This window comes from Turneriella parva DSM 21527, assembly GCF_000266885.1.
Lineage (GTDB): Bacteria > Spirochaetota > Leptospiria > Turneriellales > Turneriellaceae > Turneriella > Turneriella parva.
The window spans coordinates 4179253-4236923 of record NC_018020.1 but is presented as its reverse complement, the minus strand read 5'-3'; the positions used below and the strand labels follow the sequence as shown (position 1 = coordinate 4236923).

54 protein-coding genes (2 of these 54 only partly in view) are annotated in these 57671 nt (G+C 54.6%); 38 read left to right on the top strand and 16 right to left on the bottom strand.

Annotated elements, in window-relative coordinates; translation table 11 throughout:
• On the top strand, positions 1–670 hold the end of the coding sequence (locus TURPA_RS20340) for an adenylate/guanylate cyclase domain-containing protein (RefSeq protein ID WP_014805156.1). Its footprint begins 776 nt before the window's first position; only the last 670 of its 1446 coding nucleotides appear in the window; the start codon falls outside the window, past its left edge; it ends in the stop codon at positions 668–670.
• Here TURPA_RS20340 and TURPA_RS20335 read toward each other — a convergent pair.
• Positions 667–2820: a cyclic nucleotide-binding domain-containing protein gene (locus tag TURPA_RS20335; protein ID WP_014805155.1), complete on the bottom strand. Its 2154-nt coding sequence runs from the start codon at positions 2818–2820 to the stop codon at positions 667–669. The two genes, TURPA_RS20340 and TURPA_RS20335, sit on opposite strands and share 4 nt — an antisense overlap.
• 206 nt (positions 2821–3026) lie before the next feature.
• Complete coding sequence (locus TURPA_RS20330) at positions 3027–4079, bottom strand: 3-deoxy-7-phosphoheptulonate synthase (RefSeq protein ID WP_014805154.1); 1053 nt, start codon at positions 4077–4079, stop codon at positions 3027–3029.
• Between the two features lie 127 nt (positions 4080–4206).
• Between TURPA_RS20330 and TURPA_RS20325 the strand changes: the two genes are divergently transcribed.
• The 20 genes from TURPA_RS20325 to TURPA_RS24090 all read left to right on the top strand — a co-directional run bounded on the left by TURPA_RS20325 (position 4207) and on the right by TURPA_RS24090 (position 29225).
• Entirely contained in the window at positions 4207–5331 is a 1125-nt protein-coding gene (locus tag TURPA_RS20325) for a hypothetical protein (RefSeq protein WP_014805153.1), read from the top strand.
• Between the two features lie 277 nt (positions 5332–5608).
• Positions 5609–5896, top strand: a complete 288-nt coding sequence (locus TURPA_RS20320) for a co-chaperone GroES (protein WP_014805152.1) — start codon at positions 5609–5611, stop codon at positions 5894–5896.
• A gap of 26 nt (positions 5897–5922) precedes the next feature.
• Complete coding sequence (groL, locus tag TURPA_RS20315; protein WP_014805151.1) at positions 5923–7557, top strand: chaperonin GroEL; 1635 nt, start codon at positions 5923–5925, stop codon at positions 7555–7557.
• Between the two features lie 135 nt (positions 7558–7692).
• Positions 7693–8448: a hypothetical protein gene (locus TURPA_RS20310; protein WP_014805150.1), complete on the top strand. Its 756-nt coding sequence runs from the start codon at positions 7693–7695 to the stop codon at positions 8446–8448.
• 122 nt (positions 8449–8570) lie between these two features.
• Positions 8571–13148 (top strand): carboxypeptidase-like regulatory domain-containing protein, encoded by a 4578-nt coding sequence (locus TURPA_RS20305; RefSeq protein ID WP_014805149.1) that lies wholly within the window; start codon positions 8571–8573, stop codon positions 13146–13148.
• 1 nt (position 13149) lies between these two features.
• On the top strand, positions 13150–17319 hold the full coding sequence (locus TURPA_RS20300) for a carboxypeptidase-like regulatory domain-containing protein (protein WP_014805148.1): 4170 nt from the start codon (positions 13150–13152) through the stop codon (positions 17317–17319).
• Between the two features lie 85 nt (positions 17320–17404).
• Positions 17405–18829: a circularly permuted type 2 ATP-grasp protein gene (locus TURPA_RS20295; protein ID WP_014805147.1), complete on the top strand. Its 1425-nt coding sequence runs from the start codon at positions 17405–17407 to the stop codon at positions 18827–18829.
• 55 nt (positions 18830–18884) lie between these two features.
• Positions 18885–19850, top strand: a complete 966-nt coding sequence (locus TURPA_RS20290; protein WP_014805146.1) for an alpha-E domain-containing protein — start codon at positions 18885–18887, stop codon at positions 19848–19850.
• Positions 19851–20145: 295 nt separating this feature from the next.
• A complete protein-coding gene (locus tag TURPA_RS20285; protein ID WP_014805145.1) occupies positions 20146–20427 on the top strand; it encodes a hypothetical protein in 282 nt (93 codons plus the stop codon).
• A complete protein-coding gene (locus tag TURPA_RS20280; protein ID WP_014805144.1) occupies positions 20427–20918 on the top strand; it encodes a type II toxin-antitoxin system VapC family toxin in 492 nt (163 codons plus the stop codon). Before TURPA_RS20285 ends, TURPA_RS20280 begins: the two co-directional genes overlap by 1 nt.
• Before the next feature lie 103 nt (positions 20919–21021).
• Entirely contained in the window at positions 21022–21456 is a 435-nt protein-coding gene (gene flgB / locus TURPA_RS20275; RefSeq protein WP_014805143.1) for a flagellar basal body rod protein FlgB, read from the top strand.
• A gap of 1 nt (position 21457) precedes the next feature.
• On the top strand, positions 21458–21916 hold the full coding sequence (gene flgC, locus TURPA_RS20270) for a flagellar basal body rod protein FlgC (protein ID WP_014805142.1): 459 nt from the start codon (positions 21458–21460) through the stop codon (positions 21914–21916).
• Positions 21917–21928: 12 nt separating this feature from the next.
• Entirely contained in the window at positions 21929–22273 is a 345-nt protein-coding gene (gene fliE / locus TURPA_RS20265; RefSeq protein WP_014805141.1) for a flagellar hook-basal body complex protein FliE, read from the top strand.
• A 176-nt stretch (positions 22274–22449) separates the two neighbouring features.
• Positions 22450–24147, top strand: a complete 1698-nt coding sequence (gene fliF / locus TURPA_RS20260) for a flagellar basal-body MS-ring/collar protein FliF (RefSeq protein ID WP_014805139.1) — start codon at positions 22450–22452, stop codon at positions 24145–24147.
• A 3-nt stretch (positions 24148–24150) separates the two neighbouring features.
• Positions 24151–25167: a flagellar motor switch protein FliG gene (gene fliG, locus TURPA_RS20255; protein ID WP_014805138.1), complete on the top strand. Its 1017-nt coding sequence runs from the start codon at positions 24151–24153 to the stop codon at positions 25165–25167.
• A 221-nt stretch (positions 25168–25388) separates the two neighbouring features.
• Entirely contained in the window at positions 25389–26312 is a 924-nt protein-coding gene (gene fliH, locus TURPA_RS20250; RefSeq protein ID WP_014805137.1) for a flagellar assembly protein FliH, read from the top strand.
• Between the two features lie 123 nt (positions 26313–26435).
• Complete coding sequence (locus tag TURPA_RS20245; protein ID WP_014805136.1) at positions 26436–27848, top strand: FliI/YscN family ATPase; 1413 nt, start codon at positions 26436–26438, stop codon at positions 27846–27848.
• 8 nt (positions 27849–27856) lie between these two features.
• Positions 27857–28300, top strand: coding sequence for a flagellar export protein FliJ (gene fliJ, locus TURPA_RS20240; RefSeq protein WP_014805135.1), 444 nt, complete (start codon positions 27857–27859; stop codon positions 28298–28300).
• Complete coding sequence (locus TURPA_RS20235) at positions 28297–28593, top strand: hypothetical protein (protein ID WP_014805134.1); 297 nt, start codon at positions 28297–28299, stop codon at positions 28591–28593. Before fliJ ends, TURPA_RS20235 begins: the two co-directional genes overlap by 4 nt.
• Positions 28590–29225, top strand: coding sequence for a periplasmic-type flagellar collar protein FlbB (locus TURPA_RS24090; RefSeq protein WP_014805133.1), 636 nt, complete (start codon positions 28590–28592; stop codon positions 29223–29225). Before TURPA_RS20235 ends, TURPA_RS24090 begins: the two co-directional genes overlap by 4 nt.
• On the opposite strand, the gene TURPA_RS20225 is transcribed toward TURPA_RS24090, so the two are convergent.
• Positions 29226–29546, bottom strand: a complete 321-nt coding sequence (locus TURPA_RS20225) for a TraR/DksA family transcriptional regulator (RefSeq protein WP_014805132.1) — start codon at positions 29544–29546, stop codon at positions 29226–29228.
• Between the two features lie 97 nt (positions 29547–29643).
• Between TURPA_RS20225 and hemN the strand changes: the two genes are divergently transcribed.
• Positions 29644–31059, top strand: a complete 1416-nt coding sequence (hemN, locus tag TURPA_RS20220; protein WP_014805131.1) for an oxygen-independent coproporphyrinogen III oxidase — start codon at positions 29644–29646, stop codon at positions 31057–31059.
• Between the two features lie 17 nt (positions 31060–31076).
• On the opposite strand, the gene TURPA_RS20215 is transcribed toward hemN, so the two are convergent.
• A complete protein-coding gene (locus tag TURPA_RS20215) occupies positions 31077–31706 on the bottom strand; it encodes a hypothetical protein (protein WP_014805130.1) in 630 nt (209 codons plus the stop codon).
• Positions 31707–31844: 138 nt separating this feature from the next.
• Here TURPA_RS20215 and TURPA_RS20210 point away from each other — a divergent pair, with 138 nt between their 5' ends.
• The 3 genes from TURPA_RS20210 to amt all read left to right on the top strand — a co-directional run bounded on the left by TURPA_RS20210 (position 31845) and on the right by amt (position 35754).
• On the top strand, positions 31845–32564 hold the full coding sequence (locus TURPA_RS20210; RefSeq protein WP_014805129.1) for an ATP-binding cassette domain-containing protein: 720 nt from the start codon (positions 31845–31847) through the stop codon (positions 32562–32564).
• Positions 32565–32587: 23 nt separating this feature from the next.
• Entirely contained in the window at positions 32588–33619 is a 1032-nt protein-coding gene (locus TURPA_RS20205; RefSeq protein ID WP_014805128.1) for an NAD(P)-dependent oxidoreductase, read from the top strand.
• Between the two features lie 89 nt (positions 33620–33708).
• Complete coding sequence (amt, locus tag TURPA_RS20200; protein WP_014805127.1) at positions 33709–35754, top strand: ammonium transporter; 2046 nt, start codon at positions 33709–33711, stop codon at positions 35752–35754.
• Between the two features lie 23 nt (positions 35755–35777).
• Here the strand turns inward: amt and TURPA_RS20195 are convergent, their stop codons facing one another.
• On the bottom strand, positions 35778–37673 hold the full coding sequence (locus tag TURPA_RS20195; protein ID WP_014805126.1) for an AMP-dependent synthetase/ligase: 1896 nt from the start codon (positions 37671–37673) through the stop codon (positions 35778–35780).
• 145 nt (positions 37674–37818) lie between these two features.
• Here TURPA_RS20195 and coaE point away from each other — a divergent pair, with 145 nt between their 5' ends.
• The 5 genes from coaE to TURPA_RS20170 all read left to right on the top strand — a co-directional run bounded on the left by coaE (position 37819) and on the right by TURPA_RS20170 (position 41652).
• The gene (coaE, locus tag TURPA_RS20190; RefSeq protein ID WP_014805125.1) at positions 37819–38457 is read left to right on the top strand and encodes a dephospho-CoA kinase; all 639 of its coding nucleotides are present in this window, start codon (positions 37819–37821) and stop codon (positions 38455–38457) included.
• 1 nt (position 38458) lies between these two features.
• On the top strand, positions 38459–39205 hold the full coding sequence (locus tag TURPA_RS20185) for an SPOR domain-containing protein (protein ID WP_014805124.1): 747 nt from the start codon (positions 38459–38461) through the stop codon (positions 39203–39205).
• Between the two features lie 21 nt (positions 39206–39226).
• On the top strand, positions 39227–40129 hold the full coding sequence (gene argF / locus TURPA_RS20180) for an ornithine carbamoyltransferase (protein WP_014805123.1): 903 nt from the start codon (positions 39227–39229) through the stop codon (positions 40127–40129).
• A gap of 37 nt (positions 40130–40166) precedes the next feature.
• A complete protein-coding gene (locus TURPA_RS20175) occupies positions 40167–40676 on the top strand; it encodes a DUF1993 domain-containing protein (RefSeq protein WP_014805122.1) in 510 nt (169 codons plus the stop codon).
• Between the two features lie 184 nt (positions 40677–40860).
• Positions 40861–41652, top strand: a complete 792-nt coding sequence (locus TURPA_RS20170; protein WP_041948732.1) for a hypothetical protein — start codon at positions 40861–40863, stop codon at positions 41650–41652.
• A 15-nt stretch (positions 41653–41667) separates the two neighbouring features.
• Here TURPA_RS20170 and TURPA_RS20165 read toward each other — a convergent pair whose 3' ends face one another.
• The 4 genes from TURPA_RS20165 to ccrA form a co-directional block, all read right to left on the bottom strand.
• Positions 41668–42384: an ABC transporter ATP-binding protein gene (locus TURPA_RS20165; protein WP_014805120.1), complete on the bottom strand. Its 717-nt coding sequence runs from the start codon at positions 42382–42384 to the stop codon at positions 41668–41670.
• A complete protein-coding gene (locus TURPA_RS20160) occupies positions 42381–43631 on the bottom strand; it encodes an ABC transporter permease (protein ID WP_014805119.1) in 1251 nt (416 codons plus the stop codon). Before TURPA_RS20160 ends, TURPA_RS20165 begins: the two co-directional genes overlap by 4 nt.
• Before the next feature lie 8 nt (positions 43632–43639).
• Positions 43640–44428 carry an efflux RND transporter periplasmic adaptor subunit gene (locus tag TURPA_RS20155; protein ID WP_014805118.1) on the bottom strand — a complete coding sequence of 263 codons (789 nt, stop codon included), beginning with the start codon at positions 44426–44428 and terminating at the stop codon, positions 43640–43642.
• A 180-nt stretch (positions 44429–44608) separates the two neighbouring features.
• The gene (ccrA, locus tag TURPA_RS20150; protein WP_014805117.1) at positions 44609–45835 is read right to left on the bottom strand and encodes a crotonyl-CoA carboxylase/reductase; all 1227 of its coding nucleotides are present in this window, start codon (positions 45833–45835) and stop codon (positions 44609–44611) included.
• Positions 45836–45924: 89 nt separating this feature from the next.
• Between ccrA and TURPA_RS20145 the strand changes: the two genes are divergently transcribed.
• Positions 45925–46482 carry a type II toxin-antitoxin system antitoxin SocA domain-containing protein gene (locus TURPA_RS20145; protein ID WP_014805116.1) on the top strand — a complete coding sequence of 186 codons (558 nt, stop codon included), beginning with the start codon at positions 45925–45927 and terminating at the stop codon, positions 46480–46482.
• 22 nt (positions 46483–46504) lie between these two features.
• On the opposite strand, the gene TURPA_RS20140 is transcribed toward TURPA_RS20145, so the two are convergent.
• The 3 genes from TURPA_RS20140 to TURPA_RS20130 are packed head-to-tail and all read right to left on the bottom strand — an operon-like array spanning position 46505 to position 48977.
• Positions 46505–48352 (bottom strand): YgiQ family radical SAM protein, encoded by a 1848-nt coding sequence (locus TURPA_RS20140; protein ID WP_014805115.1) that lies wholly within the window; start codon positions 48350–48352, stop codon positions 46505–46507.
• Positions 48352–48744, bottom strand: coding sequence for a type II toxin-antitoxin system VapC family toxin (locus TURPA_RS20135; RefSeq protein ID WP_014805114.1), 393 nt, complete (start codon positions 48742–48744; stop codon positions 48352–48354). Before TURPA_RS20135 ends, TURPA_RS20140 begins: the two co-directional genes overlap by 1 nt.
• Entirely contained in the window at positions 48744–48977 is a 234-nt protein-coding gene (locus tag TURPA_RS20130; protein WP_014805113.1) for a type II toxin-antitoxin system Phd/YefM family antitoxin, read from the bottom strand. The genes TURPA_RS20135 and TURPA_RS20130 overlap by 1 nt, the downstream gene beginning before the upstream one ends.
• A 97-nt stretch (positions 48978–49074) precedes the next feature.
• On the opposite strand from TURPA_RS20130, the gene TURPA_RS20125 reads away from it, so the two are divergent.
• Positions 49075–49857, top strand: coding sequence for an SDR family NAD(P)-dependent oxidoreductase (locus TURPA_RS20125; protein ID WP_014805112.1), 783 nt, complete (start codon positions 49075–49077; stop codon positions 49855–49857).
• Here the strand turns inward: TURPA_RS20125 and TURPA_RS20120 are convergent.
• The 4 genes from TURPA_RS20120 to TURPA_RS20105 are packed head-to-tail and all read right to left on the bottom strand — an operon-like array spanning position 49854 to position 52496.
• Positions 49854–50507, bottom strand: coding sequence for a CoA transferase subunit B (locus tag TURPA_RS20120; protein ID WP_014805111.1), 654 nt, complete (start codon positions 50505–50507; stop codon positions 49854–49856). The genes TURPA_RS20125 and TURPA_RS20120 overlap by 4 nt on opposite strands.
• A gap of 3 nt (positions 50508–50510) precedes the next feature.
• Entirely contained in the window at positions 50511–51218 is a 708-nt protein-coding gene (locus TURPA_RS20115; protein WP_014805110.1) for a CoA transferase subunit A, read from the bottom strand.
• A gap of 48 nt (positions 51219–51266) precedes the next feature.
• A complete protein-coding gene (locus tag TURPA_RS20110) occupies positions 51267–52172 on the bottom strand; it encodes a transglutaminase family protein (protein WP_014805109.1) in 906 nt (301 codons plus the stop codon).
• A 6-nt stretch (positions 52173–52178) separates the two neighbouring features.
• On the bottom strand, positions 52179–52496 hold the full coding sequence (locus TURPA_RS20105; RefSeq protein WP_014805108.1) for a hypothetical protein: 318 nt from the start codon (positions 52494–52496) through the stop codon (positions 52179–52181).
• A gap of 101 nt (positions 52497–52597) precedes the next feature.
• Between TURPA_RS20105 and TURPA_RS20100 the strand changes: the two genes are divergently transcribed.
• The 6 genes in view from TURPA_RS20100 to TURPA_RS20075 are tightly spaced (at most 38 nt apart) and all read left to right on the top strand, a layout consistent with a single transcriptional unit that may run on beyond the window.
• The gene (locus TURPA_RS20100) at positions 52598–53008 is read left to right on the top strand and encodes a hypothetical protein (protein WP_014805107.1); all 411 of its coding nucleotides are present in this window, start codon (positions 52598–52600) and stop codon (positions 53006–53008) included.
• A 38-nt stretch (positions 53009–53046) separates the two neighbouring features.
• Positions 53047–53955 carry a 16S rRNA (guanine(527)-N(7))-methyltransferase RsmG gene (locus tag TURPA_RS22380; RefSeq protein ID WP_014805106.1) on the top strand — a complete coding sequence of 303 codons (909 nt, stop codon included), beginning with the start codon at positions 53047–53049 and terminating at the stop codon, positions 53953–53955.
• Positions 53952–54722 (top strand): ParA family protein, encoded by a 771-nt coding sequence (locus TURPA_RS20090; protein WP_041948731.1) that lies wholly within the window; start codon positions 53952–53954, stop codon positions 54720–54722. Before TURPA_RS22380 ends, TURPA_RS20090 begins: the two co-directional genes overlap by 4 nt.
• Positions 54719–55597, top strand: a complete 879-nt coding sequence (locus TURPA_RS20085) for a ParB/RepB/Spo0J family partition protein (protein WP_014805104.1) — start codon at positions 54719–54721, stop codon at positions 55595–55597. Before TURPA_RS20090 ends, TURPA_RS20085 begins: the two co-directional genes overlap by 4 nt.
• A 2-nt stretch (positions 55598–55599) precedes the next feature.
• Complete coding sequence (locus TURPA_RS20080) at positions 55600–56697, top strand: pyridoxal phosphate-dependent aminotransferase (protein ID WP_014805103.1); 1098 nt, start codon at positions 55600–55602, stop codon at positions 56695–56697.
• A protein-coding gene (locus tag TURPA_RS20075) for a magnesium transporter CorA family protein (protein ID WP_014805102.1) crosses the window boundary here: on the top strand, positions 56694–57671 show its 5' portion. Its footprint extends 51 nt past the window's final position; the window shows 978 of its 1029 coding nt (coding positions 1–978); it begins with the start codon at positions 56694–56696; its stop codon lies off the right edge, out of view. Before TURPA_RS20080 ends, TURPA_RS20075 begins: the two co-directional genes overlap by 4 nt.

Genomic DNA, 57671 nt, shown 5'->3' with positions numbered 1-57671 from the left:
AGTTGTGGCCCGGCATCCGACTCGTATACGGCCGTTTTTGACAGCCAAAATGCTGCTCAACAACCAGACTTTTCGCGAACTCTATAAAATTCAGCACCTGTCGAAAAATCTGAATCTGAACATCAAGAGCCTCACGATCATGTTTACCGATCTGCGGGGCTCAACCGAAATGTACGACAGGGCAGGTGATGTATTCGCGTATTCACTCGTGCAGGAGCATTTCAGAATTCTCACGGCTTCAGCGCGCAAGTTCAGAGGGGCGATCATCAAAACAATGGGTGACGCGATCATGGCCACGTTTTCGACCCCAGCCGACGGCATGTTTGCCGCGCTCGACATGCTGAAAGAAATCGAGCGCCTGAACGAGAGTATCAAGGCCGACGGCTTTGAGATTGGCCTAAAGGTTGGTCTGCACGAAGGGCCGGCGCTGGCTGTGATGCGCGACGAACGGCTCGATTACTTTGGCCAGACGGTCAACATCGCGGCGCGCGTTCAGGGCCTTGCCGCTGCGGGTGAGATCTGCGTCACCCCGACGGTGGCCGAGGCGCCCGGTGCGAGAGCGCTCGCGAGCGAAGCGGGCCTTACCGCCGAGGCTGAGAATGCGAGGCTCAAGGGAGTCGGGCAAGAGACCCTGGTCTTTCGCTTTGCGCAGCGCGGGGCTGCGGCTTAGCCCCCACGGTCGAGCAGCTTCAGTTCGCGCGAGCGCCGCATCATGAGCTCGCGCATGCTGAAATTAAATATCGGCGCCGATTCGATTATCTTGCGAATTTCACCGCGCGCAACTTCAATAACTTCGCCGTTTGCAAGCGCCGTCACGGTGGCATTGCGCGCAGTTGAATCGAGCGAGCCGTATTCACCGAACATATCGCCTGCGCGCAGAATCTTAATTTCGATGCCGTTGTGGCGCACGCTGTATTCGCCTGAAAGAATAATAAAGAACTCGCCGTCGCTTTTACCCTGTTCGACGAGCGTGTCACCCGAAGCGACACGCAGCCTCACAGCCGCCCGCGCGATACGGTCTTTGACGTTATCGGCGAACTGGGCAAACGGCCAGAACCGCTCGATCTCTGACCGCACTTTCCACAGGTGGCGCATTTCGTCGACGCGGTTCTCTGCGATCAGAAATTCGTGAAACAGCTTTTCATCGATCGCGCAAAGCGTCACCGGGGTCGCCGCAACAATCGATGCCGAGCGCACCTTGTTGTCGTCGAGCACCGCCATTTCGCCGACGAAATCTCCGGCTTCTTTGCGAGCCTTCTCGCTCAGTGTCTTGCCGTCATGGTACATGACGCTGCAGCTGCCGGTGAGTATTATATAGATCAGCCCCTTTGAGGCTTCGTTCTGTTTAAAGATAATATCACCCGAATTGAACGTGACGATTCTGAAGTTGTTCATGAGCGCAGTCGCCCAGTCGTGCGAAATATTGTGAAAAGAATCGCTCAAGATGTGCATCGTGCGAATCATGTACGAGTCGTAGCTGCCCTGAATGATGTTATAGCGTTTGCCATGAGTTGCGTGCGAGAACGTTGCGTCGAATTCTGGCGGCAGCTTCTCAAGGTGCATGAAGACAATGCGGTCAGCCTGCGACTTCAGCGCATCGCGCGGGTTTCCGTGCAGAATTCCCATGCCGCCGTCGGCGAACAGAATGTCATGCGGTTCTGTATAAAGTTGTTTCAGCACATCGAATTTCTCGTGCCGCACGATACCCTGCGCAACCATCTGCTCGATGTCTGTGAACGATTTGTTGTCGCCGATAAAGACGATGCTGCGCGAGCTGTTCCCTTCTTTCATTCTAAACGTAGCGCCGATCGTCGGTATCGAATGCACGGTATAATGAGGCTCAATCGACAGGCCGAAAAATTCAGTCGTTTCGTACGGTTTCACCTCGACAAACTGGAACATCTGTTTGAGATCATCGATCGGCAGCATCGTCTGCAACGAAAGTTTCATCATCGCCATCCAGAAAATTTCTTTGGTGGCAATGAGGCGCACCTTGTTTGAGAGCCTCAGCAGCGGAAAAATGTTGCAATGGTCGTCATGAATATGCGTCAGAAAAAGCGAACGGATTTCAGTACTCGAGATGCCCCGGGCATTCAGCGCCTGTTCGAGGTAGGGAACGCAGTCGATCAGCATGTGCTCTGAGTTGTAGTGCAGCACGAGGCCCGAGCACGGTTTATCGGCGATAAAACCCGAGGCACCCCCCAGAACCGTGACGCCAAACTGCGAAGGCAGCGTCGTCGTGAAATCGCTGCGCAGGTCGTATGGCGGGTCTTGTGGTGTGTCGAAGCGAATATCGATATTTTCACCGTTCAACCTGTACTGGTCGCGGGCGTTGTGAAAAATTTCAGTGCCGTCGGCGAGGCGGGCGACGCCGTTTTGAAAAGGTACGAAATCCACAAAATCGTCGATGGAGAATTCTCTACCTTCGCTGTTTTTGACCGAGATTGCCCGCGCCTCGCGGTAGAGTTCGTCGAACCAGGGGCTTTGCCCGAGCGCATCGTACTCTTTGCGTGTGGGGCCTAAAAGCGTCAGGCGCAGAAGCTTTCGGTTCGCCTTGAGATGCAGCGCCGTGCCCACGATCGTGAGTTTCTTGCCCTGCATAAAGTTTCGCTCAACGAACAAGAAATAGTAAAGAGGAAACTCCGTACAATTTTGCAGCACGTTAAAGCGGTACGGCGTATCTGGCAGAACGATGACATCGGGGCTACCGATACCCTTCACCATCAGGTGCTTGATCACTTCTGGCGGGCAGCCGAACAGCACGGTGCGCTTGTCAGTGCGGCCGACAACGACGCCGTGGGTAATCTCAGTCACTTGCATGGGGATTACCTTTGATCGCGGGGCAGCCCCGCAATCGATTATTTAGGAGCTGCGCGGCGGGTCGCCATATTCGAAATTTCAGAGCAATAGCAAAACGACGAAATTCGGGAAAAGCGGGCCTCAGCCCGTTCATAGAGCGATTTTCGCTTCGAAAATCGCGGAACTTTTCCTGAAATTCGTCGTTTTGCGACCTGCCGCGCAGCTCCTTATTTACCTCTGCGCGATCTGACGCCGGCTGCGAGCGCATGCAGAACTTTTTCGGTGTCGTCAAACGCGATGCAGGCATCGGTGATCGACTTGCCATATTCGAGCTTCGCCAGCGGAGCCTCTTTCTGGTTGCCGGCTTTTAAATGGCTTTCGAGCATCACACCCACGATGGCCCTTTCACCGGCTGCAAGCTGCTCAGCGATATTCTGCGCCACGATCGGCTGGCGGTTATGGTCTTTCGAAGAATTGCCATGGCTGCAGTCGACGATGAGACCTTCGCGCAGTTCGGCTGCTTTCAGCTCTTGCGCTGTTTTTTTGATGAACGCCGCTTCGTAATTTGGGCCCTGCGTCGAGCCGCGCAGAATCAGATGCCCTACGGGGTTACCTTTAGTGTGCACGATGGCCGCCACTCCCTGTTTGGTAATCGACAAGAAATGGTGCGCGGCCTGCGCCGCGTGAATTGCGTCGATCGCAATTTTTGTATTGCCGTCGGTGCCGTTCTTGAAGCCGACCGCCATCGAAAGGCCTGAAGCGAGTTCGCGATGCACCTGGCTTTCGGTCGTGCGCGCACCGATTGCGCCCCAGCTGACGCAGTCGGCGATGAACTGCGGGCTGATGGTGTCGAGAAACTCGCAGCCGATGGGCAGACCCATCGCGGTCAGGTCGACCAGAAGTTTACGCGCGATTCTCAAGCCTTCGTTAATGCTAAACGAACCGTCGATGTGCGGGTCGTTGATAAGCCCTTTCCAGCCCGAGCGGGTGCGCGGCTTTTCGAAATAGACGCGCATCACCACCTCGAGGTCGGCCGCGTGCTGCGCGCGCAACTTCTGCAGCTTTTCGGCATATTCGATTGCCGCTTTGGTATCGTGTATCGAGCACGGGCCAACAACCACCAACAGGCGGTCGTCTTCACCCTTCACGATCTTATTCACATGCTCGCGCGCCGTGTTCACAAAGGTCTGCCCGGCATAGGGCAGGGGTATTTCTTCAATGAGGATTGCAGGGGGTATTAAAGGCTTCAGGCCCTGAATGCGTAAATCGTCTGTGGTCATTCTCAATTCTCGTCAAAATATAACAAAGATTGCCCTGTTTTTCTTCTTTTGCCCCTCATATGCGGGTTTGCGCCCAGCGTACGCTGATAGAATTTGACAGCCTGCAGGCGATGCACTGCCCGCCAATATGCGCACCTCACTGTTGTCGGTGGCAGTGGCATGTTTGCCTCTCGGCAGCATTTTCGCTTTTTACGACGCGACCGGTTTTCGCCCGGGTGATGCGGTAGATGTTCAGTCTGATCTGACGAACTTCAGCTTTTCTGTGCCGCACCAATTGAGAGGGGGCGGTGGCTTTATCGCGCCCAGCTATCAGTATAAGCCTGCATCCCATACTATTTACCACGAATCGTCGCACTTCGTCGGTGGTGATTTATTTGCCTTTGGCCAGATCTCGGCGTTTCGCATCGGCGCTCTGTCGCGCACGCTCTGCGGCACATGCGAGAAAGAATCGCGGCAAACGCAGAACTATACTAAAATCATGGCCAGTTATTTTTTCCGATTTATAAGCTTTGGCTTAGAGGCCGGCGGTATGCGCTCGTGGAACGTGGGGGAGCCCGGCACGCTTGGCACGGGTGCCTTCACGACGAGTCTTTTCTTCAACTCGTGGGGGCTCGACTTGTCATCGCGGTTGATCGAACAGGGCGCCAGTACCGCGAAAAATCAGTTACGTGAGTTTCAAAGCGCCGGCCCTGGTGTACCCGACAGGCCTGAACAGTACCATGCGGCCCGCGTGCGCTTTGACATTTCTTATACCTGGCGGGCCGTTTTTGCGCTCAATGCCCAGCTTGCACAAGACGTTGAGCGCTACCGGGCTTCGCACACCTGGCGCTACAGGGCAAATAACTTGCAGCTCTTTACGGGACTCGCGTTCGCATACGGCAAATACGGTTCTTATTCGCTGGCACGAGAGGTGAAATGGCCCACGGCGGTCGTGCTTGAGCACGGGCCTTCTCTATTTTCTATCAGTGTGGCTCCGACGGTTTTTTCACAAGACGTGTTCGCCTCCAGAACAACAACCTCTTGGACGCTCAGCTTTGAACCGGTCGTCTCTTATACCTACCGCTTTCGCGGCGGCGTTTGGGCTGTTTTCACCGTGAATCGGCAATCTCTGCGGCACACCGAATATAGCGACTCCTCAGCAGCGCCGGCCACGACGGTATCTGCCTCGTTTCAGGTCACTTACAATATCGCTCCCTTTGGCTATGACGACGAGGTGCCCGTGACAGGTGACTACCAGGCGAACCTGCGCTAGAATCACTTAAAGTTCCCCTAGGCTCACCGGCAGGGGTGTGTATCACCAAAATGGAGGATTGCAATTTTTTTTGCCGTCCTGTCTGAATTTAATAAATTGGCACTAAGGTAGCGAGAGTGCTAACAATTCCATTTCGGAGTGATAGCATAACTCGTTACGAGTGCTCGTGCGTCAGCTCAGGTTGGGACGCAGTTTCAGATCGTGCGGTATTGCCGCACGATCTGAAATTGCCACTCTGCCGGGCTCGGTACGCGCGAGGTTGTTAGGAGGAATCTATATGGCGATAAAACCATTGGCTGACCGTGTTCTCATTGAAGCGGCGCCCGAAAAAGAAGAAAAAATCGGGAACATTTTTATACCCGACACGGCAAAAGAAAAACCCACCGTTGGTGTAGTTGTGGCAGCAGGCCCAGGCAAAGTTGCAGACGACGGCAAAACCGTACCGATGCAGGTGAAAGCCGGCCAGAAGGTGCTCTACGGTAAGTACAGCGGCACCGAAATCAAAGACGGTGGCAAAGAATACCTCATCGTGCGCGAATCAGACATTCTCGCAATCGTTGAATAGTCACTTAAAGGACACAGGAGAATAACATGGCAAAAATGCTTGAATATGATGAAATCGCACGTGCGAAACTGATGACGGGTATCAACAAACTCGCCAACGCAGTAAAAGTGACTCTCGGGCCACGCGGCCGCAACGTCGTAATCGACAAAAAATTCGGTGCACCGACAATCACCAAAGACGGTGTTACGGTTGCTAAAGAAATCGAACTCGAAGATGCATACGAAAACATGGGCGCGCAGCTCGTGAAAGAAGTTTCGACGAAAACGAACGATGTCGCCGGCGACGGTACCACAACTGCAACGATTCTCGCGCAGGCAATCGCGCGTGAAGGCATCAAGAACGTCACCGCGGGCGCAAACCCGATGGACCTGAAGCGCGGCATCGACAAGGCTGTCGAAGTTGTCGTTGAGTACATCGGCAAACTCGCGAAAAAAGTCGAAAGCAAAGACATCGCGGCTGTTGCGACCATCTCTGCAAACAACGACGCTGAAATCGGCAAACTCATCGCCGATGCGATGGACAAAGTCGGTAAAGATGGAGTTATCACAGTCGAAGAAGCGAAATCGATCGAAACATCTCTCGACACAGTCGAAGGTATGCAGTTCGACCGCGGTTACGTCTCTTCTTACATGGTAACCGACGCAGAAAACATGACTGCAACGCTCGAAAACGCAATGGTGCTGATCTATGACAAGAAAATCAGCGCGGTTAAAGACATCGCTCCGATTCTCAACCAGGTAGCTCAGGCGGGTAAGCCCCTTCTGATTATCGCTGAAGACCTCGAAGGCGAAGCGCTCGCGACGATTGTTTACAACACAATTCGCAAAGCGATCAACTGCGTCGCGGTCAAAGCCCCTGGTTTCGGTGACCGCCGTAAGGCAATGCTCGAAGACATCGCGATTTTGACCGGTGGTCAGGTAATCTCTGAAGAACTCGGCCAGAAACTCGAGAGCGCGACGGTTCAGAACCTCGGTAAAGTCGAAAAGGTGATCATCGAAAAAGAAAACACGACGATCATCAAAGGCGGCGGCAAAGATTCTGAAATTCAGCACCGCATTAAGCAGATCAAGAAGCAGATCGAAGAAACTACTTCTGATTACGATCGCGAAAAACTGCAAGAGCGCCTCGCGAAACTCGCTGGCGGCGTAGCGGTTATTCACGTCGGTGCCGCAACCGAAGTTGAAATGAAAGAGAAAAAGGCCCGCGTTGAAGACGCTCTCTCGGCAACCCGCTCAGCGGTTGAAGAGGGTATCGTTCCCGGTGGCGGTCTGACTCTGCTCAAAGCAATCGACGCGGTGGCAAAACTGAAACTCGAAGGCGACCAAGAGACTGGCAAGAACATCGTGATGCGCGCTCTCGAAGAGCCGCTGCGCCAGATCGCTGCGAACTCGGGTATGGAAGGCTCGCTGATCGTTCAGCAGGCGAAGAGCGAAAAAGAAAACGTTGGCTTCAACGCCGCAACTCTGAAATGGGAAGACATGCTGAAAGCCGGCATTATCGACCCTGCGAAGGTAACGCGCTCTGCACTGCAGAACGCAGCTTCGATCTCGGCGCTCGTGCTGACGACCGAATGCATCATCGCCGACAAGCCAGAGAAAAAAGAAGCACCGGCAATGCCCGGTGGCGGCATGGGTGGCATGGGCGGAATGGGCGACTTTTAATCCGTTCTTTGAGTGTTGCTGTGCAACACTCAAAAACCCTAAAAAGGCACCGCAAGGTGCCTTTTTTTGTTGTATGGCTAATTTTTTCTCCGTCGCATAGAGTTGAGTACACGGGAGTACCGATAAGAGAAACAGATGGCGTTGAAACATCAGCTGCTTTTGCTTTGCCTCGCGCAGCTTGTGCTGCCCCTTTGGGCACAGGCAAAGCTGCCTGCACCCGCACCTGCCAAAAAAGTGGCGATCAAGAAACCCGACGCGAAAACCAAGGGCAAAACTGAAGAACCACCGGCCGAGGCATTAACCGAGGGTGAACTCAGCGCCGCGAACAACTACGGCCGCCCGTGGAAGCGCAGCATGCTCGACCTGCGCGTGGGGCTTTATGGCCCGATGACCATACCGATAGGCCAGGCTGCTCAGGTGCTCAATATGGGTTTCGGTGGCAGCTTCTGGGCTTCGGCAGAGACAAGCTTTATTAAACTGCCTAAATCCAAAATATTTGAAAATACGCTGCTGATCTACGAATTTAGTTTCTACAAGGTTAAAGGCACTTCGGTGCTGAGCAAGGTCGGCCAGGATACCGATGCGGATTTCGTAACCAACGCCGGGGCTATCGGCAAAGCATACGATGTGCCGTTTTCACCCAAATTCACGCTGCGCTTTGTGCCATACCTCGGCTTCGGTCTCACCAACATCACGTCTGACACGAAAACCCCCGTGGGTAACATTCGGGCAGTTTCAGGCGACATCATCATGAAATATGGGTTTGTCACAGCCTACGACTTCGACAGGCGTTGGCAGGCGATCATGGTCATTGACCACTTTGTGTATTTTGAAGAAAAAATCGGCATGGCGCTGCGCATCGGCTTCGGCGCGACCATGATGATCTTCTGACTTTTGCGGCGAAGTTGCAGGTGACATAATCACCGCGGGCTTGCTATAGTTGCCAGGGTGCAAATGTCGTACATAAGAGAGGCAATTCGTCTAAGAGAACGTAAGAGAACGGAAGGCAAAACATGAAAAAGACAACCGTTACACTGATTGCGCTTCTCGCGCTGCTGACCACCGCCTCGTGCGGTAAGGTCTCGGGCAATGAAGACCAGACGAAAGAGTCGAATAATTCGGGCGTAGTGAGCCCGCTCGACCCCGCTGCGCCAGCCGCAGGGTCACCGCCTGCGTACGTTTCGCATGCGACACTCACCAGCACACAGTTCGAAGTGACATTGACCAAAGAGTGTACCGACGCGACGGGGCTCAATAGCGCCAACTTCATTTTGAGTAATGGCCTGCAAATTACGGGCATCGCGAAAAAGTCGGGCGATGCGCGTACACTGGTGATTACGACGACAATTCAGCAGGCGATTTCATATAACCTCACGATGCTCAACCTCGTCGCTACCGACGGGGGCGTTTTGAACGGCGTGCTGCAGATTTCTTTTACCGGCCTGCCGTCGCCAGCGATCACCAGCATCGATTGGCGCAACCCGACCGACACCGCAAACACGCTGCCCGCGACGCTGGGCGTAATCAATCTTTGCCAGTTGACAAGCGGCTCGGGTTCTAACTGCACCAATGCGCCGTTCTACAACCACACGAGCCTCTACGGTATATTGACCGGCGCGAATGCCACAGCGTACCGCTACAAAATCGATGCGGGCGCATGGTCGGGTGATATCCCCCTTGCGACCCCGCTGACTGTGACCGGCCTCTCAGAGGGATTCCATACGATCTACATCATTGGCCGCCATACGAACGGCTACTGGCAGAGCGAAACTGCCGCTGACGTCTACACCAAGTCGTGGGTGCAAGACACTGTCGCGCCGACCGCGCAGCTTGATCCATTGACGCTGCCTGCATCGGTGACGGCGTCGCTGAGCCTCAGTGTGCGTGCAGTTGGGGCGGATGTATCCTATTTCAGATATTGCCTCGACAACGGAACCATCAACGACTGCGTCACGAACACCTGGCGCGGTTCGCCCGATCTCGCAAGTGCTGGCCTCGCGATACCGAATGCGGTCTATACCGCGAACCTGGTACCTGGTTCGGTGCGCGTGCGCGTTATCGGCATCGATGCTTCTGGCAATGTACAATCTGCACCGGTTGCAGGCGGCACGTATTCGTACACCATCGACACGGGCGCGGTCGAAGCGGTCTTTCAGCTATCTGACCTGACCGCAATTACACCAGTAATGACTTCGGTGACCGTGAACGTGCTCGGCTCGAGCGGCGCCGCGGCCTACAAAGGCAAAATCGTCGACGGTACCGATTGTAACACCGGCACCGGATGGGACGCACTGCCCGAGCAGCCGCTCACAACCCCGATCACCGCGACGGGGCTCTCTGACACTGTGCCGCAAAAAACCGTGTGCGCGATCGGCAAGAGCGTGAGCGGGCTCTACTGGCAGGGCGGCTGGACAGGCACCGCAACAGCGCCGATTATCACCAAATACACCTGGACAATCGACACGACACCGCCGACGACGATCATCAATTGGATAGACCCCGTCGCGCAGCCGACTACGACGACCAAAACTTCGGGCTACGAACTGCAGATATCTTCGACAGGCGCAGCAATCAGCTACCGTTACGCGCTCGTCACCGGCGCGGGCGCGAGCTGCGCCTCGGCAACGTATAACGCTGAGGTCACCGCCGATACCGCGATTACTCTCGGTGCGCCCGCGGTTGCGACAACCGGGGTGACGGTTTACAAAGTCTGCGTCATCGGCAAAGATGCTGCCGGCAACTGGCAACCTGTTTCATCAGCAACTTCGACCGCCGAATGGACGGTTGACGCCGAACCGCCGGCGAATAACCCTTCTTTCACGGCGGCTTCGTCAAGCGTCGCTTCGTTCGGCACGCCCGTCATCAATTTCTTCATCGACAATGGTTCGGCGACGAGCGACACGCAGACCTACCGCATTCAGGTCGCGAAAGATACCGGCTTCACACAAATTATCAGCGACACCAATGTGCCGAGTTGCAAGAATATCGTCTTGCCCGATTGCCCGGCAGCGCTCGGCACCAAGCAGTTCACCATCGCTGTAGACCCCTATACTTCAGGGTCAATCTATGCGCGCGTGCAGGCCGGTGACCCTTACGGCAACTTTCGTTCTGATTTCTCGGCTGTTTCAGCAGAGCACTATGTGCGAGGCCGTATCACTGGCACCCTGCGGTCAACATCGGGCACTGCGCTCAGTGGAGTTGCGGTGCGCTTGTACCAGGCTTCGCCGTGCGTGCTCGATGCAGGCGATGCAAACGTCTGCTCGCTTGCCGCAACTTACGCCGACCAGACGACCAACGCCTCAGGAGTCTTTACCTTCACCAACGTGCGCACGGGCAAGAATCTCTATCGGGTGATTGCTGCGCGCGGTGATGCGACATACCGCGCCGCCGCCAAGCGTTCTGTATCGGTACAGGCCGAAGGCGCGAGCGCGAATACCGTTACGAATGTCGGTACCATGACGCTGGTGCCGCAATCGGCGACTGCTGCGCAAGATGTTGTTGCTAAGGTCGTCGATGCAGACGACGGCTGGATGCTCGGATACGCCGAGGTTAAACTTGTCGACGCTCTCGGCCTCACCGTCGGCACTGCCGTGCGCAGCACCTATAATTCTGGCTGCACGACGGTTGCACCAATCGGCGACCCACCTTCGAACATACCCAAGCAGCAGTTCTCGTCGGGCGGTATCTGCGGCGATGTGCTGTTCACGAATGTCACGCCAGGCAACTATTCTATCGAAGTCACCGGCAACAGCTGGGCGGCAAACCAGCAGGTCTATAACCTGCTGCGCCAAGAGAATGTCGTGGTGCCGGGCCTGCCCGAAGCGCGCACACTCATCATCAGGGCGGGTAACACAACGGGCTCAAATATTTACGACCCAATCACGAATGCGGTACGGAACGGGCCGCCGATTACCGGTAGCCCCAACACAGCTTCACATGGCTTTCGCATTGCGACGGGACTCTACGCAAGTAAGTACATGCTCATTGATGGTAATAGTAACACAACGCGTGTTTATAACCCTATTGATAATGGCACGTTTGCTGGGCCAAACCTCAACGCAGCCGCGAACACTGGTTCAATGTCTCTCACTGTGACAGCAGGCGTGCATAACGGCAAATACATTATTTTTCATGGCTCTGCGACAACGAGCGATCTATATGACCCGGCAGCAAATACCATGACTGCGAGTGGCATCACGCTGCCTGCAGCGCTCGGTGCCGGTGCGCACGGAGTGGCGATTACTTCGGGAATTCAATCGGGTAAATACCTGATTATTCGTGGCGGGGCCACCACTTCTGTTTATCTCTATGACCCCGCAACCCATGGCTTCTCGACACCCGTTTATACGTTACCTGCAACAGCTGGCGCGGGGGCGTTCTCAACTTTGATCACCTCGGGTGCGAATTCGGATAAAATACTTATTGTACTGGGCAACGGCACCATGAACACTGCATTGTATGATCTCGCTACTGACACGATGGCGGCGGGGCCCGGGCTTTCAGCGAATGCCGGGGCTGGCGCAAACGCTTTTACTTTAACAGCAGGCTCAGAAGCAGGCAATACCGTCATTGTTCACGGTGGGGGAACAAATACCTCATCATTATACAACGCTTCATCAGGACTTTTTGCAGCCGGCCCCGGCTTGCCGGCCAACGCTGGTGATGGCAGCCACAACTTCGCGATCGATAGCGGTTTAAATGCGGGGCGCCGTTTTGTTGTTCTCGGCAACAACAGCACGAGCACAGCTTTTTTTGACCCGACAGCGGCACCAATTTCCGCAGCCTTTTCCGCCGGGCCTGCACTTACGGGCAATGTGAACACTGGAGGCTATGCGATTACCGTTGCACCAGTGTCAGCCGGGCGCCTACCACTCGTGCGCACACTCGTCGGGCAAGATCTGAAGATTGTACTGGCGTGGGGCAATGAAAATCCGCGCGACCTTGACATGCACATGGTCGGCACGTTGCCGTCTGGCCAGACGCATACGAACCCCTCTGACAATTGTGACAATACCAAATTTCACGTCAACTGGATCAGAAATGCGGGTAACTGGCAGCAACAGTACAGTGCTAAAACGCGAAGCTTCATTCAGCCCGACCCTGCATACCAGGGCCAGCAGTTCTTTCCGCTGAACCCCGACACGACAAGTGCCTTAGTGCAAGATGCGACGACAGGCTTCGGACCTGAAGCGATTAACCTGATTGGGGGATACACAAACGGAACCTATTGGTTTACCGTGGTGAACTATAGCCAGTGGATTCCCGCGGTTACTGATACCAAGGCAAACCAGCAATGGGACGTCACGAATGTGCAACTCAAGGTATATGATGCCGATGGACTGGCGTTTGAAATGACTGCAACTGAACCTTCGGTGGCACCGACTGCGCTCGCCCCGGCAGGGCTCGTTGCAGGTTGTGGCCTCGGTGGTGTGACCGATTGGCAACAGTGCGAACTTTGGCAGGCATTTGCCATGACTGTCTCTGGTTCTGGATCGGCCGGCCGATCGTTCACCCCTGTAAACCGGTATGTCAATTGGAACGACGGTGGTGGCGGCTATGACAGTTCGAAGTGCAATCTGAGTGGGTTCTGAAATGAAAGCGATACGATTCATTAAACCCGCGGTGCTTTCTCTGGCCATCATGCTTTCAACGCAGGCCTGCGTGGGCAAGTTTCTCTCGACGCTGCTCTCGACCGAAAATGCGCAGTTCAAGCTGCTCGAAGTGGTGCCGGTTGCCAACACGAAAATACTCGTGGGTTTCAATAAGCCGCTCGATTACGAGAAAGGCGCCCTGACCCTTGGTAACTATTCGATTGCAGGCCTTAACCCGGTGTCGGTGACCAAAGGCCCTGAGACGAATCAGGTTTACCTGTTTCTCGACCCGAATGCTCCCGACAACGAGCGCATGCAGCGGCAGTATTATACGCTGCGAGTTTCAGGCATAAAGAACCTTTATCTTGACGATCTGCTGCCAGGCGATGAAAACCGCAGTAAACAGTTCATGGGTGCACGCTGGTTACGCGCGACCTGTCTCGACGACGCAGGCACATTTACGTGTCCGTCTTCGGGCACGACACTTGCCGCTCCCGTAACGGTTACCGTGCGCGGCGACTATGCGCGCGGGCAGAACTACCGTTGGCGGCTCTATAATGTCACAACCAGTACCGATCATTCGGCTCTGAGTGCGGTTACGCCGATCGCGACGACGTTCACCATTGCCGCGGGGTTACCGAGCGCTGACTACCGTCTCGACTTGTTGATTCAAGATGACGCAGGCGCGTGGCAACCTGCGAGCGACACCACCCAGATATTCTTCTCGGTCGACAACACTTCTGTTTCAGATGTCGGCCTTGCAAACGTGCCGGCTGCGCTCACGAGCAGCACGGTGACGAATATCAGCGTCGCCTACCGCAACTGCGTCGAGGCCGGTTTTCCGAATGGTTATGCTGCACCGTGCTATTCTTCTGCCAGCCCGGTGTCGGCGCAGATACCGGCGTCGTACCGCTATCGTATTGGCACCAAAGCTGGTTCAGTTCCCGGTGACTGCGCAGGCACAGGCTATACTTATGGTGCCTGGAGTGCGTCACGTTCTACCAACCTGCCCATCAACGAGGTTTTATCTACCAGCCAATGCTATAACTTTCAGGTTGTCGCAGCCGACAATGTCGGCAACTGGCAATGCAATACTGCCATCGCGACCGATGCGACCGCGGGCGCATGTACGAATCCGGCGGGGCCTGGTACGGGCAGCATCGATGACTTTTTTGCCACCAAGACGTATCAAGAAACACGTTTTCTGCTCGATACCACCGCACCCACTGCGGCCTTTGTGACGAATACCTTGCCGGTTGCGACAACTTCAGCCACCAGCTTTGCTGTGGCAGTCGATAGTGCTGGCCTCAGCAAATACCAATACCGCGTCATCGGTACCGGGTTTTCTGGCACCTGGTCAACAGACAAAAATCCGGGTGTGGGTGGTGATCTGATTTCAGCCGCGGGCCTGATTAACGGCACGTATCGAATCGAGATTGTCGGCAAAGATGCTGCGGGCAACTACCAGGCCACTGCTTCTGCAACCGGGTATGACTTTGTGGTCGATACTACGGCGCCGACCGCGACGCTCGCGAGCCAGGGCAATTGTACAGGTGCGGCAGGTGTCACCGCAGCGCCCGACAACGGGTTACCTAGAAATCCTACCCGCTACAATTGCCACAACATACGCGTCAATAACGTGACGTTCTATAAGTACACGATTGTCTCGGGCAACAGCTGCCCGACAGCCGCCGGTGACTATGATGTGAACGGCCAAAAAATTTCGGCGAGCGAATATATCGCAGCCGACACCACTGCGTGGGTCGACGGCAATGACTACAGCATCTGCGTCATCGGTTCGAATAACGGCGCGCTTTACCAAGGCACTTCGGCAAGCGCGGTGACGCGGCACACTTTTCGTTATGACACGACGCCACCCACATCTCAGGTTGTGACGTGGATCTCGCCTGCATTGAATCTGGCAGGGCAGAGCACAGTCAATACCGATGTGAATGTACAGATCGGCAAACTGGGCGCAGAGAATCTGGTGGGCTATAAGGGCACGATTGTTACCGGTGCATGCCCGACTTCTGCAACGATGGTCGGCGATAATTCAACTTACCCTGAAAGGTCGCCAGAGACGCCATTGCAGGCAACGGGGCTCGCCGTGGGTACCGTGCGCATCTGCTTTATAGGCCGCGACGCCGCGGGTAACTATGAAGCTGCCACGCAGAGCGTGACCTACACGGTATTTGCGCCGCCCGCACCCAACGACGGTGACGCAGTTCTCGACAATCTATTCTCAAACACGTTCAATTTTACATGGGTGACGGGTGCGGGCATACCGACCGGCACGCAAGAGATTCGCATACGCGTCTGCAAAGATGCGGCGTGTACCGAACCTTTGCCAGGCATGCAGAACGGGGTAGTGGTGTGCAACACCGTCGGCACTTGCAACGCGACATCGTCGTACACACTGAACACCGCCTGCCCGGGTCTTGGTTGCATCAAACAGCTGAACGGATCAACGTACTATGCCCAGCTGAAGGTTAAAGACTCAGTCGGGGTTGAAAGTGGTTTCAGCGCATCTTCGTCGGGTAAGCGAATTGTGGGTGCGATCACCGGTACGGTGCGCGATACCAACAATAACCCCATCAGCGGTGCGACGGTTCAATTATTCTATTCAGCGACCGGGCACGCCGACGGGCCTATCTGCGGCACGCTTGCGACCCAAATTGGAGCGAATGCAACATCGGCCGGTGACGGTACCTTCACATTCAACCTCGCCGGTACGTATGCGATTCCGATTCGGCTTGCGACCAATGGCTATTGCGTGAAGGTCTCAACCACCGGGCCGGTGCGCGAAGGCACAAAAACCTACATCGAAGCAAATGCCGGCGCGACGACCAACGCCGGCAATATCTATGCCGTCAGCACCACGGGTAAGGGCTGCATGATCGGTGCGGTCGTCGACGGCTCGAATGGTTCTCAGCTGCTACTCTCGAATGCGACATTCACGCTCAAAGACTTTCAGAACGCAACGCTCGCGAGCACGCCGAACCTCGACCCCGACGGCAAGCAGTTTGCCTTTCCCGCTGGTTGCGTAACGAGTTGGGGCGCAGCACCCTACAACAGCCCGACGTTTGATCACGCCGGTGCAGGCCTTAACGCAGGTGTCTATTCATTACAAATCGCAATCCCCAGTTATTACACCATTTCTGAAACGGGCATCGCGATTCAAGACGTGACGACGACTAACCTCGGTTACCTGCCGATGGTGGGCACGTTTGCGAATGGTTCGAAGCAAATCAAAGTGATTTTAACCTGGGGCAACCAGACGAAAGATCTCGATATGCATGTTGTCGGGCCTGCGTCGAATGCGTTCGATTGCCAGCCTTACAATGAAGCTGCGATTCAGAACGCGAACGGAGCAAACAGTAAATTTCACGTATCGTTTCAACAGCGTTATTGTGCAGAAACAGGAACAGCTGCGCCGACGGGCTCGACAAGTCTCGCTGTCGACGACAGCTTCGAGTACGGGCCTGAGATTATCAACTTCTACGATGGTTATGTGAACGGCACGTATAAATTCTCGGTATTTAATAACGACGCCACTGCACTCGACTGGAATGTTTCGAAGGCGAGGATCGATATCTACGCCGGTAACTTCTACGGCGGTTCGGGGGGGCTCGTCAGAACGATACTCAGCACCGGCTCGTCTGCACTGCGCGGCTGGCGGCCATTTCGCATGACAATTGCCGGCGTGAATAATGCGTTTCCACCCGGTGGCACCCTGACCATCGACGACACAACCGGGGTCGGTTATGCGAACTATACTTATGGCGTGCAGACTGTCTCGCAGGTTGCGCGTAATGGCACGCGGACGAATGGCAGTGTCAACGTTACAGGGCTTGCAACGACTGCTGATCTCGTTGTGGGTATGGGCGTCACAGGCACCGGAATGCCTGCGGGCGGTAAGATCGCGACTATTGTCAATGCTACCTCGATCACGCTGACGGCGAACGCCACGAGCAGCGGCACAAATGCGATCACTTTCACAAACGTTGGCCTATTCACCTGCAACGGCACTCACATCAATGGGCCTGCTGACGGGCGTACCGCTGGCGGTAACCCACCCGCGGGCGCAAACCCAGCAGATCCGAACCTCGATTGCGGCCTCTACACGAACGGAACGACTGCCGCGAGCGGCGCCGGCCCACTCGACTGGTAAACGATCGATTTTGCCGGAGGCAAAATCGATCGTTTACAAAATTATCTTGTCCGTGTCTTGGCATGAGTTATGCTGGTGACGTTCAATGGATCTGAAATCTTACCAGGTCGATGCTTTTCACGACGAGATGTTTGTTGTAGGCGGCAAACCGCGCACGCACGCGCAGGCGCTGTCTCAAAAACTGAGCCAAATGACGATGGCCGAACTGCAAGAATGTCGGCAGACTGCTGAGACAGCGCTGCGTAGTCTCGGCATCACGTTCAGCGTCTATGGCGAAGACGGCGCCGAAGAGCGCATTATGCCATTTGATGTGATACCCCGCATTCTCGCCGGCGAAGAATGGGCGCAACTCGAAGCGGGTTTGACGCAGCGCATAACAGCGCTCAATCTTTTTCTCGAAGATATCTACCACGACCAGAAGATTATCAAAGACGGTATAATACCGGCCGACGTGATTTTTTCGAGCAAGGGTTTTCTCAAAGAGTGTATGGGGTTTTCGCCGCCCAAAAAAATCTGGTGCCATATCACCGGCACCGACATTATTCGCGACCGGCATGGCAGCCTGCTCGTGCTCGAAGACAACCTGCGCTGCCCTTCGGGGGTCAGCTATGTGCTAGAGAACCGCGAACTCATGAAGGGTATAATGCCCGAACTGTTTGCGACAGGCCAGATTCGACCGGTCGCCGATTACCCATACCATTTGCGCCAGCTGATGCAATTTGTTTCAGGTAAGGATAACCCCCGCATGGCGCTCTTGACGCCTGGCATCTATAATTCCGCCTATTTTGAACATTCATTTTTAGCCCGGCAGATGGGCATCGAACTCGTCGAAGGCCGCGATCTGACGGTACAAAATAACCGGCTGATGATGCGCACGACCAAAGGTCTGCAGCAGATCGATGTCATGTACCGCCGCGTCGACGACACGTTTCTCGACCCGACGGTCTTTAACCCTGACTCTGTGCTCGGGGCGGCGGGAATGTTCGCGGCGTACCGCGCGGGTAACCTTGCGCTCGTCAATGCGCCGGGCACGGGTGTTGCCGACGATAAGGTCGTCTATGCATATGTACCCGATATGGTGAAATATTATCTCGGCGAAGAAATGTGGCTCAAGAATGTCGAGACGTACCTCTGCTGGCGCGACGACGACCGCAAGTATGTGCTCGCCAACATTGAGAAGCTGGTCGTCAAAGCCGCCAACGAAGCCGGCGGCTATGGTATGCTTGTCGGGCCCCATTCGACCAAAGCTGAGCAAGAAGATTTCAAGAAGCGCATTGAAGCGAACCCGCGCAACTATATCGCGCAACCGACGATTTCGCTGTCGCGTACCCCGACGCTGGTCGGCGATAAGCTCGAAGGCCGCCACGTCGACTTGCGGCCATATATTCTTTATGGAGAGACAATTTCGATTCTGCCGGGCGGGCTTACGCGCGTAGCGCTTAAGAAAGGTTCGCTGGTCGTCAATTCATCGCAGGGCGGGGGAAGCAAAGATACATGGGTGGTAAGGTAATGAAAGCATTTGAGACGCGTAGCGTTTCAAGTACTTTCATATTCTTGGAGGCGGTATGTTAAGCCGCGTAGCGGAGAATATTTTCTGGCTCAACCGCTACCTTGAGCGGGCCGATAACTATGCGCGCTTCATCGACGTCAATCTTAACATCAATCTCGAAATGCCGCCGAGTTATGCGGGGCAGTGGCAGCCCCTCATTGACACAACCGGCGACAGCGAGCAGTACAAAGAACTTTATGGCGAAGCAACGGCTGAAAACGTCATGCGGTTCTTGTCGACCGATAAGCGCAACCCCAATTCGATATTGTCATGCCTGAATCTTGCCAGGGAAAATGCCCGCATTGTGCGTGAGAATATTTCGACCGAAATGTGGGAGGTAGTAAACACTCTCTATCTTTGGGTTCAGAACTTTCAGGCTCATGCCGGCGATCTGCGCAAAAACCATTCGCCGACAGAGTTAATCCGCTTCTACAAAGAGATCAGCCGCAACATGATGCTCTTCACCGGCGCAATGGAAGATACGATCGCGCACGCCGAAGCCTGGCATTTCGGGCGCATGGGCCGGTTTCTCGAGCGCGCCGAAAAAACCTGCCGCATTCTCGACATGAAGTATTTTATACTGCTGCCGAAAGTGACCGATGTCGGCACTTCGCTCGACCAGTTGCAGTGGGCTGCGCTCTTAAAGTCGACAAGTGGGCTGCAGGTTTACCGCCGCCAGCACGGTTCTATCGACCCCAAAAAGATCGCCGAATTTCTCGTGCTCGACCGCGAGTTTCCCCGGGCGGTGCGGTATTGCCTCATTTGGATCAACCACTCGCTGCATGAGCTGACCGGTACGCAGGCCTATTCGTACAACAATATCGCCGAGAAGCGGACGGGGGTGCTGCTGTCTGAACTCGATTATAAAGAGTTTCCCGAAATTCTCGCCTATGGTCTGCACGAGTACATGGATCACCTGCAGCTGCACTGCAACGGCGTCGGCGACGCAATCGCCACGACTTTTTTCACCCCCGGCGAATAACGGTTGGGGCTGCGCAGCAGCTTGGCAAGATTGAATTCTTCGTCATCATTAGTATCTTCATAGCAGGCGCCGGCTGTACGCTGCGCGCTTCTGGCCCCCTTTTCGTACAAACCATAGCTGCGAAATTCCATAGCTCTCTCAAGATGGCGGTCATAGCTATGGAAATTCGTAGCTGGCCCGAATAGCGCCCGGGCGCATAACGCCCCTCAATCCACCTCAACGAACATTTTCAACAAATGCGAAAAATTCACATTTATTGCTTTACATATAAACACACAAACATATTTATGCTTATATGCGAACCACCATTGACCTCCCGGTGGATATCTATCGTAAGGCGAAAGCCGAGGCGGCGCTACGTGGCGTGAAGCTGCGCGACATGGTCGTCACGAGCCTTTCGCGCGAACTTAATCGGGCCGACAGTGAGCTCGGCCGTGCCGGGGCGGTAAGAATCGACGAATTCATGGCTTCTTTAGATGAACTGAGCGGTCAGGTCGGCGAGGCCCCCGCAAGCCCCCTTGGCCGCCTCATGGCAAATAGAAATACTTCGCCCGATTCGGGGGCTGGAGCGTTCTGATGATCGGCGCGCGCAAGCTCACGATTGATGCCAGCGTCTATCTGGCAGCGCTCGAGAAGGGCGAGGGCGGCGTGAACGAAGCGCGTGTTTTTCTGCGCCAGGTGCTGTCAGAGGGCTACGAGGTCTATCTGCCGCGCCTCTTTTTGCTTGAATTGATCGTGACGCTGCGTGCGATGCTCAACGTAAAGTCGGTCTACAGCACGCTCGCGCGCCAATGGGCGATCGCCGACAACGTGCGTTGGCTCGATGCCGACAGCCAGTTCACGCGCGCTGCGTGCGAGCTGGCCGACCAAGGCGACTTGCGCGTTTCTGACGCAATCTACGCGGTCACTGCCCGCCTCAGCGGTGGCGTGCTGGTGAGTCTTGACCCGGCGATGCTCGAGCGGGTTGGCTCGCATGTGTCTGTGTTCACGCCAGCCAGTTTTATTGGTCAGAAGACCTCGACGACCGCTGAAGATACAGAAAATCCCTCGGGAGATCTGCCGCAATGACCGATAGACTAATGGGGAGCTTTATGCGATATACCCGGCTTACGGAGTGCGGTGTTGCCGCCCTCCGTAAGCCGGGTTGCACTGGTTTCCCGGAGGTAATGCCATGATAACCGAAAACGGACTCTGGGGTCGCACACAATACCTGCTCGAAAAGGGCATGGACGTCGCGCAGATGAGACATAAGGTCTTTGCCGACAATATTGCCAATGCCGACACGCCGCACTTTAAGCGCAGCGAAGTCGGTTTTGAGGCCGAGCTGCGCCGCACGCTCGAAATCGAAAAGCACGTCGAAGAAAATTCGATTCCTGCGCGCATGACTGATGAGCGCCACATTCCCTTCTTTCGCACCCGCGATATACGCGATGTGCAGGTTCGGCAGCATATCGACTACAACTCAACCATGCGAAACGACGGCAATAACGTCGACCCCGAGCACGAAGTCGCCGAGCAGACGAAGAACATGATGACCTACCAGGCGCTTACGACGCTGATGAACCATAATTTCAGAACGATCAATATCGTGAACAGGGTGGCATAAGATGTTTGAAGCAGTCAATATCGCCTCCACAGGTCTTACGGCGCAGCGCCTGAAGATGGATGTCATCTCGAACAACATCGCGAACGCCTCAACGACGCGCACCAACGAGGGCGACGGCCCTTACCGCAAGCGCCGCGTCGTGATGCAGCCGGTCAATACGCGCACCCGCTGGAAATCTCCCGTGTATCCTTTTGGGTTGCGCGCGGGTGATGGCGAGGGCGTGCGTGTACTCAAGATCGAGCGCGACGAAACGTCGCCCGTCAGGCTCGTTTTTGATCCTTCTCACCCCGACGCAGTCAAGGTCGGCCCCAAGAAAGGTTACGTCGAATACCCGAATGTCGATATCGTGTCTGAAATGGTCGACATGATCGCGGCGAGCCGCAGCTACGAGGCGAACTCGCAGGTGATTCAGGGCGCGAAGTCAATGTTTCAGAGCGCGTTGCAGATAGGCAGAGCATAAAAAGGATAAACCATGTTACCAATTACCGAAAACTTCTTTCATCAGAATAACGTCACGGGTGATTTCGTTTCGCTCAAAACTTCTGACGCGCGCCACAACAATGGCCGCGCTGTGAAGGTCTTGGGCGAAGACCCCGCGAAGAACTTCAGCGATGCGCTCGTGATGGCGCTCGAAAAAGTCAACGAGCAGCAGGTGAGCGCCGAAACGCTCGGCCAAAAAGTTGTGTCTGACCCAAAAGGGGTCGAGGCACACACGCTGATGATTCAGGCAGAAAAAGCGCGCATGTCGCTGACATTGGTCAAAAACATCGCCGACCTGGCAGTGCGCACGTACCGCGAACTCTCTAACCTAAGGTAAAAATGGCGCGAAGAGTAACTGAAATGAAATTCAATTCAAAGAAGAGACATAAGACAGAAGAAAGGGTCGCAGCATGCTTCGACAAGCTCCGGGGCGGAGACGCGCAAGCGCTTCGCAGCATGACGATTATCGTCAAGCCGAGCCCGTCGAAGGGTGACGGCCAGTAAGGAGAATATATGCCACCGTTTGTAAAAAATCTGCTCGATAGAGTCAAGGCGCTGAGCGGCAAGCTCGACACCACCAAGAAGATCATTCTGGGGTCGGCGGTCGCGGTCGTGATTGTGGCGCTCGCGATCATCGGCAATGTCTCATCGGAAAAGTCGAGCGTCGTGCTCTTTAAGGGCATGGAAACGAAAGACTTTGCATCGGTGACGGCCAAGCTCGGTGAAATGGGTTTTCATTACACCAGTTCAGGCACTGACACGATCTATATCTCACCCGACAAAAAGAATGCGGCAATGGTGGCGTTGGCGCAAGAGAACCTGATTCCGCAGGGTGTGCATGGGTGGGAGCTCTTCGATATCGACAAGTGGTCTGAGACGCAGTTCGAAAAAGACATCAAGAAGCAGCGCGCGCTCTCTGGCGCCATTGCGCAGACGCTGCAGAATGTTAAGGGTGTAGAAAAAGCCCAGGTGAATCTGGCGTTTCCCGCCGAAGAGCTTTTTCAAGAGAAGTCAGAGCCGGTCACGGCCGCCGTTTTACTCGATTACAAACCGGGGGTAGAAAAGCTTACAGTGAAAGAAATCAGGGGTATAGAAAACCTCGTTTCGCGCTCCGTGCCTGGTCTCAAGAAAGAGCATATCACGATTGCAGGCCCCGACGGCGAGAGCCTGAATGAGCCTGAAAATGATTCTGATCGTGAGAAGAGCGAGCTGAAGAATGTCGAGGCGAAATTGCGCATTCAGGAAAGCCAGCGCACAAAGCTTCTGGTCGATATTCGCAAATCTCTGACGAAATTTTACGGCGAGGGTGTCTACGGCGACCGCTTTGATGTGGTGCGCCTCGAAACCAAGCTGCGCTGGGACAAAGAAGAACTCGAAAAAAATGAAGTAGAGCCGGTCGTTATGACACCTGACGACCCGCGTACACCGTATTCTGAGCGCGTTGTCAAAGATTCGCTCGAGGTTTCTTCGAAATCTACGGAAGAAGTCTTTGAGGGCAATGGCTTCACCCCAGAAGGCCCTGCAGGCACAGAGCCGAATATTCCCCCGGGATACAAAGACCGTGACTACCAGAAGGCGAAGTACACCAAAAAAGAAGACATCAAGAACAACAAGTTCAACGAGACGCACCGCAAGATCAAAAAGCAACCGTGGGAACTCGAGCGCGTGAACCTCGCGGTGCTGCTCGACGGCAAGTGGGAGCGTCTCGGCATCAAGGCCGACCAGTCGGGCTATGAGCGCAAGTACCTGGGCGTAACCGACGAAGAGTTGCTCAAAGTCACCGACGTTCTGAAAAAATCGATTGGTTTTGATATTGCGCGCGGCGACATGATCTCTGTCAAGCATCTGCAGATCGACCGCAGCAAGCAGTTTGAAGCTGAAGATGAAGAGCTGCGCGCGCAGATCGCCCGCCGCAAACTTCTAATCGGCATCTTGATTACGCTCATTGCACTGGCGATTGCCTACGTGGCATACATCTTTATCAAGCGCGAAATCGAGCGCCGCCGCCGTCTGCGCGAAGAAGAGCTTGCTGCCCGCCAGGCGATGATGCGAGATGCTGCTTTACGCGCTATTGAAGAAGAGGGCGTAGAGGTTGAACTCTCGATCGAAGAACAGGCTCGACGCGCAATGATAGAGAATGCGATTAACCTTGCGAAAGAACGGCCAGACGACGTGGTGCAGCTGCTGAGAACCTGGCTTTCAGAGGATTAATATATGAGTACAGCGGCCAAAACAGAGTACAGCGGCAAACAGAAGGCCGCTATCTTCTTGCTCACCGTCGGGCCAGACGTCGCTTCAGATATCATGAAGCGGCTCTCTGAGGCCGAGGTGGATACGCTTACCTACGAGATTGCACGTCTCGACAAGATTCGCCCTGAAGACAAAGAGAAGGTATTACAAGAATTTCAAGAGCTGATGATGGCTCAGGAATTCATCTCGCGTGGCGGTATCGACCAGGCCAGGGCAATTCTTGAAAAAGCGCTCGGTACGCAAAAGGCGATCGACATTGTCAATCGACTGACCTCTTCACTGCAGGTTCGTCCGTTTGACTTTGTGCGCCGCCAAGACCCGGCACAGCTTCTGAACTTTATTCAGAATGAACACCCGCAGACAATTGCGCTTATTCTCTCTTACCTCGACGCGCCCAAGTCAGCGCTGATCATGAGCTCGTTGCCGCACCAGATTCAGGCAGACGTGACGCGCCGCATCGCCAAGATGGACCGCACGTCACCCGAGGTTCTGCGCGAAGTCGAGCGCGTTCTCGAACGCAAACTTTCTACCTTGTCGAACGAAGACTATACGATGGCCGGTGGTGTCGACGTGGTGGTCGAGGTTTTGAACAACGTCGACCGTTCGACAGAAAAGTCGATCATCGAGGCGCTCGAAGAAGAAGACCCAGAACTCGCAGAAGAGATCAAGAAGAAGATGTTCGTGTTCGAAGATATCGTGCTTCTCGACGACAAGGCGATTCAGAAAGTTCTGCGCGAGCTCGACAACCAGGATCTCGCAAAGGCCCTCAAGGCGGTCGATACCGAGGTGCAAGAGAAGATTTTCCGCAACATGTCAAAACGTGCTGCGGCGCTGCTCCGCGAAGATATGGAATTCATGGGCCCGATTCGCCTCAAAGACGTTGAAGAGGCGCAGCAGAAGATTGTGAATATCATTCGTAAGCTCGAAGAAGACGGCGAAATCGTGGTCGCGCGCGCCGGCGAAGACGAGTTGGTTACCTAATGGAACGAAGTACGCGATTTTGCCCTGCAAGGGCAAAAGAGAGGAGGGAAACCCGCAGCGTTTGCCAAGGCAAACGCGAGGTTCGCGTGGTGTTTGCGCAGCAAACAACGGCGTTTCCCTCTTCTCAGCGTGCGCAGTTCCCAACCGGCATAGTATTCAGTACAATCCCTGAGATTCCGATAAGTAAACGAGTAGAGGGATTAATCCCCCTGTAACATATTATGTCACGTCTGGTATTCAACAACAACGAAATCTCGAAGCAGAACTCTGCTATCGTACTGGAACTGCCAGACCGTTACAAGAAGTTTCAACAGCTTGATGAGCTAGCGGAGTTCGAGCTCGATGCCGAAGGTAATATCGTTGAGCAATACACCGGCCCTTCAATCGAAGAGATCGAAGCCGAATTGCAGAGATACCGCGAAGAGACCGAACAAGAAATCAAGATTCGCCAGAAAGAGGCTGAAAAGGACTCGCAGCGCATTACCGAAGAAGGCAAAGCCGAAGCCTTTCGCCTGATACAAGATGCCAAAGAAAAAGCGCGTAAAGAAGAAGAGTCTGCGCGCCTGCAGTCAAGCCAGATTATCGAGCGTGCGAAGCTTGAAGTCGAGCGCATGGTCAAAGAGGCCGAGCTCAGAGTTCAGGATATCAACCACGAGGCGTACCAGAAGGGCTACAACGCCGGTCGCGAGCAGGGTTATAAAGAAGGTATGGGCGAAGTCCGTCGCCTCATCGACCGTCTCGGTACGATTCTTGGTAACGCCATCGACGTGCGCGAGCAGATCATCAAAGAATCAGAGAAGCTGATGGTTGAAATGATTCTGATGATTGCGCGCAAGGTCATTAAAGACGAAATCATCGAGCGTAAAGAGGTTGTGTTGAATAATATTCGCGAAGGTCTCGCGCGCATCAAAGAGCGCGACCGTATCGACATTCGTGTTAACTTCGCTGACCTTGAACTGACGACGGCGCACAAAGACGAAATTGTTAAAATGATGGAATCTCTGCGCAAGGTCAATATCTACGAAGATTCACGCGTCGACCGCGGCGGCGTGATCATCGAAACCGACGTCGGTGCAATCGACGCGCGTATATCGACGCAGCTGAAAGAGATCGAACAGGCAATCAGAGATGCAAAACCGATGTAATTCATCTACCGGGGTTGTTAAGGGGATACGGAGTATCCCCTTAAGATACTTTATTCATTCTTTCGGGCGCACGTCGTGCGCATTTGTACGAAAAGCCGCAGGCTTTTTGCAAGGATAAGCACGATGATAGCGAGAAACGTCAGTAAAGAGATCAGACTGCTCGACAAATATAGAGACATAATACGGAAAACCGACACGATTCGGTCGCTGGGGTCGGTGCTTGAAATACAGGGCAATGTCGTTTTTTCAAAAGGGCCAGAGGTTCGCCTGGGTGAACTCTGCCATATCGAAGTGAACTCCACCATTGAGCGTTTCTCGCCTACGGGTAAGCGCGCAGAAGAAAATTATATTCTAGCAGAAGTTGTTGGTTTTCGTGAGAGCACCGTCGTGCTGGCGCCGCTCGAGAAAATCGTGGGCGTCTCTGCGGGCAACCGCGTGGTTTCGACCGGCAATATGCCTTCGGTTTCGCTGACGTCGGCAGTCTTGGGTCGCGTGATCGATGGCATGGGCCGGCCGATCGACAACCGCGGTATGCTGGTCGAAGGCGAAACGCGTGGCCTGTACGGCGATCCACCGCAACCGCTGTCGCGGCCGTTGATTCGCACTCCCATGTATACCGGCGTCAAGGCGATCGATGCGTTTTTGACGCTGGGGCAGGGCCAGCGCGTCGGTATCTTTGCGGGTTCGGGTGTCGGTAAGTCGACGCTGCTCGGCATGATCGCCAAATATTCGACAGCCGACGTGAACGTGATTGCGCTCATTGGCGAGCGGGGTCGCGAGGTTGCAGAATTCATTCAGGAACAACTCGGCGAAAGCGGACGCAAAAAATCTGTCGTCATCGCTTCGATTGCTTCTGAGTCGCCGATGAACCGGGTGCGCGCGGGGTATCTCGCGACGACGATTGCCGAATATTTTCGCGACCAGGGCAAGAACGTTCTGCTGATGATGGATTCGATCACGCGGCTCGCGCATGCACAGAGGGAGATAGGTCTCTCACGCGGTGAACCACCCACGACGAGGGGATATCCGCCTTCTGTATTTTCGCTGATTCCCGGCCTTATGGAGCGCGCGGGCACAAGCGATAAAGGTTCGATTACAGGCATCTACAGCGTGCTCGTCGAAGGCGACGATATGAATGAGCCCATCGCCGACACGGCGCGTGGTGTGCTCGATGGGCATATCACGCTGTCGCGCCGTCTCAACACCCAGAACCAGTACCCCGCAATCGATATCGCCGATTCGATCAGCCGCACGATGGTGAACGTCGTCGACAAAGAGCACCTCAAGAACGCGCAGGATTTTCGTGAAATCTACACTGCGTATAAAGAAAACGAAGAGACGATCAATCTCGGGGCCTACGCTCGCGGTGCCGACCCGGTGATCGACAACGCAATTTTGCTGCGCGAGCCGATGCGGCGGTTCTTGCGCCAGACACCTGAAGAGCAGATTCCGTTTGAAGAGACGCGGCGGCAGCTGCGCGAGATTCTGGGTCAGGTACGGGCCCGTGGCAATGTACCGGCAAGGCGCGGGGCATAGACTAAGTCATGAAAAAGTTCAAGTTTCATCTCGAAGGTTATCTGAAAGTAAAGAAAGTGAAAGAGCAGCAGAAACTGGGTGAACTCGCGCAGGTCATGGGAAAAGTCAACGTCTACCGTGAACGGCAGCAGGCGTTCGACAGCGAGTATAATTCGATGCTGCAGGCGCAACGTACTGAGTTCGTCAGTAAACCAGTGCCCATAACCGACCTGCGCAATATGTACGAATACCTGGGAGCGCTGAGACTGCGCAAAGACACAGCGACCCGCCAGATTGCAGAGCTTGAACCCGAACTCGCGGCAAAGCGAGACGCCTACAATTCGGCGCGCAAAGAGCGGCGTGTAATCGAAATAATGCGCGAGCGCCGTTTCGCTGATTTTAAAGCCGCTGTTGAAAAAGAAGAGATGCAGTTTTTCGATGAAGCCAACCAGTTGAGGAGAAAGACCCCATGAACTACCCCGTTGTTGCAAAGAAAGCCTTCAAGCGCCTGCGCTATTCTGCGCATGAAGTCTGGCAAAACCTGCGTGAGCTGAAAAAAAACATCAGCTGCCTGGTGCGCAATATCGACGACATGGGCACATGCCTGAGCCGCAGCCGTCACCTGGTGCAGGGGCTGACAGGGGTAGAGTCGGCCTGCGTGCGCGGTGAGTCGCGTGACAGCGGTGTATCCGCAAAAAACGCGCAATGCCAGTCACCGGTAGGCCATAACATGTGGGGGCCTTATGTTTCAGGGGGTGAAACATGAACCAGAAGCGTTTTATACTTTTTCTGCTGCTTCTAATTGTGGTCTTTTCAGGCGGTATCTTTTACGCCCTCGATGCCACGGGCATGATACGTGCCTCTGATATTCTGCCATTTCTGGCACCAAAAAATCCGCTGCGCATTGAAGACAAAGACTACCCTACCGAAGTTGAGAAAGTTGAATTTCAGAAATGGGAGCAGAAGCTGATCGAGCGCGAAGAGGCGCTCGCGCGCCGCGAAGCCGAGCTCAAGTCAAAAGAAACCGGCGGCGAAGACCAAAAGCGCGAGATCGAAGAAACGCGCCGTGCGCTCAGGGCCGAAAAAGAAAAATTTATCGCCGCGCAGAAAGAATGGGAAGACCGCCAGAAGAAAGTGAAAGACCTTGCCGAAAAAGTGCGTAACATGCCGCCGCAGAAGGCGCAAGAGATGATGCAGAGCTGGCGCGACTTTGACATCATCGACGTCATGCGCCAGATGGATAAAGACGCCGAACTCGAGGGTAACCCGTCAATCGTACCGTATCTGTTAACGCTGTTTCAGCCCGACCGGCGTGCAGAGATCACCCGCAAGATGATGCTGCCGGCGCTGACCCGCCCCGATGCCGCCGAAGATAACGCTGAAACCGAGCAGCCCTGATCAGGCGCAGCCGGTACAGACTGTCGTGTAGGGTAGGGCGCTGAGGCGGTCAGCGGTAATCGCTCCGCCGCACTTACTGCAAACCTGATATTGACCGTTCGCTATGCGCCCGAGCGCGTGGTCTATCTGGCTAAGCTCTTCGCGGTCGTGCAGGCTCAGGCCGTCGAGCACCTGGTCGTTCTCGCGTTCAACCGCCGCTTCTTCGCTGTCTTGATTCAGAGCCTCACCGTCGCTGCGAATATGGCCCTCGATGCGGTCAAGTCGCGATAGAAGCTGCGTACGCAGACTTTCGAGTTGAATGCGGGCGTTCTGCGTATCCATGCGTAGACGTTTGTGCAGGGGCTCACCGTGCAAACTAATATCAGACTAAATTATCCGGTATTTGCGAGGCAGTACTTCCATTACAAATTGGTGACCCGTGAAGGCCCGCGGCTTGACGTTTACGCCGGTGCACGCAAACGACCCCATGCTCGACAATGCCACGGTGCAGGCGCTCATTGCCCGTTACGATTCTCCCGTGCCCCGGTACACCTCTTACCCGACGGCGCTCGAATTTGTGCCGCTCGCCGATTCTGAACTTTTGAACAGCTACCGACGCTGCGAGCCCGGGCGCCCGGTCAGCGTCTACATTCATTTGCCGTTTTGCGAAAATCTATGCCTCTACTGCGGCTGCAATGTGCTGCTCTCGCGCAAAATCGAGGTACTCGACGAATATATACCGTTGCTGCTTGCCGAGATCGATGCCAAAACAGACATTTTGGAGTTCAGGCCGAAAGTCAGCCAGCTACACTTCGGCGGGGGAACTCCCAATTTTCTGCGCCCTGGCGACTGGGATAAAATTTTCGCCAGGTTGCGCGAACGGTTCATCTTCACCGACGATGCAGAGATTTCGGTAGAACTCGACCCGATGTATGTTTCAGACGACTACCTCGCTCACCTGCGTTCGCTCGGTATGCACCGCGTGAGCTATGGTGTGCAAGACGTCACGCCGAAGGTGCTCGAAGCCGTCAACCGCCCGCAGGATATAGGCCGCATCAAAGGCGTCGTCGCTGCCAGCCGTCGGCTCGGCTTTTCGTCGGTGAATATTGACCTTATTTACGGTCTGCCGCACCAGACGCTCGCAAGTTATCGTGCGAACCTCGACTTCGTCGGCGACATTCGGCCCGATCGTATCGCGCTCTTCAGCTATGCGCACGTGCCCTGGCTGAAGCACCACCAAAAACGTATGGATGCTGCGGCGTTGACCCAGCCCGCTGAAAAATTACTCATCTACCTTGCCGCACGTGAACACTTTGCGTCACTCGGGTATGAGCAGATCGGTATGGATCACTTTGGTTTGGCAGACGACACGTTGACCCGCGCGTTCCATGAAAAAACGCTGCACCGCAACTTTATGGGCTACACGACGCAGAAGACGCTCGACATGCTTGCATTTGGCACAAGCGCGATCGGTTTCGTTTCAGGTGTTTATATGCAAAACCACCTGAAACTCAGCGGCTACCGTAGCGCAATCGAAACCGGCAAAAACTGGTTTGAGAAGGGTTATGTGATGTCAGACGAAGACAGGCTGCGGCACGAAGTCATCACGATGCTGATGGCAAACTTTCACGTCAATTTTCGGGCGATTGAAAATCAATTCGGTATTCAATTCGAAGTGCATTTCGCCGACGAGATGCAGAAGTTCCAGGAATTCGCAGCCGACGGCCACGGAACCCTGACGAACGAGTCGTTCACAGCGAGTGAAACAGGCAGCTTTATTATCAGGCATATCGCTTCGGTGTTCGACGCCTACCGTAAGAGTGGTGTGGCCAAGGCATTTTCTAAAGCAATTTGACCGAAGGTCGAATTGCGCTAGGCCGTGACGGTGGCCTTACACGAGACCAGAATATTCTCTGCAGTCGAGTAGTTGCCCTGCGCCATGTGCGCGAGTGCCAGGTTGACGGCCTTTTTGACGTTGGAGTATAAATCCCCCTTGTCGAACCTGGCATCCGTTTCAGCCGTAAATTTGCGTGCGTTGTCGAGACTGCCGAATCGAGACTTGATGAGTTCGGCAAAGGTGACGAGCTGCTTTGCGCCCGATTTATGCCGCGCGAAGTTCAATATCCTTTCGGCTTCATCAAGTTGCTTGGCGCTGATAAAGGCTGCGGCCACGTGTATAAGGCTTGCAGTCGCGAGGTTTTCGCGCTCACGCACGTCTAAGCTCAGAAAAAAATTGCGCACCAGTTCTTGCTTTCCCATGCGCCGGGCGCAGTCGATTGCCCATTCGACGGCCTGCAGGTCGCGACTTTCGGCTGTGGTGTTCTGCACGTATGCGGCGTAGCTGGCGAGCGACTTGCCGGGGTTACCACGGCGCACATAATAGGCTGCTGCATATTTCAGGGTTTCGGGTGAGCTGCCGTTTTTGAGCGCGGCAGCCAGTTCCTGGTCGATCTGCGTGTGGGCGCCCTGCGATTCGAGGGTTTGCAGCGTGCTGACGTTCATATTCTATTTTCGGCTGATTGGCCGTTAAGCCGTATGGAGTTCCCGTTCCGTAGGGGTAGGTTTAAACCTACCCCTACGGAACGGGGTTAACTTATAACTGTTTGACCCTGTAATGTGACATAATACTTGGGGTAAAAGATGATCCGCATTCTCGATGTGCATATCAACTACTCGCAAACCTCGGCGCTGGGTTGGTCGAAAGGCCTGCAATCGGGCGAGCGTGCGCATGAGATTGTGCAGGCGCTGCGCGGTGTCACACTCGACCTTAATTCAAACGACTACGTCGCGATTATCGGGCCTTCGGGCAGCGGCAAGAGCACGCTCATCACGGCGATTGCGGGTTTGATCGCCGTGGCGAAAGGCGATGTTTACGTCGATAAGTACAAGATTTCGCGCGCGGGCCGCGGCAGGCAGGCAAAAATACGCGGCCGCTATTTTGGTATCATCTTTCAATTTTCAGAAATGCTCGGCAGGTTTACCGTTGAAGAAAACCTGCGCTTCGCCTACGTGGCAGCGCATGGCCAGATCGATGCGGGTTATGCAGACCGACTGAAATACCTCGCAGATAAACTCGACATGCATGCGCTCATGCAGGCCTACCCGACCAAACTTTCGGGCGGTCAGTTGCAGAAGACCGCAATCGCGCGGGCGCTCATTAAAGATTCGCCTTTCATTCTGGCAGATGAACCGTCAGGTGACCTTGACCCTGAATCGGTGTCGCGCGTGAAAAAATTGCTGCGTGAAGAGCACGATCGTGGCAAAGGTATTCTGCTCGTCACGCACGACAGCAAGCTCGCGTCTGACGCCGCATCGGTATTTGAAATGCGCAACGGCCAGATCAGCGCGCTGATCAAATAAGGCCGTAGGGTGGCACGCTGACTGTGCTGATACTTTTTCAAGACGGTATTCCCGACATCTTTTTTTCGGCGCTCGCCCAGCGGGGATTCACCACCGCGAGGTTCTCAACGGCCACTGATAAAGCGGCGCGCACTTTTCAAGAGAACCCGTCGGCCACGGCTATTTTCTTTCGCGCCAACTTTCGGCTGAACGCCCCGCTGCTTGATTTACTGCCCCAACTGAAACTTGCGGCGCTTGTTTCAACCGGGGCCGATAATGTCGACGCCCAGGCGCTCGCTCAACGCGGTATTCGGCTGACGACGGGCGAGGGCGCCAACGCCCGCGCCGTCTTCGATTATGTTTTGCAGGCACTGTGTTATGGGGGCTTCGATTTTGAGCGCGATAAGCTCGGCGTTGTCGGCGCGGGAAGCATCGGCTCGCTGCTCATCGGGTTTTTTCGTGAAATCGGTGCGGCTGTTGCGCATTACGACCCGTTTCGGGCAGAGACCGGTTCACTTTCTGAGGTTCTCGCTTCGGACGTCGTGACTTTCCATGTGCCCCTGACAGCTGCCGGGCCGCACGCGACGCAGGCGATGCTGAATGCCGAATATTTCTCGAAAGTACAGAAGCCGTTGCAGATTATTCAGGCGAGCCGGGGTGGTATCTGGAATGCAGATTTTTACGCACAGCTCGCCTCACACCCGCAGCTGAAAATTCTGGCGCAAGACGTGTACCCGCAAGAGCCGCCGCACCCTCGCGACCTGGCCCGCGCGCGGTTTTCGACCCCACACATCGCCGGCTACTCGACGCGCGGGCGGCTCGGCGGCATCGTCAAGGGTCTTGCCGCGCTCGCGCCAGAACTTGCGGCGGCTGTTGCGTATCCCGCAGGTGAGGCCTGGTTTCTTGAAAACGAGGCCGAACGGTTTGCCGCGCAGCCGCAGCTTTTCAATCAGCTGCGCGATCGTTATGGCTGGCGCAAAGAGTTTCACGAATACAATGCCACTGAACGCGAGGCATTCTTACAGAAGTTTCCACAGCTGCCGCAGCGTGTGCGTGCCCGGCTGTTTGACTTCTGAAATCCTCATTGTGCACTGCGCCAATTCTTGGCACTCAAATTGCTCAGGTTAAGGCGCGGGTCTGCGCATGCGGCCCGCAGGGACAGCGCATGATCGAAAAGCCGATAATTGACCAACTCTGGGTTCTGCTCGCCAGTGGCCTGGTTTTGTTTATGCAGGCGGGATTCTTATGCGTTGAATCAGGGCTAACCCGCACAAAAAATTCGATCAACGTTGCTATCAAGAATGTGACGGATTTCGGCGTGGCGACGCTGTTCTACTGGCTCGTCGGTTTTGGCGTGATGTTTGGCGCGAGCTTCTCAGGCATTTTCGGCACTTCAAATTTTCTGGTAGCCTTCAACGGACAAGGGGGCTGGCTCTCGACATTCTTCATTTTTCAGCTCGTATTCTGCGGTACCGCGTCGACGATCGTTTCAGGCGCAGTTGCCGAGCGCATGAGTTTCACCGCGTATCTGGTGAACACGACGATCATTTCACTGCTTATTTATCCGGTGGCTGGACACTGGGCATGGGGTGGCGCGCTCGCCAACACGGGCAAAGGCTGGCTTGCTGCGCATGGCTTCGTGGATTTTGCCGGGTCGACTGTCGTGCACAGCGTCGGCGGCTGGGTGGCGCTAGCGGCGCTCTTGCTCATCGGCGCGCGCATTGGCCGCTTTCCCGAAGACGGGCCGGCGCAGAAAATGAACCCGAGCAATCTGCCGCTCGCGATGCTCGGCGGCATTATACTCTGGTTCGGATGGATTGGCTTTAACGGCGGCAGCACGCTTGCTCTCAATAACGCTGTGGGCCCGATTATTGCGAAGACTCTGCTTGCGGGTGCCATCGGCATGCTCGCGGCGCTCTTCTCAGGTTGGCTAAAGCATGGTTATGCAGAAGCAACGCAGCCACTCAATGGTTCACTCGCAGGTCTAGTCTCGATTACGGCCGGCTGTCATGCCGTGAATGAATGGCAGGCGGCTTTGATTGGGCTTATGGGAGGTCTGCTCATTTTGCCCACCGAAGCTCTGCTCGAAAAGCTCAAAATCGACGACGCAGTGGGAGCTATACCCGTTCACCTGGTCGGCGGCATCTGGGGCACGCTCGCCGTCGGTATGTTTGGCAATCCGCAGATTCTGGGCACTGGCCTCAGTCGCATCGACCAGATCGGCGCGCAGCTCACCGGCATTGCCGTCGTCGGCGCTTTCGCGTTCAGCGTCGCTTACCTGCTGCTGTATCTGCTCGGCAAGATACACCCGCTGCGCGTGACCCCTGAAGATGAAAAAACCGGCCTCAATATTTCAGAGCACCGCGCACGTACCGACCTAATCGATCTCTTCTTCGTGATGGACCACCAGAAACAGACAGGTGACCTCACGTACGACGTGCCTGTCGAGCCGTTCACCGAAGTCGGGCAGATTGCAGAACGGTATAATGAAGTCTTGAAAAAGGTGCGCGAGACTCTCGACGAAAATACGAAAGCCAAAGCTGAAATTATCGAGGCCTATACCAAGGTACAGTTTGAACAAGAGCGCGCCGAGAAGCTGCTGCTCAACGTTTTGCCCGAAAAGATCGCCTCACAGCTCAAAGACAACCGTGAAGTCATTGCCAACAGCTTTCCCGAAGTGTCGGTTCTATTTGCGGATATAGTCGATTTCACTAGGCTTGCGCACAAATTCAGGCCTGAGGTCATTGTCGGCATTTTGAACCGCATATTCTCGGTCTTTGACGAGCTCGTTGAAAAGTACGGGCTTGAAAAGATCAAGACAATCGGTGACGCCTACATGGTCGTCGGGGGCTTGCCGAATCCACTTTCAAACCATGTCGAAGCTGTGGCGAACTTTGCGCTCGAAAGCCAGGAACGCCTCAGCCGTTTTAAGCTGAAAACCGGCGACGAACTCACGATGCGTGTGGGCATCAATACCGGCCCGGTGGTCGCCGGTGTCATCGGCAAGAAGAAGTTTATCTATGATATCTGGGGTGATGCGGTTAACCTCGCCAGCCGCATGGAATCAAACGGCATACCGGGCATGATACAGATCACCGAAGCGACTGCCGTACGCCTCAGCGACAGGTTCATTGTCGAAGAGCGCGGCATGGTCGACGTCAAGGGCCGGGGCGCAGTGAAGGCCTTTTTTCTGAGGGGCAGAAAACCCTGACAGGTCCGTACTTCAGATACCGTTTAACTGTACATCGAATCGATCTCGTTCTTGTACATGTCTTTAATTACCGTGCGCCGCAGCTTGTACGTGCGTGTCAGCTCTTGCCCGATTTCAAATTGGCGCGGCACCAGATAGAACAGATTTTTAGGTATCTGCTCAAAACTCTTGAAACCCGTTTTAGCCGATATACGCTGTGAAATTTCATTCTTAAAAATCTCTCGCACCTGTGCATTATCATTCCACTGCGATTCGGGTATGCCCTTGATGCCGGCATGGCTACGCACTTTCTCGAAATTCGGCACGATGATCGCGCCTAGGGTTTTGCGGTCATCACCCACAATCATTACCTGATCGATGAATTCTGAAGCGAGCAGCTTGTCTTCGATCGGCACGGGTTCGATGTTTTCACCACCCGCGAGTGCAATGGTCTCTTTGCTGCGACCTGCGAACATGAGGTCGCCCGCCGCGGTCAAAACCATAATGTCACCGGTGTCGAAAAAACCGTCTTTATCAAAAATTACAGCATTGAGTTCAGGGCGTTTGTAATACCCCAAAAGCAGCTGGTTAGAATGCACCCACAGGGTACCTTTCGCGCCCGGCGCGAGCGGCACCTCAGCGCCGAGGTCGTTCTTGAGCTTAATTTTGTACCCTGGAAACGGACGGCCCACTGTGCCGCTCACGGGCTTTTGCACGTCGCGTAGGCTAATAAGCGCCGAAGTCTCCGTCATGCCATAACCTTCGAGCACCTTAATGCCAATTGCCGTCAAGAACCTGTCGACCACCTGCGGTAGTGCCGAACCACCGGAAGCCGATTTGCTGACGTTGCCGCCGAGTGCCTGATGAATCGGCGCGAAAACCGCCTGCGAGGCCAGCTTTAGCGGCAATAGCGCAGCCAGAACTGCGCCCGATGCGGCCCGGTCGAGTACCTGCTGCAGAGCTGGCTTAGGCTTAACCTGAAGGTCATAGCCATTGAAGATCGCCTCGTGTTTTGCCCATGCGGCGCCGACATCGAGAAAAAAGTAGAAGACATTGCGCTTCACCGGCGACTCTTTTTCGAGCTTCTGCATAATGCCGTTGTAGAGCGATTCCCAGATACGGGGCACCGAGGGAAAGCTTGTCGGCTTAAAGTCACCCAGATCCTGGCGGAGCGTGTTGATGCCCGAGATCATGAATTCGCACTGCGCCATCATGACGCCATATTCGACCGCACGTTCGAATGCATGCCATGGTGGCAGCAGCGACAGCGCGGTATCTTTTTCGGTGATCACCTTCATTTCGAGGGCGCGCCCCAGCGCATTCAGCCAGCCCGTCTGGTTGAGCATCACGCCTTTCGGTGCCCCTGTCGTGCCACTCGTATAGATGATCGTCGCCATCTTGGCCGGGTCAGCCGAAGCATTGAGTTTGATAACAAGCGCGCTGTCTTTATGCAATGCGGTTTTGCCGAGTGCGAGCAGCTCTTCTGCCGAGCTCTCGCCCGCTGCGAGTTCAGAGTCATCGTCTTCGAGTACCCAGATCTTTTCGAGCGCGGGCAGTTCTTTCTGAAATTTCAGCAGCCTGTCGCGGTCTTTTGCTTTTTGCACAATCGCCCAACGGCTTTCGCTGTGGCCGACGATGTAGAGAATGTCGTCGTCGGTGACGTCGGTGCCGCGGGGCACGCAGACGGCGCCTGCTGCAACAATGGCTGCGTCGGCAAGAATCCAGTTGGGTGAGCTGTCGCAGAGCAGGGTGACGCGGTCGTCGGCGGCGACCCCCGCGCTTTTGAGGCCTGCAGCCAGTTCGGTGACCAGTTCATGAATACGTTTGAAGGTGCGGCCCTGAATGACGCCGCTTTTCTTGCGAATTTTGAAAGTCTCAAGCGCGGGCTTCTGCTCTGCGGCGTACGCGAACAGGTCATAAAACGTTTTGGGCTTCTGCATGGGTGTTGGCGAAAAACACCGCGGCGAGTGGCAGGTCAACCGCATTAAGAGCTTGTGCACCAACGCGCGCAAGCAGGCATAAGCCGGTACAAATGCGCATCGATTTTCGGCTGTTTGCTGCATTGCGCTGCATCGCTTTGACCCTATGAAAAATCCGTATGCCCGTGTTTATGGCCTGACGGGCGTTATGGGCAGCGGAAAATCGACTGCTGCGAAGTTGCTCGCAGAAGCCGGGGTCATTGTGCTCGATGCGGATAGCATAGCGCGCGACGTTATAGATCCGCAATCAGATTCTTATGCCGATATTAAGCTGAAACTCATTGCCGCATTTGAGCCTCTGAGCACAGAGCCACTGTTTCGAGCCGACGGCAGCCTCGTCAGGGCTGCGCTGGCGAAGGTGGCGTTCGCCGACAGCGCAAAGACGAAGAAACTCGGTGAAATTATGCATCCTCACATTCAGGCAGAGTTTTCGCGCCGCGTCGCAGCGATACCTGCCGGCAGACGCATTGTCTACGACGTGCCGCTGCTCTTTGAGGGGCGCCTGCATGAGCAGGTGAAGAAGACGATCGTCGTCTACGCGCCCGAAGAAATCTGCGTCGCCCGGGCGGTCGCGCGCGCTGCCGGGCAGGGGCAAAAGCTCACAGCAGACGAAGCGCGCGCGAGGCTGGGGCAGCAAATTTCCATTGAAAAAAAGCGAGAACTCGCCGACTATGTAATAGATAACTCAGGTGATCTGGCTGCACTTCGGGCGCAGGTTACCGGGCTCTGTCAAAAACTGGAATAATATGAAAGAATTCTACGTGCTCAATCTTGACTGGCGCCGCATGGCGATTATTGCCGGTGGCGCGCTGGTCGCGCTGGGTATTACCCTCATGGTCGGTATGTCTATCGGCCGCGGGCAGGGCGAGCGCGCAGTAGCACAACTGAACGACGAATTGGCGCAGAAACCTGGTTTGCCGGGCGACCCCACCGCTAAACCCGCCGACAAACTGGTGATTGCAGCGGGGCCGGCCGCGATCAATGAGCCTGCAGCTGCAGAGACGAAACCCGCCGCAGTACAGGGGGATATCCCCCTGCAAGAAGACCCGCTCGTACAGGGCCCGCCCCGCAAAAAAACGGCGCGCAAACCTGTGGCGCGTCTCGGCGACTCTTCTCGCGAGAGCGAGGCAGCGACTCCTAAGGTGCGCTCCAAAAAAGCCAAAGTACGGCCTGCTGACGAGAACGTAGAACTCGCGGGCAAAGTTGAGCACTCAAAAAAACGCAAAGCGGTGGCCGATTCTGCAAAGACCGACGGCGTACGTTTCACGATACAGGTCGCAGCGTTTAAGCGCGCCGGCGAAGCGTCGGGTCTTATCAGCAAACTCAAAGAAGAGGGCATCAAAGCACGCAGCGAAAAGAATGGCGGTTTTTACCTTGTGACCGTCGGGCGCAGCAAATCGAAAGAGAAGCTCGCGAAGGCTCTCGCGCGCCTTAAAGAACTCGAGTACGAAGCCTACATTCGCAAAATCAGCACTGATACAGAAGAGACTTAAGATCTCGCGAAAAGCAAAGCCATGAGCCGTAGTTTTCTGAGTTTAAGTTCGCTCAGCAGTTCAGAATTTTCTGATCTGCTTGATCGTGCAATCGCCGGCAAAAGAGATAATGGGCTCTGGGGTAAACCGCTCGCCGGTAAATCGGTAGCGCTTTTTTTTGAGAAACCCTCGACCCGCACCCGAATCTCTTTCGAAGTCGGCGTCTACCAGCTCGGCGGGCAGCCGATTGTTCTGACGCAAAACGATCTGCAACTCTCACGCGGCGAAGATATCGCCGACACCGCGCGCGTGATGCGCCGCTACGTTCACGGCATCATGGCTCGCGTCAAAAGCCACGCAACGCTCGAAGCGCTCGCGAGCTATTCGGGCATTCCCGTCATTAACGGCCTCTCTGAAAAGTTTCACCCGTGTCAGGCGCTCGCCGATTACATGACGCTGCGCGAAAACAACGTTCCGCAGGGCGGCCGGTTCGTCTTTTGTGGCGATGGCTCGTCGAACATGGCGCATTCGTTGATTATCGGCTCTGCGCACTATGGCTGCGAAATCGTGATTGCAACCCCGGCCGAACTTCTGCCCGACGCGCAGGTGCTGACGATCGCCGCGCGGCTTGGGGCGCAGGTGAAGATCACTCAAGATGCGCGTGAGGCGGCGAAGAATGCCGATGTGCTTTATACCGACGTTTGGGTTTCTATGGGGCAAGAAAAAGAAGCTGAAGCGAAGAAGAGGCTGCTCGGCCCGTACCAGATTAACGAAGAACTGATATCTCTCGCGAAACCTTCGGCGATAATTCTGCACTGCCTGCCGGCGCATAAGGGCGAAGAAATCACCGAAGGCGCTTTCGAGGCGCGTAACTCTCGCATATTTGATCAGGCAGAAAACCGCCTGCACGCACAAAAAGCAATTCTTGAATTTCTGATAAAATAAAACGGGCTTGCCCCGAATTTATTTGTATCTTGGCCGAATGAACATCTATTACGATATTATTGCACAGATGGCGCAGACGATGCGCAACCTGCAGGCAATTCTTGCCAAAGCTGAAGAGCATGCCGCGCGGCTCAAATTCGAACCCGAGAATTATCTCACGCTGAGGCTTTTCCCTAACATGCTGCCGTTTTCGGCGCAAATTCGCATTCTGACCGACGCGAGCAAATTCGCAGCCGCATATCTTTCAGGCCAGACGCCACCTGTCACCGAAGACAATGAAAAAACCTGGGCCGATTATAAAGCGCGCCTGGCCTCGGCGATCAGCTACATCGAGAGCTTCAAACCCGAGCAGTTCGCCAACGCCGCCGAGGTGAAGGTTAGCCTAAAAAGCTTTAAAGGCAAATACATGACTGGCCACGATTTTCTGATCTGCCGGCAGTCGCCGAATTTTCATTTTCATGTGGTGACTGCGTACAACCTGCTACGCCAGGGCGGTGTAGAGGTTGGTAAGGGTGATTATTTGGGGGCGTTGCCGCTCAAAGATTAGGCGTGATACGCATTAAGTTTGGCAGTTGTGCCGCAATCAGAACAGCTGCCAAGACAAATGACCAAGTTCTGCAATTCTTGGGCAAACGGAGTTTTCTGACGAAAATAGAACCATGAGATTACTCCTGCTCATAATCCCCGCATGCTTCTTCGCGGCCTGTAGCAACGCAACCGAGCCACAGAGTATGTTGGCGAAGTTCCAGAGCTCAAAATGGCCGGTTTATGAAACTGAAGTTTACCTACCCGAAGATGGCAAGGCAGTGAAAAAAACTGCGGTTAGCCCATTGATTTGGCCAAATGAGTTGGTGAGCACAACCGAATCTAATGCCGAGGGCGCAAGAATTTGCCGCACTGTCCTCAGCGATACAGAAGATCACCACCGGCGGCAATGCGAAGCGGCTGGTCATAAAACGCTTTCGCTAAATACCCTCGATGCGAACGGGCGCATCATCGCGACGGTCTATGACCCCGGCAACGGCGAGCCGCTACAAACCGGACAATATGAATACCACGGAGATACAGAAACATTTTACGGGTACCTAGCTGGAAGAAAGGATTTCACGGTGCTTACAGAGAAATGGCCTGGACGCAAAAAGTATACAACTTGGCGAAACGCCGACCCGTCTGCCCCTGAAATACATGTGCGGGACTACGAAGATTCGGGCGAAGGCTCAGAGTTTTATATCGCGGCCTCGCATGGCAATATGCGTGAGACCTCACGAACGCGGGTATTCAGACGAGACACACAAAAAATAAAGCTAACGTATGTAGTTTCATACGAAAATCCCGGCGGTCTGCTCGAGATTACAACGTCGGATTGGAATCAGAGTGAAGGTTGGCTCGAACAGGTCTATGAAATGCGTCCTGCCCAGATCAATTTGGACGCGATCGCAGATATTGACGCTGCCAGGTCATTTATCACATCCGCAAGATTAGTGCGGACGAAAAAAATCAGTCATAAGCAGCCGACAGCATAATCACCCGCTGCCGTCTTATCTAGCCCTCTTTGACTTTGGCGCGGCCTTCGTCTTTGCATGCTTGCTTAAAGTAATCGAATTCACCTCGCCGTCAACGAGTAAAATCTGCTTCTGTGCCATCGCTGCAAAATCGGGGTCGTGTGTCACGTAAACGATCGTGCAGCCGGTTTCGCGGTTGACCTGCTGAAATATCTGCATCACATTCAGGGCATTCGCTGAGTCGAGCGAGCCGGTGGGTTCGTCCGCGAAAATAAACCTCGGGTTCATAATGAGCGCCCGCGCGATCGCGACGCGCTGCGATTCACCGCCCGAAAGCTGTGAAGGCAGGTGGTGCTGGCGCGCTTCGAGGTCGAAGCGCTTCAAGAGTTCAATCGCCTCTGCGCGTTTCTGCTGCGCCGTGCCTGCCTTGATCGCCGGCATGAGCACGTTTTCGAGCGCCGTGAATTCTGGCAGCAAATAATGGTATTGAAATATGAATCCCATTTGTTTGTTGCGAAACGCGTGCAGATCTTGCGGCGCCATCGTCGCGACATTCTGCTCTTGCAGCCACACGCTGCCCGAAGTGGGGTTGTCGAGCGAACTCACCATGTAGAGCAGGGTGCTCTTGCCAGAGCCCGAACGGCCGGTGAGGGCGACGAACTCGCCGTCTTTCAGCTCAAATGAGACATTCTTGATAATCTGCGTCGGCGGTTCGCCGAATGACTTTACGACATTCTCGAGGCGAATGCTCATTCTTGCCCCCGAATGATGTCGATCGGCGACATCTTGCCGGCCTTGAGCGCTGGCAGAAAGCTCGCGATGGTTGTGGATATCAAAGCCATCAGAAAGCCATAGACGTAAATCAGATAATTGAACGAAATCATCATGGTCGTCGCTTTCGTCTTCGTCATCGGGCTCGAGAAGGTGACGTGCGAAAGCTGCCAGCAGAGCACATAACCCAGCAGTACGCCCAGAAATCCCCCCGCGAAACCGAGCAGCATACCCTGTGTCATGAAGATCGTGAGAATGTCGGCGCTTTCATAGCCGATCGAGCGCAGAATGGCAATTTCGCGTTTCTTCTGGCTGATGACGATGCTCAGAATATTATAGATGCCAAAACCCGCGACGATCAGAATGATCGCCGACATCATGTAGCGTGTCATGTCTTGTACCTGAAAGACGTCGAGAATCGAAGCGTTGATCTGCTCCCAGCTCTGCACTTTGGCTGATTCGTCGTTCGACCATAGCTGCGCCTTGGGGTAAGATTTTCTTACATCGCGCAGCCTCACCGCAATGTCTGAAACCTGGCCGGGGCTGCCGGCAATCAACTGCGCAGTCGTGAGCGAGACGTAGGCCAGGCTTTCATCGATCTGGCGGTTGCCACTTGAAAATGAACCCGATACCTTGAACTGTTGCCTGTCGCCCCGGCTGTTCACGACCGTGATCGAATCGCCATAACGCAGGCCCAGATTCTCGCGCAAGCCCTCGCCGAGCATAATCTTCTGCCCGTTTTCGGCGAGTTCGCTGAGCGTGCCTTTGAGAATATTTTTTTCGAGCATCGCCACGCGCGTCTGCATCGATGGTACAATGCCCATCACGCGCCCATTCTGCGTGACTTTGCCTTTGCGGTAAAGCACCGTCACGGTGAGTTGCGGTGCGAACGCTTCTACATCCTCATCATCACGCAGGCGCTGGTACCATTCTTGCACGTTGTCGATCTTCTGGCTGTCTTTGCGCCCCGAAGGCGGCACCAGCCAGAACAACGATTCGTTCTTGTTCGCAAAGACATGATCGAGACCTGTCTCTTCGACGAGCCTCGCCTTCGCCGCGATGCGCACGTGCGCGTCGTTATTCACCATCTGGTCGAGCAGGTATTCGCGAAAGCCGAGCAGAATTCCCGAGATTGCAATGTATGCCGCAGCGCCGAGCATGACACCGAGCAGCGTCAGAATCGTCTGGCGCTTGCGCGCCCAGAGTTGTCTGAGGGCAATAAAGATCATGGGGATCTCTACTGATACCGAAGAATATCGCCCTCGGCAAGTTCTGCCGCGACGATCTCGACATGTTCGCCCTGCGTGAGCCCTAACTGCACAGGTACGCGCAGCTTTTTCCCTGCGCGAATGATTGTCACCTTACGGTCTTGCACTGCGCGAATCGGCGCGACAAAGACATTGTCTTTCGTACCGGCTTCGATCGCGAGGTCGGCCGACATGCCTGGCAATATTTCTGCAGGTAGCTCTTTCGAATCGACTTTGACAAAGAACTGCCCCTCTGATGGATAGATCGAAACCACGCTGCCCGCGAAGTATTTTCCCGGTATACCTTCGAAAGCGATGCGCACCTTCTGCGCTTTCTTGACGAGTACGGCGGCCTTTTCATCGAGCGAAACGGTGATATAACGGCGCGTCAGGTCGATAACCTTGAGCACAGGGTTTTGCGGAAAAACCGCTTCACCCTCTTCAAACGAAACAGTCGAGACGACGCCCGAAATCGGCGAGCGCATGGTCGGCACCTGATCGAATTCAACCAGCTTATCGCCGGCTTTTACCGCGTCGCCTTCGTGCACGTAGAGCCGGCGAATGTTTGCGGCGATACCAATTTTCAGCTGGTATTCGCGCTCGGCCTGCACGGTTCCCAGGCCATAGACAGTCCGCACGATTGTTGTCTTCTTCAGCGGAAGTTCAACCGTCGGTGGGGCGGAGCGAATGCGCTGCAGCGCAAAAAGGCCGACGGCAACCATAAACGCAATTGTGAAATATTTCCGTTTGCCCTGAAAGAAGACGCGCACGATATCCATGGTGTACGCCCGGGGCTATGCGACACAGCGTCAAAATCTATCGGGGCACAAAAAAACCGCGCATAGCGCGGCCTTTTTGTGCCCCGATTACAACAAGGCCTAGCCCAGTTGTACCGTGGCGACCATGGGACACGAAGTCCCTAGGTTGCGACAAGCCACGGATGGCGCGTTCAGCTCGGCTTAGCCGAGCTGAACTGTCGCAACCATGTTCCCATGTGGGTGCTTGTTTTCGTACATCATTTGGTGCACGTCACCGATCTGTTCAAACGTGAATGTTTGCGACAGGCATGGGTCGATGCGCTTTTCGAGAACGAGGTTGTTGAAAGCGGTGCACTGTTCGTCGTTCGCAAAGTGCGAACCCTGCAGACGCTTCTGGTGCATCCAGTGGTAGCGCAGGTCGACGGTTGCATTGTAACCGGTTGTGCCGGCGCAGATGACAACCATACCGCCGCGGTCAACGACCATGCACGAAGTCGGTATTGTGGTTTCACCCGGGTGCTCAAACACGATGCGCGGGTTCACGCCTTTGCCGACGATCTCCCAGATTGCCTTGCCGAACGCGCGCGCGCCTTTGATCCACTCGGCATATTTCGCTTCGTCTTTCCAGTGTGGCAGCATGCCCCAGTGGTTAAAATCTTTCCTGTTGATGACTCCCACTGCGCCGAGGCTCTTGCAGAAATCGAATTTACTCGTGTCGTTCACGACTGCAATCGGCTTGCCGCCCATCTCGCGCACGATCTGAATCGCCATGGAACCGAGGCCGCCCGCGCCGCCCCAGATGAGCACCACGTCGTCTTTGCGCACGGTGTGTTCTGCGAAACCCATGAGCATGCGGTACGCCGTTGCACCGACGAGCATGTAGGCAGCCGAAGCCTCCCAGCTCAGGTGTTTGGGGCGCGGCAGGCACTGGTGTGCCTGAACTTTGGTGAACTGCGCGAAGCTGCCGTAGCTGACTTCGTAACCCCAGATGCGGTTGGATGTATGAACGATCGGGTCAACTTTACCCGCTTTGATATCGGCATTGTTGACATCCCACATGCCGCAGTGGACAACCACTTCGTCGCCCACTTTAACGTTTTTCACGTTCGCGCCAACTTTGTAAACGATGCCCGATGCATCGGAACCACCGATATGAACACCTGAGTGGTCATTCTGGTCTTTCACGTGAACGTCGATCATGTCGAGCGGAATGCCGAGAGAAGCCCAGACGTTGTTGTAGTTGATGCCCGCAGCACGCACGAGCACGAGCGCATCGTCTGGCCCGATTTCTGGCACGTCGATCACTTCTTTCTTAAACGCGTTTTTCGGTTCGCCATAGCGTTCTTTGCGAATCGCCATCGCGTACATTTTCTTGGGAACTTCCCCAACGGGGATAGCTTCATTCAGTTCGTAGAGTTCTTTTGCCATGGGCGGGAGTGTTTATTTGCGAGACACGCTGTCAAAATCTTTGAACTATGGATAGCACGAAAAATACTTCGATATTGAACTAACTCATCATGCGACACACCCAGGGCATCTACGAAGACTCAGTCAAATTACGCGCGATGATCATTTTCATTCTGCGCAAGCTGCCGGGCAAACTCAATCGGGTCGCGCTTTGCAAGAACCTCTATTATTCTGAGATGCACCATTTTCAGAAGCACGGTAAGAGTATCAGCGGCGCCGATTATATGCACATCGAAGCATCGCCCGTGCCGCGGCACTTCAACGAAATCATCGCCGCGATGGTTGCAAAAGGTGAGGTGCGTGTCGTGCCGCACGTCGCGCCCGAAGTTATCGAGGGCAGGCAGATTATGGTACTTCGCGGCATGGTGTTTGAAAGCGATGCGCCGCTCTTAAACGTGCTCGGCCGCGACGAGCTGCGCGCGGTACGCATGGTTTCGTCAACACTGCAGAACGAGATGAACCTCGAGACACGTTATTTTCCGCAATACTACCAGCATTATGTGCAGACGGGTCTCTACGAGGTGATACCCAACGTGACGTTTCCCAAACGCCCGCACCTGCAGTTCAAGGCGTGGAGTCGAAAGATATATAGATTGATGTGGCAATAAGGCATAAATGCGCAAAGCGCATTTATGCCTTATTGCCCCTGGAATTCGTCAGCCTTTCCCACAAATCACCGCGCTTGATCTTTGAGAGCTCGCGCTTAATCGTGCCAATGTTTTCTTTCTTATACCAAAAGAAAAAACTGTTCTGCAGCTTCTTGGTGCGCTCGTCTTTATTCTGTGATACCGGCTTGCCCGTATACGGATGAACGCCAGAGTAATAAATTTCGGTGGCGACGGTCATCGGTGTGGGGGTGAAATCCTGCACCTGTTCGAGATGAAAACCGAGTTCGGCAGTCTCGGTCGCGAGGTCGGCCATGTCTTCTGTGCTCGTACCGGGATGCGAAGAAATAAAGTAGGGAATCAGCTGCTGCTTCTTGCCGATGCGCTGGTTGATTTTTTCGAACTGCCGTTTGAACGCGTGGAAAAGTTTAAACGAAGGTTTGCGCATCACCTTGAGCACGTGGTCGGCCGTGTGCTCAGGCGCAACCTTCAGACGTCCTGACACATGGTTCGCGATCAGCTGTTCGGTGTATTGGCTGAGGCCATTATCGCGGTCGTGTTTTTCGTCCCTGGGTACCAGCATGTCGTAACGAACGCCCGAACCGACGAACGCATGCTTCACCTTCGGGTGGCTTTTTACCATGCGGTAGATCTCGGTGAGTGCGTGGTGGTCGGTGTCGAGGTTCTTGCAGATTTTAGGAAAGATGCACGAAGGCGCGCTGCACCGGTCGCAGATCGAAAGATCTTTGCCCTGCATCTTGTACATGTTGGCCGAAGGGCCGCCCATGTCGCTGATCACGCCCTTGAATTCAGGGTGTTCGGCGAGTGCCTCGAGTTCACGCGCGATACTCTCTTTAGACCGCGAAGCGATGAACTTGCCCTGGTGCGCCGAAATCGTGCAGAAACTACATCCACCAAAACAGCCACGGTGCGTGTTGATCGAAAATTTGATCATCTCGTATGCGGCGATAGGGCCGCGCTTACGGTACTTCGGGTGCGGCATGCGCGTGTAAGGGTATTCAAAGCTGCGATCGAGCGTCGCCGAATCCATCGGTGGGTAAGGGGGATTTATCACAAGCGTGCGATGGTCGACTCTCTGCAAGATGCGCCGTGCGTTGGTCTTGTTTGATTCGCGCTCGATGATCTTGAAATTCTGTGAGTAGACTTTTTTGTCTTTCAGGCAGGTTTCGTGCGGGGTGATCTCCACATCTTGCCAGCTTTTGTTCAGCGGCACATGTTCTGTGAGCAGAGCTGTCTGCGGTACGGTGTTGAGTTTGTTGAACGGTACGCCGCGTTTCACAAGCCGGATAATTTCTTTGAGCGGCAATTCGCCGTTGCCATAGACAAGCAGGTCTGCGCCGGTGTCGGCAAGAATTGTCGGCTTGAGGCTGTCAGACCAGTAGTCGTAGTGCGTCACGCGGCGCAGCGAGGCTTCAATACCGCCGAGCAGCACCGGCACATCGGGGTAAAGTTGTTTCAGAATTTTTGTGTAGGTGTATGAGGCATAGTCGGGACGAAAGCCGCTCGCCCCGCCAGGCGTGTACGCGTCGCTCGAGCGCCTTCGCTTGCGAGCGGTGTAATGGTTCACCATCGAATCCATATTGCCGGCGGTGACGCCGAAGAACAGTCGGGGAGCGCCGAACTTCTTGAAGTCGCGCAAATCGTCGCGCCAGTTGGGCTGCGGAATAATCGCGACGCTGAGGCCCTCAGCTTCGAGCATTCGCCCGATGACCGCCGTGCCAAAAGACGGGTGGTCGACGTACGCATCGCCTGAGACAAGAATCACGTCGAGTTCGCCGGGGCCGAACCCTTTGCGTTCGAGTTCTTCGGCCGTGATGGGCAGCCATTTTCTCGTGTCTAAGAGTTCGGGCACTACCAATACCTCTTTATACCGAGCCTGTCGAAGTTTTTGTTGCTGGTCATGAGTTGCAGGCCCTCGACCTGAGCCTGCGCGGCAAGCATGCGATCAAACGGATCGCGGTGGTCCATCGGTAACTTCTGATAGGCCGCGATATGCTCGAGTTGAATGGGCAAGAACCTGAAAAATTTATCTTGTGCTTCGAATTCGGCAAAATCCCCGGCAGGCGCAGGCAATCTTAATTTACCAATGCTCTGCTTTATTGCCATTTCCCATACACTGACGTGGCTGAAAAGCAGCTCCACTTCGGGATCAAGTAGAGTTTCCAAATGCGATTTTTTCAGCTGCGATTCTGGTTCACCACGAACCCACCACAGCAGAATTTGTGTGTCTATCAAAAGGCGCACTACATATAATCCTTCATCTCTTGTAGCGGGGCATCAAAATCGTCGGCGACCCAGACTGGGCCGAGTTTTGACCCGACGGGGCGACGCTTCTTTGCCTGCGGGTCGGTATATGGCACGAGTTTGACGAGGGGCTTATTCGCCTTTGAGATTATCACTTCTTCGCCGGCCAAGGCGCGCTTAATGAGCTTTGAAAGATGGGTCTTTGCCTCCAGTATATTTGTTGTGGCTGCCACATGGTCAATCTACTTGACCAAGTAGAGCGCGACCACTATTATTCATATTTTTATCATATTTTGGATTTCAGAGCATTGTGCAAAGTATTCGTGTCCCATGCACAAACCTGTAGCTCTCATCACCGGCGCATCGACCGGCATCGGCTATGAAATGGCCAAAATTTTCGCGGCACGCGGTTACGATCTCGTGGTTGTTGCGCGCAGCGCCAAAAACCTCAAAGCATTGCAAGACAATCTTTCACCGCTCGTGAAAGTAACTTCGATACCCCTCGATCTTGCCGCACCCAAAGCGGCGCAGTCTTTGTTTACCAAAACGAAAAAGGCCAAACTCGAGATCGATGTGCTGGTGAACAATGCGGGCTTCGGTTCGAGCGGTCGATTCGTTGATCTCGACCTCAAGCGTGAACTGATGCAGATTGACCTGAACATACGCGTGCTGACTGAGCTCAGCCATATTTACGGCGCCGAAATGGCGAAGAGAAAAAAGGGGCGGATCTTAAACGTAGCGTCTACCGCGGCTTTTCAGCCTGGGCCTTTCATGGCGGTCTACTATGCCACAAAAGCATTCGTGCTGCATTTCTCTGAAGCGATCGCCGACGAGTTGCAACCCCGCGGAGTGCAGGTTTCGGTTCTCTGCCCTGGTGCGACCGTGACAGAATTTGCCGACACCGCCGGTATGCACAAGTCACGGCTCTTCAGTTCAAAACTGATGAAGCCTGCCACAGCAGAAGCAGTCGCGATTTATGGAGTGAATAAATTTCTTAAAGGCAAAACCCTGATCATCCATGGGTTTATGAACAAGATCATGGTTATCTCTGGAAAATTCAGCCCGCGCTTCATCGTGCGCAAGATTGCGGGGTACTTGAACGGCGGTGCTTAAATTTGCATTTCAGGCACATTGCCCTCGATAATTAACCGGCCTTCAGTGGCATTCTTCACCTGCTCGACACTCACTCCCGGCGCAGTCTCGAGCAGTTTGAAACCCTGAGGGGTCACGTCGATAACTGCCAGTTCGGTCACGATCTTCTTCACGCAGCGAACACCTGTCAGTGGCAGCGTGCAGCGCTTAAGCAGTTTTGATTCATTCGCCTTGTTCACATGCTGCATTGCGACGATGATGTTCTTGGCCGAGGCCACGAGGTCCATCGCGCCGCCCATGCCCTTGACCATCTTGCCGGGAATCTTCCAGTTCGCAATATCGCCGTTTTCTGCAACTTCCATCGCGCCCAAAATCGTCAGGTCGACTTTGCGGGCGCGTATCATGCCGAAGCTCATCGCCGAGTCAAAGATCGACGAGCCCGGCAGGGTAGTGATGGTCTGCTTGCCGGCGTTGATGTAGTCGGGGTCTTCTTCACCCTCGTAAGGAAACGGCCCCATGCCCAAAAGGCCGTTTTCTGACTGCAGTACGACGTTTAATCCTTCTGGTATGTAATTCGAAACCAAAGTCGGAATGCCAATGCCCAGGTTGACGTAGTAGCCGTCTTTAACCTCGCACGCGATACGTTTTGCGATACCTGTTTTATCGAGCATGGCTTACCTCTTACGGGTTGTTCTCTGTTCTATGCGCTTCTCATAGCCTGCGCCCTGAAAAATTCTGTGCACATAGATTCCCGGAGTGTGAATATAATTGGGGTCGAGCGTGCCGGCAGGCACCAGTTCTTCAACCTCTGCAATCGTGATCTTGCCGGCCATTGCCATTAAGGGGTTGAAGTTGCGCGCGGTGCCGCGAAATACCAGATTGCCGTGCGTGTCGCCTTTCCAGGCTTTGACGAGCGCGAAATCGATCTGGAAAGCATATTCCATGAGAAATTCTTTTTCGGCGCCATCGACCAGAAATTTGCGTGTCTCTTTGCCCTCGGCGACTTCGGTACCTATACCTGCGGGCGTGAAGATTGCAGGCATACCATAGCCTGCAGCCATGCACCGCGTCGCCAGAGTGCCTTGCGGCACGAGCTCCACATCGAGTTCACCCGAAAGCAGCTGCCGTTCGAATTCAGCATTCTCGCCGACATATGAAGCGATCATCTTTTTCACCTGCCGGGTCTTGAGCAAAAGCCCGATACCGAAATCTTCGACGCCGGCATTGTTAGAGATGCAGGTCAGGTTTTTGACACCCTTCTTAACCAGCGCCGCCAGACAATTTTCAGGAATACCGCAGAGTCCAAACCCACCGATACCCAGCACGGCGCCACTGTGTATATCGGCGATTGCGGCTTCTGCATTGGTGACAGTCTTATTCATCTCAGTGAAAACTCCATGATCGCTCGGTTCGTATTTAGCCCATCGCCCTTAGAATCCGAACAGGCCCCGCGACAGATTCTCGAGTTTGCGCGCGCGGTCTGTGTCTTCGCCGCGAATAGCGAGCGCAGCGAGGTTGGCGAGTGACCGGCGCGTGATTATTTCAAACGGTGCCGGGTCGAGCAGGCGGGTAGAATAGCCGCTGAGGTTTGCGGAAAGCAGCATTTCGAGATTTTGCCGGGTGACGAGCGACCCTTTGTCGAATACGTCGACAAAAATTTCGAGATCTCCCAGTTGCCATTTCAGCAAAAACCTGCCGGGTGTGTTCACGCCATAAAGGGGAAAACCGAGACGTGAACCGGTGATGAGATAGATGACTGCGAGCGACAGGGGAATTCCCGGTACTCGCTCGCACAGGACCAGCTGCGCGGAATGTGATTCTACTTTATTTATTGCACCTTCTTCACCGGCAAGACCTGTACGTTCAAAGATGACCCTGTTCATTGCGCCGAGTATCTCGCGCACGAGTTCAATGTCGTGCATGCGGTTCTTAACCCGCCTTGGGGTGAGCGAACTTGCTTCGAGTTCTTCGCGCAGGTCGACTTCGAGCATATCGAGCGCCGCGCAATATTCGTCCCAGAGATTGAACGCGTCTGAAAAAAGCCCGGTCAGATAGCTCGTGCGTTCGAGTGCCCAGACATCGTTGCCGCTGCGCGGCAGTACCTGCTGCATTTCGTTGCGTACGAACGCCACTGTGTAATCAAGTTCAAGATTTCTAAGTTTATGTCTGACCGCAAAGTCGCTGATCGTGTCGATGTGGCGAAAAATTTCTGCCCACGCCGTCTCTGTTGCGACGAGTTCAACGAAAGCAGCAGATTCATCGACGCTTCGCTCGGCCGCGAGATCGCGCGCGACCTGCGTCAAGAGTGCGGGAATATTATGCGAACGCAGCGCCATTTAAAGTTATCGCCTGCCCATGATCTGGTCCATGCTCTTGAGGGCGCTTTCGATGACGCCGACGGTCATTTCGGGGCCAAGCTTGGGCGAGTCTTTGAGCGCCGAAAGAAAGCCCTTTTTTACGCGTTCTTCGAATTTGGGCAAAAGTCTTTCGCCGGCTTCTTCGACCTTGAGCGCAATGCGGTCTGGCAGGTCGTCAACCGGCTTTTCAATTTCGTCGTAATAGAGCTTGCGGGCGAGAAAATAGACAACCGTGGCTGTTACGACTGAAGTTAAGAGGGCAGTCGGCAGAACGACATAGAGTATCACCTCGGTTATCGGCATACGTTCAAACGAGCATATCCGCACGCGGCGAAAAGTCAATTTCTGGAGGTCTACTGCAAAAGCGCTTGCTCGCGGGTGCGCGAGTCTTGATTGTTGCACCAATGGTTCACGCTCTGCTCATTGCGCTCTATTATCTTCTTTCAGAAGCCCTCATTTATTTTCTGGCGGGGCAGTACATCTACCTCACCGCATCGCCGCTGGTCGTTATTACGCACTTTGCTTCGATCTTGCTGCTGTTCGTGGTTGCAGAACGGCACGCGATGCGCCGCAGCCGGGTGTTTCTGATCACCCTGGGCGCCGTTGCGCTCATAGGTTCATTGGTCGAATACGCGGTTGCACGCAGCCGTTACATCGAAAAATTCGATGCCGACTATTTTCAGCTGCCGGCGAACTACGACGGCATTCTGACTCTCGCGGCGTTCGCACTGCTCGCGCGCTTGCTTGTGGCGGCAATTTTGCTGTTTACGCTGCGGCATCTGCCGAGTGGCCATTTAGAACACCGCAGGCACTGACGGCTTTACGCCCTGTTTCACGGCGCCGAACTGATCGGGTGTCTGTCGCCGATATCGCCTACGCCCCGCTGTCTGCGCATCTGACAGCGCCCGTACTCGCCAACCTGCAGACCTTCGCCGATCTGCTTGAAGCCGAAGCAATGCCCGCAGGTTTTATCGGTGAGTGTACGCGCGCCGACCTTGAATTGCGGCATATTTTTGATTCGGTGTTGCCCGCGATTGCACCCGAAACACGCGAGCGATTTCCGCTGAATGCGGGCGAAGGGCTCAATGTCTTCGATCTCGGCGCCGGTTCAGGTTTGCCGTCGCTACCCCTTGCGATTCTCTATCCGCAGCACAAATTTCACCTGCTCGATGCGCAAGAGAAGCGTTGCCGTTTTGCAGAGTCTGCAGCAGCAAAATTAGGATTGAGTAACGTCACGGTCTACCACGGCGTCGTGCAGGATTTTCCCAAAAAATACGCTGCCGCGCCGAAGGCCGACGTTGTCGTTTTCAGAGCGTTCAGAAAGATACTCGCTTCACTGGAGTTGGCTTTGCATGTGTTGAGCGCAGCGCCAAAAGACCGGCAACGGCCTGGATCCGCAAAATCGGACGGGCCTCGAAGTTTGCCCGCGTCGTTTCAGAAAACGCCGCAACAAACTTCTGCTAAAGCGCCCGAAGCGGGCTGCCCGCCGAATTTTGCGGGGCCGTTGCGGTCTGAGGCGATTGCTTTGCAATCGCCAAAATTGCTTTACTGGCGGTCTCAGAGAGTGCCATTTTCTGCCGCTGGAGAGCAGCGTGTGACAGACCTCGGGTACAAAACAGAATCATTTGTTAAATTTGAATCCGCTGCGAGTGTATTGCCGCGGGGGCTTTATACGTTCGCGCACGAAACGGCTGCTAAAAAACCGTACCCCCGCTCGTGGAAAAAAATCTCAGCCGACACGCTCGTTGATACAGAGTCATAATGAAAGTAGTGGCATTGGCAAACCAGAAAGGTGGCGTCGGCAAAACGACGACGACGATCAATCTCGGCGCATACCTCGCGAACGAAGGGCAGCGCGTGCTGATCATCGATATCGACCCTCAGGGTAATGCCGGCAGCGGCCTCGGCCTTAACATCGCCGAGGCTAAGAATACCATATACCACTGGCTGATTGGTACCGACGATACCTCGCCGGCGCAACCGACCAATCAGCCGAACCTGAAAATAATACCCGCGAATATCGACCTTTCGGGTTTTGAAATTGACGTGCGCGACAACGCGAATCGCGACTTCGTGCTCAAAGACCGGCTCAAAACACTCGCCAACGATTTTGATTTTGTGCTTATCGACTGCCCGCCAAGCCTCGGCATTCTCACCATCAACGCGCTCACCGCTGCCAATTCGGTGCTGATTCCGCTGCAGTGCGAATATTTCGCGCTCGAAGGGTTAACGCAGCTCTTGCGCATCATCAATCTTGTGCGCACGAAACTCAATACTGCGCTCGAAATCGAGGGTGTGCTGCTCACCATGTTCGATGCGCGCACGCGCCTTGCCTCTCAGGTGGTGCAAGATGTGCGCGAACATTTCAAGAAACAGGTATATGACGTGATTATACCGCGAAACGTCAAACTGTCTGAGGCGCCGTCATTCGGGCAGCCGATCAGTGTTTACGATCCGCAGTCGACGGGGGCAATCGCCTATAAGACACTCGCAAAAGATCTGCTCAGCCGGCAGAAGGTGGCCGTATGAGCAAACCGCAGGGTAAGGTACTCGGGCGGGGCCTGTCGAACCTGCTCGACAGTTCAGCGGTGCCCGATGCGGGCGAACGCGTGCAAGAGATTGAGATCGCGAAGATCAAGCCAAACCCTGAAAATCCCCGCAAGAAATTTGACCGTACTGCGATAGAAGAGCTCGCGCAGACAATAAAGCAGCATGGGCTATTGCAGCCGATTCTGGTGCAGAAGCAGGGCGACATCTATGTGGTGATCTCTGGCGAGCGTCGCCTGCGTTCGCTGATGAGCCTCGGCTACCCCAAAGCGCCCTGTATCGTCAAAGAATTCGACCGCAAAAAAACGCTCGAAGTGTCGCTCATCGAAAACATTCAGCGTGAACAACTCGACCCGATAGAAGAAGCCAGCGTCTACAAATCGCTCATCGCCGACTATGCAATGACGCAAGAAGATCTGGCGAATCAGGTCGGCAAGAACCGCGCGACAATTGCCAATCGGCTGCGGCTTCTGGGTTTACCCGAGCATATTCAGGCGGCGATCGCCGATGGCCGCCTCACCGAAGGGCAGGCGCGGCCGCTGCTCGCGGTCAAAAATGCGGAACTGCAGATGAAGCTCTTTCGGGAAATTACCGAAAACGGGCTGAATGCGCGCGCCATCGAGGCGCGTGCGCGTGCGTTGAGCAATCCTAAAGAAGATAAAAAAAATGCCAAGGGCAAAAAGTCCGATGCGAATATTCGTGCGGTGGCGCAAAAGGTCGAAGAGCATACCGGTATGCGCACGCGCATCAACTATAACCCTCAGAAAAAGAGCGGCAGCATCACGATCGATTTTTTTTCACCCGACGACCTTGAGAAACTGCTCAAGATGATGGGGCTCAGGCGCGTCTCGCTTTGATTATGGCAGATTCGAATCGCAATTTCTTAAACGCTGTAACGCGTGGCGCCGCGCATTATACCCCCGGCGAGCAGGTCAACGAACCCGGTTGGATAAAACTCAACACCAACGAGAGCCCGCTGCCGCCCTCACCGAATGTGTTTCGCGTGATGGCCGAGCTCGTGGGCCAGGGCGATATTTTGCGCAAATACAGCCACCCCTTGGGTGAGCCGCTGCTCGGTGCGCTCGCTGATTACTGGAAACTCAGCAAAGAGCATCTCATCGTGACGAACGGGTCTGACGAAGCGCTGACACTCATCTGCCGCGCGACCCTCGGGCCCGAACGCCCGGCTGTTTTTCCCGCGGTGACGTATAGTCTCTACGGCACACTTGTCACGAATGCCGGCGCCTCATATACTGAGGTGCCGATGGTCGAAAGAATCGGGCAACCCTACGGTATCGATATCGATGCTCTGGCGAAATTCGACGGCCATGCCATTTTTCTCGCCAACCCCAATGCCATTACGGGCGAGTACACCGATGCCGCAAAGCTCGCAGAAGTGATCGCAGCCTCGAATTCTCTTTGGGTTGTCGATGAAGCATACAATGATTTTGCCGGGCCGAAGGCGACGATGATGCAGTATATCGAAAAGCTGCAGAATCTTATCGTTACCCGCACGTTCTCGAAAACGCATGCGCTTGCAGGCCTCAGGGTTGGCTACCTCGCCTCGGGTAACCGAGGCCTGATTCAAGGTCTTTTGGCGCATAAAGATTCTTATAACGAAGATGCTTTGGCCACGCGGCTTGCGGCGGCCGCACTCGCCGATACGGCCTGGCATGAGCGCACAATTCGCGCCGTGCTGACCGGGCGTGAATTCTTGCGCTCTGAACTCACTGCACTGGGGTTTACCTGTTTTGATTCTGAGGCAAATTATATTCTGGCGCGCGAACCAAAGAATCTTGTGGCTCCCAAGATTGTGCAGCGCCTGCGGGATTATAAGATTCTGGTACGGCATTATGCCGGTTCGCAGTTCGCGGATTGTATTCGTTTCAGCGTCGGCGCAGAAGGCGAGAACGCGAAGCTCATTGGCTCGTTAAAAGAAATTCTCAGAGGCGCATGAGATACAAAGTCATGTCGTGGCTGCGGCTCAGCCGCAAAACCCCTCAAAGCGAACCTGAAGCGGCGCATGACTGGTACGAGCACCACATTGTGACGCTCACAAAACATGAAAAGTTTCGTGCGAAAGATGCAGGGGTGCCTCTGTTCGGCAATAAACCGGTTTGGGTGCACCTCTACCCGCGCAATGAACGCGACCTGATTGAGCTCTTGCAGAAATATGACATTCACCCTTTGACGGTCGAAGATATTTTCAACAGCTCGAACCGTATCAAGCGCGAAAAGTTTCCGCACTACACTTACCTTTGCTTTCGGGGAGTTCACCTGGCGGGCAGTTATATCACGACGAAAGATTTCAACTTTATTATCACGAAAAAAACCATCATCACGGTTTCAGAAAGCGAGCGCACGACGATCGATAAGCTGCTTGCCGACAAGGCGCTCTGCCGCGACCTGCTGCGCAAAGGGCCTGAATTCATTCTGCACCGCATTCTCGACGTCGAAACTGACCATACGCTTCACATTGTGCATGAAATCGATCTGGCGTTTGAACGCTGCGAAGGGGCGCTGATGGCGCACAGCGCAAGCCTCGATATATCCATGGTATTCGAGCTGAAATCGTCGCTCGCCCTCATCAAAAAACTGATTCTGACGCACAAAGAAATCTTTGACGAGATGCACCAGCACGACTTGAAGCATTTTTCACCCGAATCGCAGGCGTTCTTTCGCGACGTGCGCGACCATGCGATCAAGATTATCGATACCATCGACGGCATCGTGCAGGCAATCGCTTCGGCGATTGAAGCCTATAATACAATTTCAACGAAGCGCACGAACGACATCATTCGCATACTCACGATCATGACGGCGATTATGCTGCCGCTCACGCTGGTTACCGGCTATTTTGGCATGAACTTCAAACACCTGCCCATGACCGAAGACCACAATGGCTACCTGAAAACCATAATTGGAATGGCT

What these genes read in the sequence shown, in the direction of transcription:
- TURPA_RS20335 (WP_014805155.1), bottom strand. Translation starts at nt 2,820, where the DNA reads ATGCAAGTGACTGAGATTACCCACGGCGTCGTTGTCGGCCGCACTGAC.
- TURPA_RS20330 (WP_014805154.1), bottom strand. Translation starts at nt 4,079, where the DNA reads ATGACCACAGACGATTTACGCATTCAGGGCCTGAAGCCTTTAATACCC.
- TURPA_RS20325 (WP_014805153.1), top strand. Translation starts at nt 4,207, where the DNA reads ATGCGCACCTCACTGTTGTCGGTGGCAGTGGCATGTTTGCCTCTCGGC.
- TURPA_RS20320 (WP_014805152.1), top strand. Translation starts at nt 5,609, where the DNA reads ATGGCGATAAAACCATTGGCTGACCGTGTTCTCATTGAAGCGGCGCCC.
- groL (WP_014805151.1), top strand. Translation starts at nt 5,923, where the DNA reads ATGGCAAAAATGCTTGAATATGATGAAATCGCACGTGCGAAACTGATG.
- TURPA_RS20310 (WP_014805150.1), top strand. Translation starts at nt 7,693, where the DNA reads ATGGCGTTGAAACATCAGCTGCTTTTGCTTTGCCTCGCGCAGCTTGTG.
- TURPA_RS20305 (WP_014805149.1), top strand. Translation starts at nt 8,571, where the DNA reads ATGAAAAAGACAACCGTTACACTGATTGCGCTTCTCGCGCTGCTGACC.
- TURPA_RS20300 (WP_014805148.1), top strand. Translation starts at nt 13,150, where the DNA reads ATGAAAGCGATACGATTCATTAAACCCGCGGTGCTTTCTCTGGCCATC.
- TURPA_RS20295 (WP_014805147.1), top strand. Translation starts at nt 17,405, where the DNA reads ATGGATCTGAAATCTTACCAGGTCGATGCTTTTCACGACGAGATGTTT.
- TURPA_RS20290 (WP_014805146.1), top strand. Translation starts at nt 18,885, where the DNA reads ATGTTAAGCCGCGTAGCGGAGAATATTTTCTGGCTCAACCGCTACCTT.
- TURPA_RS20285 (WP_014805145.1), top strand. Translation starts at nt 20,146, where the DNA reads ATGCGAACCACCATTGACCTCCCGGTGGATATCTATCGTAAGGCGAAA.
- TURPA_RS20280 (WP_014805144.1), top strand. Translation starts at nt 20,427, where the DNA reads ATGATCGGCGCGCGCAAGCTCACGATTGATGCCAGCGTCTATCTGGCA.
- flgB (WP_014805143.1), top strand. Translation starts at nt 21,022, where the DNA reads ATGATAACCGAAAACGGACTCTGGGGTCGCACACAATACCTGCTCGAA.
- flgC (WP_014805142.1), top strand. Translation starts at nt 21,458, where the DNA reads ATGTTTGAAGCAGTCAATATCGCCTCCACAGGTCTTACGGCGCAGCGC.
- fliE (WP_014805141.1), top strand. Translation starts at nt 21,929, where the DNA reads ATGTTACCAATTACCGAAAACTTCTTTCATCAGAATAACGTCACGGGT.
- fliF (WP_014805139.1), top strand. Translation starts at nt 22,450, where the DNA reads ATGCCACCGTTTGTAAAAAATCTGCTCGATAGAGTCAAGGCGCTGAGC.
- fliG (WP_014805138.1), top strand. Translation starts at nt 24,151, where the DNA reads ATGAGTACAGCGGCCAAAACAGAGTACAGCGGCAAACAGAAGGCCGCT.
- fliH (WP_014805137.1), top strand. Translation starts at nt 25,389, where the DNA reads ATGTCACGTCTGGTATTCAACAACAACGAAATCTCGAAGCAGAACTCT.
- TURPA_RS20245 (WP_014805136.1), top strand. Translation starts at nt 26,436, where the DNA reads ATGATAGCGAGAAACGTCAGTAAAGAGATCAGACTGCTCGACAAATAT.
- fliJ (WP_014805135.1), top strand. Translation starts at nt 27,857, where the DNA reads ATGAAAAAGTTCAAGTTTCATCTCGAAGGTTATCTGAAAGTAAAGAAA.
- TURPA_RS20235 (WP_014805134.1), top strand. Translation starts at nt 28,297, where the DNA reads ATGAACTACCCCGTTGTTGCAAAGAAAGCCTTCAAGCGCCTGCGCTAT.
- TURPA_RS24090 (WP_014805133.1), top strand. Translation starts at nt 28,590, where the DNA reads ATGAACCAGAAGCGTTTTATACTTTTTCTGCTGCTTCTAATTGTGGTC.
- TURPA_RS20225 (WP_014805132.1), bottom strand. Translation starts at nt 29,546, where the DNA reads ATGGATACGCAGAACGCCCGCATTCAACTCGAAAGTCTGCGTACGCAG.
- TURPA_RS20215 (WP_014805130.1), bottom strand. Translation starts at nt 31,706, where the DNA reads ATGAACGTCAGCACGCTGCAAACCCTCGAATCGCAGGGCGCCCACACG.
- TURPA_RS20210 (WP_014805129.1), top strand. Translation starts at nt 31,845, where the DNA reads ATGATCCGCATTCTCGATGTGCATATCAACTACTCGCAAACCTCGGCG.
- amt (WP_014805127.1), top strand. Translation starts at nt 33,709, where the DNA reads ATGATCGAAAAGCCGATAATTGACCAACTCTGGGTTCTGCTCGCCAGT.
- TURPA_RS20195 (WP_014805126.1), bottom strand. Translation starts at nt 37,673, where the DNA reads ATGCAGAAGCCCAAAACGTTTTATGACCTGTTCGCGTACGCCGCAGAG.
- coaE (WP_014805125.1), top strand. Translation starts at nt 37,819, where the DNA reads ATGAAAAATCCGTATGCCCGTGTTTATGGCCTGACGGGCGTTATGGGC.
- TURPA_RS20185 (WP_014805124.1), top strand. Translation starts at nt 38,459, where the DNA reads ATGAAAGAATTCTACGTGCTCAATCTTGACTGGCGCCGCATGGCGATT.
- argF (WP_014805123.1), top strand. Translation starts at nt 39,227, where the DNA reads ATGAGCCGTAGTTTTCTGAGTTTAAGTTCGCTCAGCAGTTCAGAATTT.
- TURPA_RS20175 (WP_014805122.1), top strand. Translation starts at nt 40,167, where the DNA reads ATGAACATCTATTACGATATTATTGCACAGATGGCGCAGACGATGCGC.
- TURPA_RS20170 (WP_041948732.1), top strand. Translation starts at nt 40,861, where the DNA reads ATGTTGGCGAAGTTCCAGAGCTCAAAATGGCCGGTTTATGAAACTGAA.
- TURPA_RS20165 (WP_014805120.1), bottom strand. Translation starts at nt 42,384, where the DNA reads ATGAGCATTCGCCTCGAGAATGTCGTAAAGTCATTCGGCGAACCGCCG.
- TURPA_RS20160 (WP_014805119.1), bottom strand. Translation starts at nt 43,631, where the DNA reads ATGATCTTTATTGCCCTCAGACAACTCTGGGCGCGCAAGCGCCAGACG.
- TURPA_RS20155 (WP_014805118.1), bottom strand. Translation starts at nt 44,428, where the DNA reads ATGGATATCGTGCGCGTCTTCTTTCAGGGCAAACGGAAATATTTCACA.
- ccrA (WP_014805117.1), bottom strand. Translation starts at nt 45,835, where the DNA reads ATGGCAAAAGAACTCTACGAACTGAATGAAGCTATCCCCGTTGGGGAA.
- TURPA_RS20145 (WP_014805116.1), top strand. Translation starts at nt 45,925, where the DNA reads ATGCGACACACCCAGGGCATCTACGAAGACTCAGTCAAATTACGCGCG.
- TURPA_RS20125 (WP_014805112.1), top strand. Translation starts at nt 49,075, where the DNA reads ATGCACAAACCTGTAGCTCTCATCACCGGCGCATCGACCGGCATCGGC.
- TURPA_RS20120 (WP_014805111.1), bottom strand. Translation starts at nt 50,507, where the DNA reads ATGCTCGATAAAACAGGTATCGCAAAACGTATCGCGTGCGAGGTTAAA.
- TURPA_RS20115 (WP_014805110.1), bottom strand. Translation starts at nt 51,218, where the DNA reads ATGAATAAGACTGTCACCAATGCAGAAGCCGCAATCGCCGATATACAC.
- TURPA_RS20110 (WP_014805109.1), bottom strand. Translation starts at nt 52,172, where the DNA reads ATGGCGCTGCGTTCGCATAATATTCCCGCACTCTTGACGCAGGTCGCG.
- TURPA_RS20105 (WP_014805108.1), bottom strand. Translation starts at nt 52,496, where the DNA reads ATGCCGATAACCGAGGTGATACTCTATGTCGTTCTGCCGACTGCCCTC.
- TURPA_RS20100 (WP_014805107.1), top strand. Translation starts at nt 52,598, where the DNA reads ATGGTTCACGCTCTGCTCATTGCGCTCTATTATCTTCTTTCAGAAGCC.
- TURPA_RS20085 (WP_014805104.1), top strand. Translation starts at nt 54,719, where the DNA reads ATGAGCAAACCGCAGGGTAAGGTACTCGGGCGGGGCCTGTCGAACCTG.
- TURPA_RS20080 (WP_014805103.1), top strand. Translation starts at nt 55,600, where the DNA reads ATGGCAGATTCGAATCGCAATTTCTTAAACGCTGTAACGCGTGGCGCC.